A 57,671-nucleotide genomic window follows, 5' to 3' on the forward strand; every position below is an offset into this window, starting at 1 on the left:
TCCGGGTGCGCGGCGACACCATCGAGATCTTCCCGGTCTACGAGGAACTGGCCGTCCGCATCGAGATGTTCGGCGACGAGATCGAGGCCCTGTCCACCCTGCACCCGCTGACCGGCGAGGTGATCAGCGAGGACCGCGAGCTCTACGTCTTCCCCGCCAGCCACTACGTCGCCGGCCCCGAGCGCATGGAGAAGGCGGTCCGCGGCATCGAGGCCGAGCTCGCCGAGCGCCTCGCCGAGCTGGAGAAGCAGGGCAAGATGCTGGAGGCGCAGCGCCTGCGCATGCGCACCACCTACGACCTGGAGATGATGCGCCAGATCGGCTCCTGCTCCGGCATCGAGAACTACTCGCTGCACATGGACGACCGGGAGCGCGGCTCCGCCCCGAACACCCTCATCGACTACTTCCCCGAGGACTTCCTCCTCGTCATCGACGAATCGCACGTCACCGTGCCCCAGATCGGCGCGATGTACGAGGGCGACGCCTCCCGCAAGCGGACCCTCGTCGACCACGGCTTCCGGCTCCCGTCGGCCCTCGACAACCGGCCGCTGAAGTGGGAGGAGTTCCAGGAGCGGATCGGCCAGACCGTCTACCTGTCGGCCACCCCGGGCAAGTACGAGCTCTCGCGCGGCGACGGCTTCGTCGAGCAGATCATCCGCCCGACCGGGCTCATCGACCCGGAGGTCGTGGTCAAGCCCACCGAGGGCCAGATCGACGACCTGGTCCACGAGATCCGCCAGCGGGTGGAGAAGGACGAGCGGGTCCTGGTCACCACCCTCACCAAGAAGATGGCCGAGGACCTCACCGACTACTTCCTGGAGCTCGGCATCCAGGTCCGCTACCTGCACAGCGACGTGGACACCCTGCGCCGCATCGAGCTGCTGCGCGAGCTGCGGGCCGGCGAGTACGACGTCCTGGTCGGCATCAACCTGCTGCGCGAGGGCCTGGACCTGCCGGAGGTGTCGCTCGTGGCGATCCTCGACGCCGACAAGCAGGGCTTCCTGCGGTCGGGGACCTCGCTGATCCAGACCATCGGCCGCGCGGCGCGCAACGTCTCCGGCCAGGTCCACATGTACGCGGACAGCATCACCCCGGCGATGGCCCAGGCGATCGACGAGACGAACCGGCGCCGCGAGAAGCAGGTCGCCTACAACACGGCCCACGGGATCGACCCGCAGCCGCTGCGCAAGAAGATCAACGACATCGTGGCCACGATCGCCCGCGAGGAGCTCGACACCGAGGAGCTCCTCGGCACCGGCTACCGGCAGACGAAGGACGGCAAGGCCCTCAAGGCGCCCGTCCCGGCGCTGGGCGGCAAGGCGGCGCAGGCCGCGTCGGGCGGCAAGGCCGGGGCCAAGGGCGCCAAGGGAGCGAAGGGTCCCGTGGTCGCGACCGACCGTCCCGCCGCCGAACTGGCCTCACTCATCGAGCAGATGACCGAACGGATGCGGGGCGCGGCCGCGGAGCTGCAGTTCGAGGTCGCGGCCCGGATCCGGGACGAGGTCGGCGAGCTGAAGAAGGAGCTGCGACAGATGAAGGAAGCGGGCCTCGCCTGACCCGGAGGCGGTCAGTAGGGTTGGCACCAGCCGCAGGTACACGCTGCGCACCCCCATCGGGGGAGGGCTATGGAGAGGGGACAGCGCGTGACGGTCAACATGACCAAGGGTCAGGCCATCAGTCTGCAGAAGGCGGACGGAGGCACGCTGACCGCGGTCCGCATGGGCCTCGGCTGGCAGGCGGCCAAGCGCCGGGGGCTGTTCGGCTCGCGGACCCGGGAGATCGACCTCGACGCCTCGGCGGTGCTCTTCGCCGACAAGCAGCCCGTGGACGTCGTCTTCTTCCGGCACCTGCAGAGCGACGACGGCTCGGTCAAGCACACCGGTGACAACCTCGTCGGCGGCGTCGGCCAGGGCGGGGACGACGAGTCGATCCTCGTCGACCTGCAGCGCGTGCCGGTGCACATCGACCAGATCGTCTTCACGGTGAACTCCTTCACCGGCCAGACGTTCCAGGAGGTGGAGAACGCCTTCTGCCGCATCGTCGACGAGACCAACGGCCAGGAGCTGGCCCGCTACACGCTGGACGGTGGCGGCCAGTACACCGCTCAGATCATGGCGAAGGTGTCGCGCGTCGGCGCCGGCTGGCAGATGACGGCCCTCGGCAACCCGGCCAACGGCCGTACCTTCCAGGACCTGATGCCGGCGATCCTGCCGCACCTGTAAGCAGGACCGGCAGCACGGCAGCACGGCAGTACGGCAGCACAGCGCAACAGCACAACAGCACGGCACAGCAGGACCGGGCACGATCGAGGGCCCGGCGGAAGAACGGGTACGGGGGAGGGGCTGCACGATGACGGCCGAACTGGTCCGGGGACAGAACCACCCCCTGTCCCGGAGCCGGGTGGAGGTCAGGGTCTCGGCGGGCACACCCGTGCTCGCCCTGGCCCAGCTCGGCGACGACACGGGCCGGCTCGCCGGCCCCGGTGCGGTCGCCCACCCGGGCGCCCGCACCCTCCCCGGGCTCGAAGTGCCCGGGGAGGCCTCCGGGCAGCACCGCATAGCGGTCGACCTCGACGCGGTCGCACCGGCCGTCCACCGGGTCGGCTTCGTGCTGGTCCTGCCGCCCGGCGGCCCGCCGCGGTTCGGCGCGGTCCCCGCCTCCTACGTGTCCGTGGCCGACCCGGAGGGCGCCGAGCTCGCCGGGTACACGCTGACCGGACTGGAGTCGGAGACCGCCGTCGTGGCCCTGGAGCTGTACCGGCGCCAGGGCGCCTGGAAGGTGCGCGCCGTCGGCCAGGGGTACGCCGCCGGCCTCGGTGCGCTCCTGACCGACGCCGGGCTGCCCGCCCCGGCCGCGGTCGAACTGGCCGCCGCCGCCCTGGGCACGGCGCCTGCCGGGGACATCACCCTGGCCGTCATGCCCGGCGGCCCGGCCCCGACCGTTCCGCGCGGGCTCCGGGCCCCGGCCGCGGCCCAGACGCCGGCCCCGGCACCGCAGGACGTGCCGGCCGCCCCCACGCCCCCGCCGATGCCCCCGGAGCCGGGCACGGACACCGCGGGCGGTCCGCCCACCATCAGCTACGCCCACCCGCGCCGCCGCACCAGCACCGAGTCGCCCGAGCCAGGGCCGCGCCCCGCCGCACCGCCGCGGCCGGGCGAGGCGCCCCGCCCCGTCGCCGGGGACGCGAGTGGCTGGTCCATGGAGGAGCGGCTCTACAACCAGGTCTGGGGCATGTTCGAGGACCTGGCCCGCGCCGTCGCCGCCTACCGCGGCGCCGTCGAGTTCGCCGACTCCCGGATGGACCGCGAGCTCGACGAGGCGCTGTCAGACCCCCGCCACCGGCTCGGCGGCTCCGGAAACGCCGCCCGGGACACCGCCCGGGCCCGCCGCGAGGAACTGGTCGCGCGGGCGCAGGAAGTCCTCGACCGGGACCTGGTCCAGCTCACCGCCGAGTCCGAGGTGGTCGAGCCCGCGCTGCCCGCCGCGTACGCGCGCTGGGACAACCCGGTCTGGCAGGCGCACTCCGTGCCCGCCGAGGCGCCCCTCGCCCTGCGCCTGGGCGACCTCCACCTGCCCGAGCGGCCCGACCTGCGCATCCCCATGCTGGTGCGGGTCCCGCTGGAGCGCGGCCTGTGGATCGACAACGGCCGCACCGGCTCCGAGGCGGCCATGGCGATGGACACCGACCGGCTGCGCCGGGCCGCCATGGACATGGCCGTCGCGCACGCGGCGCGGATGCTGGCCGCCCACCCCGCCGACCGGTTCGCCGTCCACGTCATCGACGCGGCCGGTGCCGGAGCCGCCTCGCTGGCCCCGCTGGTGCGCGCCGGAGTGCTGGCCGGGGCGCCCGCCGCCGGGGCCGCGGGGGTCACCGAGACCCTGGAGCGGCTGACCCGCCGGGTGGACCTCGTACAGATGGCGGTGCGGGCCGGGGCTCCCGAGGATCTGCCGGCCGATGTGGACACCTCCGACCAGCTGCTGATCGTGCACGACTTCCCGCACGGGTTCGACGACCGTGCCGTCACCCGTTTGCGCTACCTCGCCGACGAGGGGCCGGCGGTCGGCGTGCACCTGCTGATGGTTGCTGACCGTGACGAGGCCTCGGCCTACGGGCCGCTGCTGGATCCGCTGTGGCGCTCGCTGATGCGGCTGTCGCCCGTACCGGACAACCACCTCGCCGACCCCTGGGTCCACCACGCCTGGATCTTCGAGCCGGATCTGCCCCCGCAGGGCAGCAGGGTCCTTGACCAGGCGCTGGAGCGGGTTGCGGCGGCCCGGGGCGGCGCGCGGTAGCGCCTGCCGGGCGGTCCGCCGCCCGGCCTCGATGACCGGCCGCTGACCAGTTCTTGGGTTCCCCTTTACCTAATGTGCCCACGGCGGGTACCCTGGTGAACGCGGAGGGGAGTATTCCTGCTTTCCTGCTACGGCGTGCCCGTCAATACGGACTGCAATCGGTCCCGGGGCGCCGGCCCGTGGCCTCCTGGCCGTCCGGGTGGAAGAGACCTCCGGCAGCGATGACGCTGACCAAGTGCTGAGCCATCTGCCGGAGGCGTGTTTATAGTGGATGTTTCGTTGACCCTCTGGGTGCTGACCATTCTCGGTCTGGGCATCCTCATCGGCGCCGATTTCTTCATCGGCCGCAAGCCGCACGACGTCTCCATGAAGGAGGCGGGCATCTGGACGGTCGTCTGGATCGTCCTCGCGGTGCTCTTCGGACTCGGCCTGCTGGTGTTCGGCCACGGCCAGGCCTCGCAGGAGTTCTTCGCCGGTTTCATCACCGAGAAGTCCCTGAGCGTGGACAACCTCTTCGTCTTCGTCCTGATCATGGCGAAGTTCGCGGTCCCCTCACAGCTCCAGCAGCGCGTGCTGCTGATCGGCGTGCTGATCGCCCTGGTGCTGCGCGCCATCTTCATCGCCGCCGGCGCCGCGATCATCACCAACTTCTCGTGGGTCTTCTACATCTTCGGCGCGTTCCTCATCTACACCGCGTGGAAGCTGATCCAGGAAGCCCGCAAGGACGAGGAGGAAGAGGAGTTCGAGGAGAACCGCCTCCTGAAGTCCATCGAGAAGAAGTTCGGCGTCGCCGACCGCTACCACGGCACCAAGCTCTTCATCCAGAGCAACGGCAAGCGCGTCCTGACCCCGCTGATGGTCGTCATGCTCGCCATCGGCACCACCGACGTGCTGTTCGCCCTGGACTCGATCCCCGCGATCTTCGGCCTCACCCAGGACCCGTACATCGTCTTCACCGCCAACGCCTTCGCGCTGATGGGTCTGCGCCAGCTGTACTTCCTCATCGGCGGCCTGCTCAAGAAGCTGGTCCACCTCAGCTACGGCCTCTCCGTCATCCTCGGCTTCATCGGCATCAAGCTCGTGCTGCACGCCCTGCACGAGTCGGGCCTGCACGTCCCGCAGATCTCCATCCCGGTCTCCCTGGGCGTCATCTGCGGTGTCCTGGTGATCACCACGATCACCAGCCTGATCGCCTCGAAGAAGCAGGCCGAGGCCGAGGCCGCCGAGGCCGCCGGGGCCGGCCCGGAGCGCATCGACGCCTGATCCGGTGCCACCCCGGTCGCCGCGCGACCGGGGTGGCACGGGCCTAGGCTGGTGGGACGTTGCCCTCGTCGTCGTACGACAGGAGGCCGACCCATGAGGCCGACCCGCATCAGGATGCGCAGGGCCTGTGTGGCGGTTGCCGCCGCCGGCATGCTCATCAGCCCGGCCGTCGCGGGCTCCGCGTACGGGGCGACCGCCCCGGCTCCGTCCGCGTCCGCCGCCCCGTCCCCGGACGGCGATACGGAGTTCCCGCAGCTCACGCCGGCCGTCGCCGCCCGACTGGACGCGGCCGTGCGCGAGGTGATGGACCTGGCGAAGGTGCCCGGCGTGACCGTAGGCCTGTGGTCTCCGGGCAAGGGCAGCTACGTGAAGTCCTTCGGCGTGGCAGACAAGGCGACCGGCGCGCCCATGAAGCCCGATCTCGGGGTCCGGATCGGCAGCGAGACCAAGACGTTCACGGTCACCGCCCTCCTCCAACTCGTGGACCAGGGCAAGCTCTCCCTGGACGACCCGATCGGCAAGTACATCAGCGGCGTCCCGAACGGGGACCGCATCACCCTGCGCGAACTGGCGGGCATGCGCAGCGGGCTCTTCAACTACAGCGAGGACCCGGGCTTCGACAAGGAGCTCAACGGCACCTCCACCTTCACGCCGCAGCAGCTGCTCGACATCTCCTTCAAGCACCCGGTGAACTTCGAGCCGGGCGCGAAGTTCGAGTACTCCAACACCAACCTGATCCTGCTCGGCCTGCTGGTGGAGAAGATCACCGGCCGGCCGATCCATGAGGTCATCGATCAGGACGTGGTGAAGCCCGCCGGGCTGAGCGGCCGCACGCTCTTCCCCGTCGGCACGGAGTTCCCCGAGCCGCACGCGCACGGCTACACCAACGACCTGCCCAGCGGGAAGATCGTGGACGCGACCGACTGGGACCCGTCCTGGGCCTGGTCCGCCGGAGCGATGGTCTCCGACCTGGAGGACCTGCGCAGCTGGGCGAAGACCCTCGCCACCGGCACCCTGCTGACCCCCGCGACCCAGGCCGAGCGGCTGAAGACCCAGCCGATCGGCATCATTCCCGGCGCGGGCTACGGGCTCGGCATCTTCAACGTCCAGGGCTGGATCGGCCACAACGGCTCGCTGCCCGGGTACGAGACGCTGACCGTCTACCTGCCGGAGGAGCAGGCCACCATGGTCATCGTGCTGAACACCGACGACCTGTACAAGGGCCAGGAGCCCAGCACCCTCTTCGGAGAGGCCGTCACCGGCATCGTGACCCCCGGCCACCTGTACCCGGGACACAAGCCGACGACCGAGGACAAGAGCGGCTGAGCGACCGGGTGGCTACACGGGGGCGGCCGCTTCGGCCGCCCCCTTCTCCGCGTCCGAGCCCGTCCGCTGCCGGACGAGCACCGGGTTGGTCTCCGGCAGCAGCGAGAAGCAGGCCAGCGAGACCAGGGCGATCGCCGTCAGGTACACGGCGACGGCCCACGGCGGCCCGGAGCCGTCCGCCAGCGCCGTCGCAACGATCGGGGTCAGCGCGCCGCCCAGCACCCCGCCGAGGTTGTAGCCGACGGCCGCGCCGGTGCAGCGGATGCGCGGGGCGTACAGCTCGGGCAGGTACGCGCCCACCACCGCGAACATCGTCACCATGCCGAGCAGGGCGCCGAACAGGCCCACCGTCATCAGCAGCGGGTCCGCGGTGCGCAGCAGCGCCACGAAGGGGAACATCCACAGGGCCGAGGCCGTGCAGCCCGCCAGGCACAGCGGGCGCCGGCCGTAGCGGTCGCCGAGCACCGCGATCACCGGGGTGGCCGCCCCCTTGAGGGCGACGGCCACCATGATGCAGGCCAGCATCACGGAGCGGTGCACGCCGAGGTGCTCGGTGGCGTACGCGAGGGACCAGGTGGTGACCGCGTAGAAGACGGCGTAGCCCACGGCCAGGGCCCCGCCGGTCAGCAGGAGCAGGCGCCAGTGGCCCCGTAGGACCTCGGCCAGCGGGGCTTCGGCCCGGTGGCCGGTCTCGGCCAGGGCGCGGAACTGCGGGGTCTCCTCCACCGAGCGGCGCAGCCACAGTCCGCTCAGGGCCAGCAGCCCCGCCACCCAGAACGGCACCCGCCAGCCCCAGGCGGCGAACTGCCCGTCGGACAGCGTGCTCGACAGGGTCAGCATCAGGCCGTTGGCCAGCAGGAACCCCACCGCCGGACCCATCTGCGGGAAGCTCGACCACAGCCCGCGCCGCCCCTCGGGGGCGTGCTCCGAGGTCAGCAGCACCGCGCCGCCCCACTCCCCGCCGAGGCCGAGGCCCTGGAGGAAGCGCAGCAGGACCAGTAGGACCGGCGCGGCCATCCCGATGGAGGCGTACGAGGGCACGCAGCCCACCGCCACCGTGGCCAGGCCGGTGAGCAGCAGGGAGGCGAGGAGCACCGGGCGCCGGCCGTACCGGTCGCCGACGTGGCCGAAGACGGCGGAGCCGAGGGGCCGGGCGAGGAAGCCGACGCCGAAGGTGCCGAAGGCGGCGAGGGTCCCGGCGAGCGGCGAGAAGGAAGGGAAGAAGAGCGGGCCGAGCACCAGGGCGGCGGCGGTGCCGTAGACGAAGAAGTCGTAGAACTCGATGGCGGTGCCGACGAGGGAGGCCGCGGCGAGCCGGAGCATCGAGGGGGGTGGGGAGGAGGGTGCGGCGGACGGCGCGGTGGGGGCCGCGGGGGAGGGTTCGTGTTGCATGGTGCAGCAATTACCCCGCCCCGCCCCCTCAGGACGTGCGTTCGGCCGTCAATGACCGGAAGGGGGTGCGGCCCGGCGTGAGGTTGACGGGCCGGCGCCCCCTTCGGTGCCCGCTACCAGCCGCGCTCGCGCCATTCGGCCAGGTGGGGGCGCTCGGCGCCGAGCGTGGTGTCGTTGCCGTGGCCGGGGTAGACCCAGGTCTCGTCCGACAGCTCGCCGAACAGCTTGTTCTCCACGTCGTCGAGCAGGCTGGTGAAGGCCTTCTGGTCGCCCGAGGTGTTGCCGACGCCGCCCGGGAAGAGGCAGTCGCCGGTGAACACGTGCGCGTGGCCGTGCGGGTCGTCGTAGACCAGCGCGATCGAGCCGGGGGTGTGTCCGACCAGGTGGCGGGCGGTCAGCGTGACCCGTCCGACCGTGATCGTGTCCCCGTCCGCGACGAGCACGTCGGTGGTGACCGGGATGCCCTCCGCGTCGTGGGCGCCCGCGTACGTCCGCGCGCCGGTCGCCGCGACCACGTCCGCCAGCGCGCCCCAGTGGTCGCCGTGCCGGTGGGTGGTGACCACGGAGGCGATGCCGCCGTCGCCGATCAGGCTCAGCAGGGTCTCCGGCTCCGCGGCCGCGTCGATCAGCAGCTGCGCGTCGGTGGCCCGGCAGCGCAGCAGGTAGGCGTTGTTGTTCATCGGGCCCACCGCGACCTTGGAAATCATCAGGTCCGAGAGTTCGTGCACGTCGGCCGGACCGCCGACCTTGACTGCTCCGCTGTACGTCATGTTCTCGATCCTAAGGGTGTCGTCCGGGCTAGAGCGGGGGCAGCTCGGGGAGGTGGCCGCCTTCGATGAGGGTGAGGTGCGCGCCGCGGTCCCCGCGGCCCGCGAGCCAGCCGAGCAGCTCGTCGCGGGTGCCGGCCAGGGTGATGGGCGCACCCTCCGTGCCGCCGGTGTGCCAGAGGGGTCCGGTGCCGTCGTACCCGAGCCACAGGGTGACCGGCGGGACCTCCGGGCGGCCCGACCAGCGGTCGGCGAGGAAGGCGATCTCGCGCTCGGCGAACTCGTCCGGGAGGTCGGACAGCTCGTAGCCGATGTTCAGGTCGACGTGGTGCAGCTCGACCTCGATCAGGCGCCGGAAGGGCACCCGGGCCGCCGTGTCCGTGACCCCGTTGCGCAGTTCCACGGTGCGGGTCCAGTCCTGCGGGCGCTCGGCGACGGCCTGCCAGCGGTCCGCGGAATTCCGGACGTCCTCGAGCTGTTCCAGCAGGGGACGCACCGCGTCGCGCTCGATGTCGGATTCCCGGGAGGTGGCGCTCTCGTACATCGGGCGGCCTTCGAAGACCTCGACCAGGGCGTCCGCGTTCCGGGCGAGGTGCGCCAGGACGTGGCCGCGGGTCCAGCCGGGGAGAAGTGACTCTTCGGCCAGCTTCGCGTTGTCCAGCTTCGCGACCGCGGTCAGCAGTCGATCGGTGGCCTCGTGAACGGATCGCAGGTCGTGCGCATGATCAGTCATGCGGCCGAGCCTAGTGGCCGTGGGGCCCTCGCCACACGATCGGGTGAAGAGGGCTGCGGAGTGCCGAAAATCGAATGCACGTGCTATACGCTCGGAGTCCAGTCTCCCACTCCACCGCAGAGGCGCCCCCCAATACCCTTGGGACGGGGGCCCGTGCCCCCGCTCTCTCAAGAAAGGTGCGGACCGGCGTGACCGACCGTCTCATCGTTCGTGGCGCTCGCGAGCACAACCTCAAGAACGTCTCTCTTGACCTGCCGCGCGACTCGCTCATCGTCTTCACCGGACTCTCGGGGTCGGGCAAGTCCTCCCTGGCCTTCGACACGATCTTCGCCGAGGGTCAGCGCCGCTACGTCGAGTCGCTGTCCTCCTACGCCCGCCAGTTCCTCGGGCAGATGGACAAGCCCGACGTCGACTTCATCGAGGGCCTCTCCCCGGCCGTCTCCATCGACCAGAAGTCCACCTCGCGCAACCCCCGCTCCACCGTCGGCACCATCACCGAGGTCTACGACTACCTCCGCCTGCTCTTCGCGCGCATCGGCAAGCCCCACTGCCCCGAGTGCAGCCGGCCGATCTCGCGGCAGTCGCCGCAGGCGATCGTCGACAAGGTGCTCGCCCTGCCCGAGGGCAGTCGCTTCCAGGTGCTCTCGCCGCTGGTGCGCGAGCGCAAGGGCGAGTTCGTCGACCTCTTCGCCGACCTCCAGACCAAGGGCTACAGCCGGGCCCGGGTGGACGGGGAGACGATCCAGCTCTCCGAGCCGCCCTCGCTGAAGAAGCAGGAGAAGCACACCATCGAGGTGGTCATCGACCGCCTCACCGTCAAGGACAGCGCCAAGCGCCGGCTGACGGACTCCGTGGAGACCGCCCTCGGGCTGTCCGGCGGCATGGTGATCCTGGACTTCGTCGACCTCGCGGAGGACGACCCCGAGCGTGAGCGGATGTACTCCGAGCACCTCTACTGCCCGTACGACGACCTCTCCTTCGAGGAGCTGGAGCCGCGCTCCTTCTCCTTCAACTCGCCCTTCGGCGCCTGCCCCGAGTGCACCGGCATCGGTACGCGCATGGAGGTGGACCCGGAGCTGATCGTCCCGGACGAGGACAAGTCCCTCGACGAGGGCGCGGTCTCGCCGTGGTCGCTCGGCCACACCAAGGACTACTTCCAGCGGCTGGTCGGCGCGCTCGCCACGGAGCTCGGCTTCCGCACCGACATCGCCTGGGCGGGGCTGCCGCTGCGGGCGAAGAAGGCCCTGCTGTACGGCCACAAGACGCAGATCGAGGTCCGCTACCGCAACCGGTACGGGCGCGAGCGGGCCTACACCACGGCCTTCGAGGGCGCGGTGCCGTTCGTGAAGCGCCGTCACTCGGAGTCCGAGAGCGACGCCAGCCGCGAGCGCTTCGAGGGCTACATGCGCGAGGTGCCGTGTCCCACCTGCCAGGGCACCCGGCTCAAGCCGATCGTGCTCGCGGTGACGGTGATGGACCGCTCGATCGCCGATGTCGCCGCGATGTCGATCAGCGAGTGCGCGGACTTCCTCGGGCGCCTCAAGCTCGACGCCCGCGACAAGAAGATCGCCGAGCGGGTCCTCAAGGAGGTCAACGAGCGGCTCCGCTTCCTCGTCGACGTCGGCCTGGACTACCTCTCGCTCAACCGCGCCGCCGGCACCCTCTCGGGCGGCGAGGCCCAGCGCATCCGCCTCGCCACGCAGATCGGCTCCGGCCTGGTGGGCGTGCTGTACGTGCTGGACGAGCCTTCGATCGGCCTGCACCAGCGGGACAACCACCGGCTGATCGAAACCCTCGTCCGGCTGCGCGACATGGGCAACACCCTCATCGTCGTCGAGCACGACGAGGACACCATCAAGGTGGCCGACTGGGTCGTCGACATCGGCCCGGGCGCCGGTGAGCACGGCGGCAAGGTCGTGCACAGCGGCTCGTTGAAGGAGCTGCTGAAGAACCCCGAGTCGATCACCGGCCAGTACCTCTCCGGCAAGCGGTCCATCCCGCTCCCGGACGTGCGCCGCCCCGTGGACCCCTCGCGCAAGCTCACGGTCCACGGCGCCAAGGAGAACAACCTGCGGGACATCGACGTGTCCTTCCCGCTGGGCGTGCTCACGGCGGTGACGGGGGTATCGGGCTCCGGCAAGTCCACGCTGGTCAACGACATCCTCTACACGCACCTGGCCCGCGAGCTCAACGGCGCGCGGTCGGTGCCGGGGCGGCACACGCGGGTGGACGGCGACGACCTCGTCGACAAGGTCGTGCACGTGGACCAGTCGCCGATCGGCCGGACCCCCCGGTCCAACCCGGCCACGTACACCGGTGTCTTCGACCACGTCCGCAAGCTCTTCGCGGAGACGATGGAGGCGAAGGTGCGCGGCTATCTGCCGGGCCGCTTCTCCTTCAACGTGAAGGGCGGCCGCTGCGAGAACTGCTCCGGCGACGGCACGATCAAGATCGAGATGAACTTCCTGCCGGACGTGTACGTCCCGTGCGAGGTCTGCCACGGCGACCGGTACAACCGGGAGACGCTGGAGGTCCACTACAAGGGCAAGTCCATCGCCGAGGTCCTGAACATGCCGATCGAGGAGGCCGCGGGCTTCTTCGAGGCGGTCCCGACGATCTCGCGGCACCTGAAGACGCTGAACGAGGTGGGGCTCGGGTACGTCCGCCTCGGCCAGTCGGCGCCGACGCTCTCGGGTGGTGAGGCGCAGCGCGTGAAGCTGGCCTCTGAGCTCCAGAAGCGCTCGACGGGGCGGACGGTGTACGTCCTGGACGAGCCGACGACGGGTCTGCACTTCGAGGACATCTCGAAGCTGATCAAGGTGCTGTCGGGGCTGGTCGACAAGGGCAACACGGTGATCGTCATCGAGCACAACCTCGATGTCGTCAAGACCGCCGACTGGGTCGTGGACATGGGTCCCGAGGGCGGGTATGGAGGCGGCCTCGTCGTCGCCGAGGGCACGCCGGAGCAGGTCGCCTCGGTGGGCGCGAGCCACACGGGCAAGTTCCTGCGGGACATCCTGGGCGCGGACCGCATCTCCGACGCCGCGGCCTCGGAGCCGGCCCGGCCGGTGAAGAAGGCGGCCGCGCGGAAGAAGGCGGCGGCTCCCGCCAAGAAGGCGGCGGCCCCGGCCGCCGCGAAGAAGGCGACGCGGGCCCGCAAGGCGTAGCCCCCGGGCGGGGCTGGATCGTGCGCCGATGCCGGCCGAGATCCAGCCCCGCGCAGCGGTACGCCCGCCGGGCCCGCGCAGTGGTACGCCCCTAGCCCCGCGCAGCGGCACGCCCCCCCCCCGGCCTGCGGCTACGCGGCGACGCCGATGGTGTGGCCCGACGTCGAGGGGTCGGACAGGGTGGTCAGGAGGGCGTCGGCGACGTCCGCCCGGGCGATCACCTTGCCGCCCGGAACGTTGGCGTCGACCGCTCGCCGGTACGTCCCCGTGTGCGGCCGGTCCAGCAGCCGCGGCGGCCGGATCACCGTCCACTGCGTACGGCTCGCGGCGATCGCCGCCTCCATGACCGTGAGGTCCGCGTACACGTCCCGCAGCGCCCTGCGCAGCAGCGGGTACACCACGACCCGGGTGAGAGCCCCGTCCTGCGGCGTGAGCGGACCCAGCGGCGCCGCGCTGACCGCCGACAGGCGGCTCACCCCGGCCCGGTCCATCGCGGAGACGATCGACCGCAGGGCCGGTCCCGCGATCGGGGTGAGCCTGGCCTGCTTGTTGCTCGTCGGGCCGAGCGCGGAGACCACCGCCTCCTGACCCTCCAGCACCGGAACGAGCGCGTCCTCGTCGGAGAGGTCCCGCACCACCGCCACCCGCAGCCGTTCGTGCGCCGGTACGTCCAGCCGCGCCGGGTCGCGGACGACAGCCGTCACCTCGTGACCCGCTTCGAGCGCCTGCCGCACCACCTCGTGGCCGACCCCGCCCGTGGCTCCGAACACCGTGAGTTTCATCTTGACTCCCACATTCATGTGACGCATGACGTGTGACGCATGGCGTATGTGGGGGTGGGTGAGTACTCACTCACCCCCACTTCCGTTATGGTGAGTGAATGCTCACCCCAAAGTCAAGCCGGTCCACCCCGGAGCGCCTGCTCGATGCCGCCGAGACCCTGATGCGCACCGCCGGTCTGGCCAACGCCACCACGAAGGCCATCGCCCGTGAGGCGGGCTGCTCGGAGGCCGCGCTCTACAAGTACTTCGCGAACAAGGAGGAGCTGTTCGTCCGCGTGCTGATGGAACGCCGCCCCAACGCCGGGGCGATGATGGCGGCGCTGACCGGCGACCCGGGGGAGCAGCCGGTCGAGGAGCGGCTGACCGAGATCGCCCGGTACGCCTCGCTCTTCTACGCCGAAGCCATGCCCATGTTCGGCTCGCTCTTCGCCGATCCCGTCCTGCTCACCCGCCACCGCGAGGGCGTACGGAGCATCGGCGCGGGTCCCCACGTGGTGCTGGAGGCCCTCACCGGCCACCTGTTCCGCGAGCTCGAACGCGGCCGGCTGCGCCCCGACGCCGACCCGGCCGCCGCCGCCGCGCTGCTGCTCGGCGCCTGCTTCCAGCGGGCCTTCTTCCTGCACTTCTCCGGGCCCGACACGGTCGGGCCGGTCGAGGAGTTCGCCCCCGCGGTGGCCGCTACGGTGTGGGCCGCGCTGCGCTGAGCTCGCGGGCGTACGGAGGCTCCGCGCCGGCCCGGGTGCAGGTCAGCGCGGCCGCCGCGGCGGCATAGGACAGCACCTCGGGCCAGTCCACCGGGCCCGGGCCGCCCGCGCCGGCCGCCAGCCGGTGCAGCAGGGCCGCGTTCACGGTGTCGCCCGCGCCGATGGTGTCCACCACCGCGACCCGGCGTGCGGGCACCGAGTGCTCCGCGCCCTCCCGCGTCCACACCGTCAGGCCGCCGGCGCCCCGGGTGAGCACCACCGCCGAGGGCCCGGCCGCCAGCCAGTCGCCGGGGCGGCCGCCCAGCCACGCCGCGTCCTCCTCCGACAGCTTCAGCACGCCGACGTGCGGCAGCCAGGACAGGAAGCGGGCCCGGTAGGCGGCCGGGTCGGCGATCAGCGCCGGGCGGATGTTGGGGTCGAGCAGGGTCGCCAGCCCGCGCCCGGCTTCCCGGCGCAGCAGGGACTCGTAGGCGCTGGCCCCCGGCTCCAGCACCAGCGAGCAGGTGCCGAGCGCGAGGGCCCGTACCCCCTCGGGGAGCGCGGGCGGCAGCCGGAACAGCCGGTCGGCCGTGCCCTCGACGTAGAACCCGTAGGCCGCCGAGCCGTCCGGGGCCAGCGAGGGCACCGCCAGCGTGGTCGGCTCCGGTCCGCGCTGGACCAGGGAGAGGTCCACCCCGGCCGTGCGCAGCCCGTCGAGCAGCGAGGCGCCGAAGCCGTCCGTCGAGATCCGGGAGCAGAAGGCGGTCCGCACGCCGAGCCGGCCCAGCGCGATGGCGGTGTTGTACGGTCCGCCGCCCGGCCGCGGCAGCAGGGCGCCCGGCGGCCCTTCGACGGGCACCAGGTCGATCAGGGCTTCTCCACCGACGACGATCACGCGGGGGAAGGTATCCCATCGGGCGCGGGTATCGTCGGGTGGGCCCGCCGGGCCCGGCCGTGCCGATCCCGGCCCTGCCGCATCCGCACCCCGCCCTCATTCCAGGAGTACCGCATGTCCGCCTCGCAGTCCGCCGCCCGCCGTACCGTCCTCAAGGGCGCCGCCGCGATCGTCGGAGCCGTCGGCGGCGGCGCTGCGCTCACGGCCTGCTCCACCGAGACCAACAGCGGCTCCGGCTCCCCGGCGGTCCCCGCCGAGCTCGGAGCGGCGACCGAGGTGCCGGTCGGCGGCGCGAAGCTGTTCCGGGAGAAGAAGCTCGTGGTCAGCTGCGCGGAGGCGGGCCAGTACAAGGCCTTCAGCGCCCAGTGCACCCACTCCGGCTGCGTACTGGACAAGATCGTCGAGGGCGAGGGCAACTGCCCCTGCCACGGCAGCCGCTTCGACGTGACCACGGGCAAGGTGCTGCGCGGCCCGGCCACCGACCCGCTGCCCGAGGTCCCGGTGAAGGTCGAGGCCGGCAAACTCGTCGCCGGCTGACGGGGCGGGCCGCGTCGCACCGGCGCTCACTCCCAGTCCCAGCCGATCCCCAGGATCCCGCGCCGCACCCCCTGCTCCACCAGGTGCACGGCCCGGTGCGGTCCGCTCGGGTTCAGGTCCGCGAGCCGCCCGCGCGGCGCGTCCGGCCCGCTGCGCGTGAAGCGGCGGCAGCGCACCGGCAGCGCCGCCTCGTCGAAGCGGACCTGGAGCACGTACTGCCCGCCGGTGTAGCTGAAGCCGCGCACGTACTCGGTGCTGCGGCCGGCCGTGCCGTCCTCGAAGCCGTAGCCGAAGACGTACGTGTCCCCGGCCCGCAGCCGGGCGTCGAAGAGCAGCTCGGCGACGACCAGCTCCGCCTCGGGGTGGCGGCGGATCCGCCCGGTCCGGCAGTTCTCGTCGGCCCGGACCCGGATCCGCTCCGGATCGCAGCCCGGGTCGCCGTGGTGGACCGCGATGTAGCGGTCGACCCCGTCGCGGTGGGCCCGTACGACGTGCTGCGATTCACGGCCCAGCAGCTCCCCGGCGGGCCCGATCCGCACCCGCTCGTGGTGCCCGACGGTGTGCAGGCCGCCGTCGGCGGGCAGTTCCATGCCGGCCAGCAGCTCCTCCACGGCCGCGCCCACGCTGAACAGCGCCCGGTACGAGCGCGCGGGCGGCCGGGCCGTCCCCGGAGCGGCGGGATCCGGCGCGGCCAGCAGCCGCAGCAGGGCGCCCTCGGGCAGTTCCAGGATCTGCTCCAGGGCCCGTACGGCCTTCAGGGACTCGGGGCGGCCCGGCCGCCGGGCGCCCTGCTGCCAGTAACTGAGGCTGGTCACCCCGAGCTTGATGCCGCGGGCGGCGAGCCGGTGCTGCACCCGGTGCAGGGGCAGGCCGCGTGCGGTGAGGGCGGCGCGCAGCGCGAGGTGGAAGGGGCCCTCGCGCAGCAGGTGCGGCAGGTCCCGGGCGGCCTGCGCGCGGGCGTTGTCCGAAGGGGGGCCGGCCGGAGGGGAGCCGTCCGACGGGGGGCCGGCGCGATGGGAGCCGTCCGGAGGGGGGCCGGCCGAGAAGGTGCCGTTCGCGCTCGACCGCATGGCGGTTCCTCCTGTGAACGTTCACGCGACGGGGTGCGGGCGGTCCGGCGGGTGACGCCCGTGGTCCCGGTGGGTCCAGGTGGGGTGACGGCGGACGTTCACACTCTGGCCCCACCGTTCACACCTCGATGTCACGCCGTATTGAAGCGTGTTGACCTGTTCCCGACAACACCCTGATGCTCCTCCACAGCGTCCGGACGCGCTCCTCCACCCCCACTCCCCACATCGGGAGGAACGCGATGCGCCACACGACCCGGCGGCTCACCCTGGCCGCCTTCATCACCGCCCTGCTCAGCGCCCTGCTCGCCTTGCCCACCGCTGCCGCCACCGCCGCCGATGCCGCCGCCGGTACGGGCACCACGACCGCCATCTCCTCCGCAGCAGCCGCACCCGCCGAGGCCACGGCCCTGGCCTCCAAGCGGCTGAACATCACCATGCAGGCCCAGCAGAAGACCAACTGGTGCTGGGCCGCCGGAGGCAACACCATCGCCACCTGGTTCGGCCGCACCTACAGCCAGAACCAGTTCTGCAACGCCGCCTTCAACCGCCAGCAGGGCTACGACTGCCCCAACAACCAGGCCACCCTCGGCAACGTGCAGACAGGCCTGCGCTGGGCCGGCATCAACTCCGGCTCCTACGTGAACGGCTGGCTCCAGTACTCCACCGTCCAGACCGAGATCAACGCCAACCGCCCGATCGAGACCCGCATCCAGTGGTCCAACGGCGGTGGCCACATGCACGTGATCTACGGCTACGACACGGCGAACAGCTGGGTGTACTGGGGAGACCCGTGGCCCTCCAGCGACCGCTACAACTGGGCCTCCCACGCCTGGTACGTGGACAACAGCACCTTCTCCTGGACCCACTCGCTCTACCGGATCGGGGCGTGACCCCATGGCTTCCCGCCTCATGAACGGCCGCCTCGCCGCCGCGGCCGTCGCCGCGACCGCCGCACTGGCCCTGGCCCCCACCCAGGCGTCCGCGGCGCCCGTACCGCAGCCCCAGAACGTGACCGCCGAGAACCTGGCCGCCGCGGGGCGGACGGCGGCGGCCCCCGACACCCTCGCCACCCTGTCCCGCTTCTTCGCCCGCGAGGGCAAGGTCTCGCTCGCCGCCGCGCAGCCCCGCATCGAGGGCGAGACGGTGCCCGTGCACTACCTCTCGCCCGAGTTCGTCGCGGGGAAGGCCGGCGCGAGCGTGGCCCGGCTGGAGTTCCTCGCCAGCAAGGCCGTCTCCTCCGACGGACAGCAGGCCGCCCTGTGGACCGCGCGGACCGCGGCGGGCTGGCAGGTGGTGAACATCGCCACCGGCGACGACGAGTTCCGCTACGCACAGCTCGGCGCGGCGAAACTCCCCGGCGGGACCGTGTTCCGCGAACCGCAGATCGACGCCTGGTACGTGGCCGGCGGCGAGCGGGTGCTGCCCCTGGACGAGGACGCGGCCACGGCCGTGGGCGCGCGGGGCACGAGCCTGGCCGCCTACCGCACACGGGTCGTGAAGGCCTACGGGGACAAGCTGCCGGGATCGGCCTACGGCAAGTCCGGGAAGGCCGGTGGCTTCGCCCCCACGGAAGCCACGGCCACGACAACCACCGCATCGCCGACGTCCGCCCTCGCCGGACTCCCGATGGCCGCCGGAGCCGTGGCTCTGGCGCTGGGCGCGGCCGGCGCGGTGGCCGCCCGGCGTGCCCGGCGGCAGCGGGTGGTGCGGGCGTAACCACCCGAGGGGCCCGGCCGCCCGGCCGCCTGCCGGGCGGCCGGGCCCTGCGGGGCCGGGCCCCGCTTGTCGGCGGGCGACAGTAGGGTGGCTGGCATGGCCGACCCTTCCAGCTACCGCCCCAAGCCGGGACAGGTTCCCGACTCCCCGGGGGTCTACAAGTTCCGCGACGAGCACCGCCGGGTGATCTACGTCGGGAAGGCCAAGAGCCTGCGCCAACGGCTGGCCAGCTACTTCCAGGACCTCTCCGGGCTGCACCCGCGCACCGCCACCATGGTGACCACGGCCGCCTCCGTCGAGTGGACCGTGGTCTCCACCGAGGTGGAGGCGCTCCAGCTCGAATACTCCTGGATCAAGGAGTTCGACCCGCGGTTCAACGTCAAGTACCGGGACGACAAGAGCTACCCCTCCCTCGCCGTCACCATGAACGAGGACTACCCGCGGGTCCAGGTCATGCGCGGGCCCAAGAAGAAGGGCGTGCGCTACTTCGGCCCGTACGGGCACGCCTGGGCCATCCGCGAGACCGTCGACCTGATGCTCCGGGTCTTCCCCGTCCGCACCTGCTCCGCCGGGGTGTTCAAGCGGTCCGCCCAGATCGGCCGCCCCTGCCTGCTCGGCTACATCGGCAAGTGCTCCGCGCCCTGCGTCGGCCGGGTCACCCCCGAGGAGCACCGCGAACTCGCGGAGGACTTCTGCGACTTCATGGCCGGCCGCACCGGCACCTACCTCACCCGCCTCGAACAGCAGATGCACGAGGCCGCGGAGGAGATGGAGTACGAGAAGGCCGCCCGGCTGCGCGACGACATAGGGGCCCTGCGGCGGGCCATGGAGAAGAACGCGGTCGTGCTCGCCGACGCCACCGACGCCGACCTGTTCGCCGTCGCCGAGGACGAGCTCGAAGCGGCCGTGCAGATCTTCCACGTCCGCGGCGGCCGGGTCCGCGGCCAGCGCGGCTGGGTCACCGACAAGGTCGAGGCCGTCGACACCGCCGGGCTCGTCGAGCACGCCCTCCAGCAGCTGTACGGGGAGGAGAAGGGCGAGGCCGTCCCCAAGGAGGTGCTGGTCCCGGCCCTCCCCGAGGACACCCCGGCCCTGAGCGAGTGGCTCGCCGAGCGGCGCGGCTCTCAGGTGAGCCTGCGCATCCCGCAGCGCGGGGACAAGAAGGCGCTGATGGAGACCGTCCACCGCAACGCCCAGCAGTCCCTCGCCCTGCACAAGACCAAGCGCGCCGCCGACCTCACCACCCGCTCGCGGGCCCTGGAGGAGATCGCCGAGGCGCTGGAGCTGGACGGCGCGCCGCTGCGCATCGAGTGCTTCGACATCTCCCACCTGCAGGGCGACGACGTCGTGGCCTCCATGGTCGTCTTCGAGGACGGGCTGGCGCGCAAGGGCGAGTACCGGCGCTTCCAGATCAAGTCCTTCGAGGGGCAGGACGACGTCCGCTCCATGCACGAGGTGGTCTCCCGCCGCTTCCGCCGCTACCTCCAGGAGAAGCTGAAGACGGGGGAGTGGTCCCCCGAGTCCCCCGGGGCCGCCGCGGGCGGGGAAGTCGAACAGGACACGCCCGAGGACGACGGGCGCCCCAGGCGCTTCGCCTACCCGCCGCAGCTCGTCGTGGTCGACGGCGGGCAGCCCCAGGTGGCCGCCGCCAAGCGGGCCCTGGAGGAGCTGGGGATCGACGACGTCGCCGTGTGCGGCCTCGCCAAGCGCCTGGAGGAGGTCTGGCTGCCCGGGGAGGACGACCCGGTGGTGCTGCCCCGCAGCAGCGAGGGCCTGTACCTGCTCCAGCGGGTCCGTGACGAAGCCCACCGGTTCGCCATCCAGTACCAGCGCAACAAGCGGGGCAAGCGTCTGAAGGCCGGCCCCCTCGACGAGGTCCCCGGGCTCGGCGAGAGCCGCAGGCTGGCCCTGATCAAGCACTTCGGTTCGGTGAAAAAGCTGAGACAGGCGACAATCGATCAGATCTGCGAGGTCCCGGGCATAGGCCGCAAGACGGCCGAGACCGTGGCCGTGGCCCTCGCCCAGGCGGTTCCCGCCGGCCCCGCCGTCAATACGGCGACCGGCGAGATCATTGAGGATGAGACCCCCGCGTCCGCGGGAGCAGCATCCGATCGGGGGACCGAGCAATGACCGAGCGCGAAACCCGCCGCGACCGAGGATCCGAGCAGGATTCCGGAAGTGACATCGCATCCGAGTACGACCGAGACGGAGCACAGGTGAGTACGGGCACGACAGTGGAGCCCGGAGATACCGCCGAGGCGGCCATCCCCGAGCTGGTGATCATCTCCGGTATGTCCGGCGCCGGCCGCAGTACGGCGGCCAAGTGTCTGGAAGACCTCGGCTGGTTCGTCGTCGACAACCTCCCGCCCGCGCTGATCACCACCATGGTGGAACTCGGCGCCCGCTCGCAGGGCAACGTGGCGCGCATCGCCGTCGTCGTCGACGTCCGAGGCCGCCAGTTCTTCGACGCACTGCGCGAATCCCTCGCCGACCTGGAGACCCGCGGGGTCACCCGGCGGATCGTCTTCCTGGAATCCTCGGACGACGCCCTCGTCCGCCGCTTCGAGTCGGTCCGCCGCCCGCACCCGCTCCAGGGCGACGGACGCATCGTCGACGGCATCGCCGCCGAGCGCGACCTGCTGCGCGAGCTGCGCGGCGACGCCGACCTGGTCATCGACACCTCCAGCCTCAACGTGCACGAGCTGCGCGCCAAGATGGACGCCCAGTTCGCCGGCGACGAGGAGCCCGAGCTGCGGGCCACCGTCATGTCCTTCGGCTACAAGTACGGACTCCCCGTCGACGCCGACCTCGTCGTCGACTGCCGCTTCATCCCCAACCCGCACTGGGTCCCGGAGCTGCGCCCCTTCACCGGCCTGAACGAGGAGGTGTCGGGCTACGTCTTCAGCCAGCCCGGCGCCAAGGAGTTCCTCGACCGCTACACCGAGCTGCTCCAGCTCATCGCCACCGGCTACCGCCGCGAGGGCAAGCGGTACGTGACCATCGCGGTCGGCTGTACCGGCGGCAAGCACCGCAGTGTCGCCATGTCGGAGAAGCTCGCCGCCCGCCTCGCCTCCGAAGGAGTCGAGACCGTCGTCGTCCACAGGGACATGGGGCGCGAGTGACCGGACGTACCATGCGGCTCCGCCGCCTGCGCCGGCTCACCACCGGCAAGGGCGAGGACGGCGCGGTCCGCACCGGCCTGCGCCGGGGGGAGGTCCCCGAGGTGGCCGCGCCCAAGGTCGTGGCGCTCGGCGGCGGCATGGGCCTCTCGGCCTCGCTGACCGCCCTGCGCCGGATCACGGGCGAGCTGACCGCCGTCGTCACGGTCGCCGACGACGGCGGCTCCAGCGGCAGGCTGCGCGAGGAGCTCGGCGTCCTGCCGCCCGGGGACCTGCGCAAGGCGCTGGCCGCGCTGTGCGGTGACGACGACTGGGGCCAGACCTGGGCGCGGGTCATCCAGCACCGCTTCCAGTCCCAGGGCGACCTGCACGAGCACGCCGTGGGCAACCTGCTGATCGTCGCGCTGTGGGAACAGCTCGGCGACCCCGTCCAGGCCCTGGACCTCGTCGGCAAGCTGCTCGGCGCCCAGGGCCGGGTGCTGCCGATGTCGGCGGTCCCGCTGGAGCTCCAGGCCCTGGTCAAGGGCCACGATCCGGCCCGTCCCGAGGACGTGGACACCGTACGGGGGCAGGCCACCGTGGCACTGACCCCCGGCGAGGTGCTCTCCGTACAGGTGGTGCCGAGCGACCCGCCGGCGGTGCCGGAAGCGGTCGCGGCGGTGCTCGACGCGGACTGGGTCGTGCTCGGTCCGGGGTCCTGGTTCTCGTCGGTGATTCCGCACCTGCTGGTGCCCGAATTGCTCGACGCGCTGGTCGAGACCAAGGCGAGAAGGGTGCTTTCGCTGAACCTCGCACCACAACCCGGAGAAACAGAGGGCTTCTCTCCGCAGCGTCATTTGGAGGTTTTGGCCCGACACGCCCCTAAACTCGCCCTGGACGTGGTGCTTGCCGATCAGGCTGCCGTGCCCGATCGCGAGTCCCTCGCCGATGCCGCAAAACGGTTCGGTGCCGCGGTCGAGCTGGCGCCGGTCGCCAGGCTGGACGGCTCTCCGAAGCACGATCCGGAGCTGCTGGCCGCCGCGTACGACCGTATTTTTCGGATGCATGGAAGGATCGGCCCATGGCGATGACGCCCGCGGTGAAGGATGAGATCGCCCGCCTGCCTGTCACCCGCACCTGCTGCAGGAAGGCGGAGGTCTCGGCGATCCTTCGGTTCGCGGGCGGGTTGCACCTGGTGAGCGGCCGGATCGTCATCGAGGCGGAACTGGACGCGGGGATCGCGGCCCGCCGCCTGCGCAAGGACATTCTGGAGATCTTCGGACACTCCTCGGATCTGGTGATCATGGCTCCGGGCGGTCTGCGCCGGGGCAACCGGTACGTGGTCCGCGTGGTCGCCGGCGGCGACCAGCTCGCCCGCCAGACCGGCCTCGTGGACGGCCGCGGCCGTCCGATCCGGGGTCTGCCCCCCCAGGTGGTCTCCGGGGCCACCTGTGACGCCGAGGCGGCCTGGCGCGGGGCCTTCCTGGCCCACGGCTCGCTGACCGAGCCGGGGCGCTCCTCCTCCCTGGAGGTCACCTGCCCCGGCCCGGAGGCCGCCCTGGCCCTGGTCGGAGCCGCCCGCCGGCTCTCCATCGCCGCGAAGGCCCGTGAGGTCCGCGGCGTGGACCGGGTCGTCGTACGGGACGGGGACGCCATCGGCGCCCTGCTGACCCGGCTCGGCGCCCACGACTCGGTGCTGGCCTGGGAGGAGCGGCGGATGCGGCGCGAGGTGCGCGCCACCGCGAACCGCCTCGCCAACTTCGACGACGCCAACCTGCGCCGCTCGGCGCGGGCCGCGGTGGCCGCCGGAGCCCGGGTCCAGCGTGCGCTGGAGATCCTGGCCGAGGAGGTCCCGGAGCACCTCGCCGCGGCCGGCCGGCTGCGCATGGAGCACAAGCAGGCCTCCCTGGAGGAGCTGGGCGCGCTCGCCGACCCGCCGCTGACCAAGGACGCGGTCGCGGGCCGGATCCGCCGCCTGCTGGCGATGGCCGACAAGCGGGCCCAGGACCTCGGCATCCCGGGCACCGAGTCGAACCTCGACCTCAGCGACAGCGAGGAGCTGGCCGACAACATGGCCGGCTGAGGCCGCGCGGACCGGACGCAGGTCCGGTCGGCGCAAAGCGTGCTACCGAAAGGGGCCCGCACGATCACTCGTGCGGGCCCCTTTTCGGTATGCCCCATTGACATGAGCATGGGCTGATCGTGAGCCTGTCGTCCGAAGCTTTCGTGGCAGACGGGAGCTTTCGTGGCAGACGACGCCCAGGGGGGCACATGAGGCACCGCGCGAGATCGATCCTCGCCGCAAGCGCATTCGTCTTCGGCACCACACTCGCCGCACTACCCGCAGCGGCCCAGGCCCAGCCCGGTCCGGCGGACAAGTCCGCCGCCGACGAGGTACGGGTCTACGACGCTGACATCACCAAGGAGCAGGTCCCGCTGGTCCTGGCGGCCGGCCAGGACGCGCACGAGCTCACCGAACGCGCCCCGGAGACCGGGACCGCCAAGGTCGAGCTCTTCCTCACCGGCGGACAGGCCGAGGACCTGACGGCTCAGGGGATCAAGCTCGCCGAACGCAAGATCGGGGCCAAGGCCGCCGCCCGCTCGCTGGCGGCCGGCGACGGGGTCTTCCGCCCGTACAGCGGCAAGGGCGGGCTCCAGGAGGAGATCCTGCGCACCGCCCAGGAGAACCCGGGCCTCACCAAGGTCGTCTCCATCGGCAAGACCGTCCAGGGCAAGGACATCCTCGCCCTGAAGGTCACGAAGAACGCCAAGAAGTCCAGGGACGGCGGCAAGCCCTCGACGCTGTTCATGTCCAACCAGCACGCCCGCGAGTGGATCACCCCGGAGATGACCCGGCGGCTGATGCACCACACCCTGGACAACTACGGCAAGGACCCGCGGATCACCAAGCTGGTGGACTCCACCGAGCTGTGGTTCCTGCTCTCCGCCAACCCGGACGGCTACGACTACACCTTCGCCCCCGACGGCCAGCGGCTGTGGCGCAAGAACCTGCGCGACAACAACGCCGACGGCAAGATCACCGCGGGCGACGGCGTCGACCTCAACCGCAACTTCGCCTACAAGTGGGGCTACGACAACGAGGGCTCCTCGCCCAACGAGTCGAGCGAGACCTACCGCGGCGCCAAGGCCGCGTCCGAGCCCGAGACCGTCGCCCTCGACAGGTTCGAGAAGCGCATCGGCTTCGACTACGGCATCAACTACCACTCCGCGGCCGAACTGATCCTGTACGGCGTGGGCTGGCAGGTGGCCACCCCCACCCCCGACGACGTCGCCTACAAGGCGCTCGCCGGCACCCCGGAGAACCCGGCGGTCCCCGGCTACTACCCGCAGGTCTCCTCCGAGCTCTACACCACCAACGGCGAGGCCGACGGTCATGCCGCCAACGCCAACGGCATGATGATGTTCACGCCGGAGATGACCACCTGCCAGACGGCCTCCGGGATCGACCCCGACGACCAGTGGAAGCCCGAGGACTGCGCCTCCGGCTTCAACTTCCCGGACGACGAGAAGCTCATCCAGGCCGAGTTCGCCAAGAACATCGCCTTCGCGCTCTCCGTGGCCGAGAGCGCCGAGCGGCCGGACCAGCCGAAGTCCTCCCTCGGCCTGACCGCCGCGGACTTCACCCTCGACCCCTTCACCACCTCCTACGCGGCCCGCGGCGAGGACCAGGAGGTCGCCGTCACGGCCCGCAAGGCGCTGAAGGACAAGGAGCTCAACTACCGGATCAACGGCGGCCGCACCCACGACGAGGACCTCGAAGCCTGGAAGGGCGGCGAGGTCTACGGCGGCGACGACAACAACTGGTTCGACGAGTACCGCGCCGAGGTCGAGGGCGCCAGGCCCGGCGACAAGGTCGAGGTCTGGTTCACCGGCCGCGACCGCGGCAAGCAGGTCTCCAGCGAGCACTTCACGTACACGGTGGCCACGCGGCCCCGCGCCGACGTGCTGGTGATCGCCGAGGAGGGCGCACCGGCGCAGCACGCGCAGTCCTACGTCGACGCCCTGCGCGCCAACGGCAAGAGCGCGGCGGTCTGGGACGTGGCCGTCCAGGGCGCCCCGCACCACCTCGGAGCCCTCTCCCACTTCCGTACGGCCGTCCACTACACCGGGGCCAAGTCCCCGGGCGGCGACACGCAGCTGGCGGTGCGCGACTTCCTCAACGAGGGCGGCAAGCTGATCGAGGCCGGTGAGCTGGCGGGCGGCAACGCCCAGGTCGGCCGCGCCGTGACCAACGACTTCAGCCAGTACTTCCTCGGTGCCTACGGCCGCGCCGGGGTCACCGGCCCCACCGGCTTCACCGGCGCGGGCACCCTGACCGGGGCCAACGGCGCCCTCGGCAACGCCACGGGCAACCCGCTCGACCGCCCGGGCTCCTACACGGTCACCTCCGACACCCTGCCCGCGGCGCAGTTCCCGCAGTTCAAGAGCGCGCAGTCGGGCCAGTACGCCGGAGTCGTGAACCCGTACGCCCCGTACGCCGGCGCCTCGATGGCCTCGGCCACGCACGCGGACGACGACTGGAAGCGCCTCACCCGCACCATCGACCTCACCGGGGTCACCGCGGCCGACCAGCCGAAGCTCAAGATGGCGCTGAACTGGAACACCGAGGAGGGCTACGACCACGCGGTCCTGGAGTCGCGTACCGCGGGCGGCGACGACTGGACCACGCTGCCCGAGGCGAGCGGCCTGACCACCACCACCGTTCCGGAGGAGTGCGGGGCCGGGTTCTTCATCAACGGCCACCCGTTCCTGCGCCGCTACCTCACCCTGGACGCCGGCGGCTGCACCCCGCAGGGCACCAGCGGCACCTGGAACTCCTTCACCGCCTCCTCGGGCGGCTGGAAGCAGGTCTCCTTCGACCTCAGCGCGTACGCGGGCAAGACCGTCGAGGTCTCCCTCGCCTACATCACCGACCCGGGCTCGGGCGGCCGCGGGGTCTTCGCGGACGAGGCCCGCGTCTCGATCGGCGGCGCCGACCAGGCGACCGAGGGCTTCGAGTCCTCGTTCGGCGTCTGGACCGCCCAGGGCGCACCTGCCGGAAGCCCCGATGTTCCGGGCGATTGGTCCCGGTCGGGCGAGCTGTTCAAGTCCTACGCCTCCGTCACTACGCGTGACACCGTGCTCCTGGGCTTCGGCCTGGAACACGTGCCGGCGGCGGCCGACCGCGCCGTACTCGTCGGTAAGGTGCTCCGCTCGCTGAACCACTGATCAGAGCCCCCGACCGGGCTCACCGTGAGTGACCGGGCACAAAGTCCCCGAGGTCCCGTACTCGTCTTGGAGTGCGGGCCTTCGGGGCGTGTCACACGATGGTCGATGTCACTCCGAAGCTCACGGAGAGGTAGTGTCGTAAGCGGTCGGGGACATCCCATACAGCTCGCTGGCGGACAGGCCGGCGCACCAACGAGGAGATCGGTTCGTGACGATCCGCGTAGGCATCAATGGTTTTGGCCGAATTGGCCGCAACTACTTCCGGGCGCTCCTGGAGCAGGGAGCGGACATCGAGATCGTCGGTGTCAACGACCTGACTGACAACGCAACCCTGGTTCACCTCCTCAAGTACGACACGATCCTGGGCCGTCTCAAGGCCGAGGTCAGCCACACCGACGACACCATCACCGTCGGTGGCAACACCTTCAAGACCTTTGCCGAGCGCGACCCCGCGAACCTCCCTTGGGGCGAGCTGGGCGCCGACATCGTCATCGAGTCGACCGGCATCTTCACGAAGAAGGCCGACGCCGCCAAGCACATCGCGGCCGGCGCGAAGAAGGTCCTCATCTCGGCTCCGGCCAAGGACGAGGACATCACGATCGTGATGGGCGTCAACCAGGAGAAGTACGACGCGGCCAACCACCACGTCATCTCCAACGCCTCCTGCACCACCAACTGCGTGGCGCCGATGGCCAAGGTCCTCCTGGAGAACTTCGGCATCGTCAAGGGCATGATGACGACGGTCCACGCGTACACGAACGACCAGCGCATCCTGGACTTCCCGCACTCGGACCTGCGCCGGGCGCGCGCGGCCGCCGAGAACATCATCCCGACCACCACGGGTGCCGCCAAGGCCACCGCGCTGGTCATCCCGGAGCTGGCGGGCAAGCTCGACGGCATCGCGATGCGCGTCCCGGTCCCCACGGGTTCCGTGACCGACCTGGTCATCGAGCTGGAGCGCGAAGTCACCAAGGACGAGGTCAACTCGGCCTTCCAGAAGGCCTCTCAGGGCCAGCTCAAGGGCATCCTGGACTACACCGAGGACGCGATCGTCTCTTCCGACATCGTGAACTGGCCGTACTCCTGCACCTTCGACTCCTCCCTGACGATGGTCCAGGGCAAGAGCGTCAAGGTCATCGGCTGGTACGACAACGAGTGGGGCTACTCCAACCGCCTCGTCGACCTGACCGTGTTCGTCGGCGGTCAGCTCTAAGCACCAAGACAGGCACCACGAAGTGAGCACCGGGGCTCGGGCAGCGCGATGAAGCGCTGTACGGGCCCTGTTGCTTGCCTCGTACCCCTCTCGCCCCGCACGGGTAAAGTCCTGGGCTGGGAAAAGGAGTAGAAAACAGCATGAAGACGATCGACGAACTTCTCGCCGAGGGCGTGTCCGGCAAGCGTGTCTTCGTACGCGCGGACCTGAACGTGCCGCTCTCGAACGGTGAGATCACCGATGACGGCCGCATCCGCGCCGTGCAGCCCACCATCGCGAAGCTCGCCGAGGCCGGCGCCCGCGTGGTCGTGGCCTCGCACCTGGGCCGCCCCAAGGGCGCCCCGGACCCGGCCTTCTCGCTGGCGCCCGCCGCCGCCCGCCTCGGCGAGCTGCTCGGCACGGACGTCGCGTTCGCCACCGACACCGTGGGCGCCTCCGCCAAGGAGACCGTCGCGGCCCTCGCCGACGGCCAGGTCGCCGTCATCGAGAACCTGCGCTTCAACGCGGGTGAGACCGCGAAGGACGACGCCGAGCGCGGCGCCTTCGCGGACCAGCTCGCCGAGCTGGCCGACATCTACGTCGGCGACGGCTTCGGCGCTGTCCACCGCAAGCACGCCTCGGTCTTCGACCTCCCCGCGCGCCTCCCGCACGCGGCCGGCTACCTCATCGCCACCGAGGTCGGCGTCCTGAAGAAGCTGACCGCCGAGGTCAAGCGCCCGTACGTGGTCATCCTCGGCGGCGCCAAGGTCTCCGACAAGCTCGCCGTCATCGACGAGCTGCTCGGCAAGGCCGACCGCCTCCTCATCGGCGGCGGCATGGCGTACACCTTCCTCTACGCCAAGGGCTACGAGGTCGGCATCTCCCTGCTCCAGAAGGACCAGGTGGACGTCGTCAAGGAGTACATGGAGCGCGCCGAGAAGAACGGTGTCGAGCTGGTCCTCCCGGTCGACATCCTCGCCTCCAAGGACTTCCCGGACCTGAAGACCAAGGCCCCGGCGGACTTCATCACCGTCGACGCGGACAAGATCCCCGCCGACCAGGAGGGTCTGGACATCGGTCCCAAGACCCGTGAGCTGTACGCCTCGAAGATCGCCGACGCCGAGACCGTCTTCTGGAACGGCCCCGTGGGCGTCTTCGAGCACCCCGACTACGCCGGCGGCACCCGCGCCATCGCGCAGGCCCTCGTCGACAGCAACGCCTTCACGGTCGTCGGCGGTGGCGACTCGGCCGCCGCCGTGCGCACGCTGGGCTTCGACGAGAACGCTTTCGGCCACATTTCGACCGGTGGCGGCGCCTCCCTCGAGTACCTCGAGGGCAAGACGCTCCCCGGCCTCGCCGCACTGGAGGTCTGAACCCTGATGACTGAGAACACCGCCGGCCGTACCCCGCTGATGGCGGGCAACTGGAAGATGAACCTCAACCACCTCGAGGCCATCGCCCACGTCCAGAAGCTCGCCTTCGCCCTGGCCGACAAGGACTACGACTTCGTCGAGGTCGCGGTCCTGCCGCCCTTCGTCGACCTGCGCTCGGTCCAGACCCTGGTCGACGGCGACAAGCTGAAGATCAAGTACGGCGCCCAGGACATCTCGGCCCACGACTCCGGTGCCTACACCGGCGAGATCTCCGGCCCGATGCTCTCGAAGCTGAAGTGCACGTTCGTGGCCGTCGGCCACAGCGAGCGCCGCCAGTACCACGGCGAGAACGACGAGATCTGCAACGCCAAGGTCAAGGCCGCCTACAAGCACGGGATCACCCCGATCCTGTGCGTCGGCGAGGGCCTGGACATCCGCAAGGCCGGCCAGCAGGTCGAGTACACGCTGAAGCAGCTCGACGGCGGACTCAAGGACGTCCCGGCCGAGCAGGTCGAGTCCATCGTGATCGCGTACGAGCCCGTCTGGGCGATCGGGACCGGCGAGGTCGCCACCCCCGATGACGCGCAGGAGGTCTGCGGTGCCATCCGCGTCCGCCTCGCGGAGCTGTACTCGCAGGAGCTGGCCGACAAGGTCCGCATCCAGTACGGCGGCTCGGTCAAGTCCGGCAACATCGCCGCGATCATGGCCCAGCCCGACGTCGACGGCGCCCTGATCGGCGGCGCGGCGCTGGACGCGGACGAGTTCGTGAAGATCGTCCGGTTCCGCGACCAGTGACGTTCATCGTGAGTATGCGGTAGGACGGATCCGTCGTACCCTTGCGGGGGCCAGCAGGCTGAACCAGCCGCTGGCCCCCGTGCTCGTAATCGGCAATGCGGGAAAGCCGGAAAGCCAGTAAGCCCAGAAAGTAGGAATCAGCCGTGATTTTGGGGTTCGAGATCGCCTTGGTCGTCTTCAGCGCCCTGCTGATGCTGCTCGTGCTGATGCACAAGGGCAAGGGCGGCGGTCTTTCCGACATGTTCGGCGGCGGTATGCAGTCGTCGGTCGGCGGCTCCTCGGTCGCGGAGCGCAACCTCGACCGCATCACCGTGGTGATCGGTCTGCTCTGGTTCGCGTGCATCGTCGCGCTCGGTCTGCTCATGAAGACCGGCAGCTGAACCGTTCTGGCCATTCCGGCCGTCCGGTCGGCTCTCCCCGGCCTATCATGAGGTCCGGCGTTCTTGTCTGGAATGGGTAACTCCACTCCTGGACTTGCGCCCGCCTTACGTAGACTTGGGCGCCCGCGACGGAATCCACTCACGTTTCGCGGCACCATCACGCAGGGAGTTACGACCGTGGCAAGTGGCAACGCGATCCGTGGTAGTCGGGTCGGAGCGGGGCCGATGGGTGAGGCCGAGCGCGGCGAGTCCGCGCCCCGCCTGCGCATCTCCTTCTGGTGCTCGAACGGGCACGAGACGCAGCCGAGCTTCGCCAGCGACGCGCAGGTGCCGGACACCTGGGACTGCCCGCGCTGCGGGTTCCCGGCCGGCCAGGACCGGGACAACCCGCCCGCACCCCCGCGCACCGAGCCGTACAAGACGCACCTGGCCTACGTACGCGAGCGGCGCACGGACGCCGACGGCGAGGCGATCCTCGCCGAGGCGCTCGCCAAACTGCGCGGCGAGATCTGACGCGTCCCCACCGAACAACCGAAGTGGCATCCGGCCCGGCCCGCAGGAGTCTTCCCTCCTGCGGGCCGGGCCGCTTTGTGTCGGTTGTGCCGCTTCCCATCCCTTAGGTTGGAACCGGCGGGGCACGACAGGACAGGAAGTGGGTTTGATGTCCGAGATGAACGCAGACAGCCGTACGAGGCTCAACCGGACGCCCGAGTGGGCCGCACTCGGCAAGCACCGGGACGAGCTGGGGCAGACGCATCTGCGGGAGCTGTTCGCGACGGATCCGGGCCGGGGCACCGGCTACACCCTGCGGGTCGCAGACCTGCACATCGACTACTCGAAGCACCTCGTGACCGACGAGACGCTGACTCTGCTGCGCCAACTGGCCGCGGCGACCGGCGTGGCCGAGCTGCGCGAGGCCATGTTCCGCGGCGAGAAGATCAACACGACCGAGGACCGGGCGGTCCTGCACACCGCGCTGCGCGCCCCGGCCGACGCGGTCGTCGAGGTGGACGGGGAGAACGTCGTGCCCGGCGTCCACGCGGTCCTCGACAAGATGGCGGCCTTCGCCGGCCGCGTCCGGTCGGGGGAGTGGACCGGCTCCACCGGCAAGCGCATCAAGAACGTCGTCAACATCGGCATCGGCGGCTCCGACTTGGGGCCGGCGATGGCGTACGAGGCGCTGCGCGCCTTCTCCGACCGGGGCCTGAACCTGCGCTTCGTGTCGAACGTGGACGGCGCCGACCTGCACGAGGCCGTACGGGACCTGGACCCGCACGAGACGCTCTTCATCATCGCGTCGAAGACCTTCACGACGATCGAGACCATCACCAACGCCACTTCGGCGCGGGAATGGCTGCTCGCGGGCGTCGGCGGCGACGAGGCGGCCGTGGCACGGCACTTCGTGGCGCTGTCCACCAACGAGGAGAAGGTCTCCGCGTTCGGCATCGACACGGCCAACATGTTCGAGTTCTGGGACTGGGTCGGCGGGCGCTACTCCTTCGACTCCGCGATCGGGCTGTCCCTGATGATCGCGATCGGCCCGGAGGCGTTCCGGGAACTGCTCGGCGGATTCCACACCATGGACGAGCACTTCCGCACGGCGCCGGCCGAGGAGAACGCCCCGCTGCTGCTGGGCCTGCTGGGGATCTGGTACGGGGCGTTCTTCGACGCGCAGTCGCACGCCGTGCTCCCGTACAGCCACTACCTCTCCCGGTTCACCGCGTACTTGCAGCAGCTGGACATGGAGTCCAACGGCAAGTCGGTGGACCGCGAGGGCAACCCGGTGGACTGGCAGACCGGGCCGGTGGTGTGGGGCACGCCCGGCACCAACGGCCAGCACGCCTACTACCAGTTGATCCACCAGGGCACCCGGGTGATCCCGGCGGACTTCATCGGCTTCGCGCGGCCGGTGGGCGAACTGCTCCCGGCGCTGGCGGCCCAGCACGACCTGCTGATGGCGAACTTCTTCGCGCAGACGCAGGCGCTGGCCTTCGGCAAGACGGCGGACGAGGTCCGGGCGGAGGGCGTCGCCGAACCGCTGGTCCCGCACAAGACCTTCGCGGGCAACCACCCGACGACCACGATCCTGGCGACCGAGCTGACCCCGGCCGTACTGGGCCAGTTGATCGCGCTCTACGAGCACAAGGTGTTCGTCCAGGGCGCGGTGTGGAACATCGACTCCTTCGACCAGTGGGGCGTGGAGCTCGGGAAGGTACTGGCCAAGCGGATCGAGCCGGCGCTCACCGAAGGCACGGAGGTGCCGGGCCTGGACGCGTCCACGCGCGCGCTGGTGGCCGCGTACCGCTCGCTGCGGGGCCGCTGACGGTAGACGGAACGCAGACAGGGCCCGCTCTCCTCGCGGAGGGCGGGCCCTGTCGGGTTGTACGGGGTCTGCGGGTTCCGCAGGTTCTACGGGGTCAGGCCGAGGCCGGGGGGTACATGGCCGGCGGGAGCTTCGCCGCCGCCGCGCGGTCGAGGAGCCACAGGGTGCGGGAGCGGCCGTACGCGGCGGCCGCCGGGGCCTGGACCTCGCCCGCCCCGCCCAGCGCGATCGCCACCGCTCCGGCCTTGTCCTCGCCGGCCGCCAGCAGCCAGACCTCGCGGGCCGCCCGGATCGCCGGGAGGGTGAGCGAGATCCGGGTCGGCGGGGGCTTGGGCGCGCCGTGGACGCCGACCACCGTGCGCTCGCTCTCGCGGGACGCGGGGTGTTCGGGGAAGAGGGAGGCCACGTGGGTGTCCGGGCCCACGCCCAGCATCAGGACGTCGAAGCGGGGGACCGGACCATGGTCCTCGGGGCCGGAGGCCTTGAGGAGCTCCGCCGCGTAGGAGGCGGCCGCCGCGTCCACGTCGACCCCGTACGGGCCGTCGGAGGCGGGCATGGCGTGAACCCGCGCGGGGTCCACCGGGACGGCGTCCAGCAGGGCCTCACGGGCCTGGACGTGGTTGCGCTCGGGGTCGGCGGCCGGCACGTAGCGCTCGTCGCCCCACCACAGGTCGATCCGGGACCAGTCGATGGCGTCCCGGGCCGGGGCCGCGGCCAGCGCGGCGAGCAGGCCGTTGCCGTTGCGGCCACCGGTGAGGACCACGGACGCGGTGCCGCGGGCCGCCTGTGCGTCCACGATCTTCGTGATCAGCCGGGCGGCCGCGGCCTGGGCCATCAGCTCCTTGTCCCGGTGGACGACGACCTGGGGAGTCGTCATACCCATGTGCTGCCGCCTTGTCGGTAGTTCTGCGTTCGGGTGCGGGTCCGGATGCCGCTGCGCGGAGCCTTCCCCCCACCCCGCCCCTTCCCGAAACCGGGGGCTCCGCCCCCGGACCCCCGCGCCTCAAACGCCGGCGAGGCTGGGTTCATTCAGCCCGTCCGGCGTTTGAGGACCGGGGTCCGGGGCGGAGCCCCGGGGAACGGTGGAAGGGCGGGTAGGGGACGGCCCCGCGCAGCGGCCCGTGCCTACTGCTTGGCCGCGGCCTTCTTGGCCGGCTTCGCCGGAGCGGGCTTCGCCGCCGGAGCATCCGCCTTGGCCGGGGCCGCCTTGGCCGGAGCCTCCGCCTTCGCGGGAGCCGGCTTCGCGGGCGCCGGTTCGGCCGTGGGGGCCAGGCGGGCCACGCCGAACTTCAGCGAGGCCTCGTAGGTGTTGTCCGGGTCCAGGCGGCGGAGTTCCTCCGCCAGGAGCTCGGCCGTGTCGCGGCGCTTCAGCGCCACCGCGCGGTCGGGCTGCCCCGGCATGCACAGCGTGGCCAGCGCCCCGTCCGCCCGGTCCAGGACGATCTCGCCGTCCTTGGTCTCCAGACGCACCGCGGTGAGCCCGGGGCCCGCCGAGGAGGTGCGCTTGACGGGGACCCCCAGCCGGTCCGCGAGCCACATCGCCAGCAGCTCGCAGCTCGGGTTGTCGTCCTCGCCCTCGACCGTGGCCGAGGACACCGAGTGGGTCTGCTGGTCGAGCGCCGCCGCCAGCATGGAGCGCCACGGGGTGATCCGGGTCCAGGACAGGTCCGTGTCCCCGGGCGCGTACGCCCCGGCCCGGCTGCCGAGCGCCTCGATCGGATCCTCGGTGGAGTACGTGTCCGTGATCCGGCGCTGGCCGAGTGCCCCCAGGGGGTCGCCCGCCAGGTCCTGCGGAGCGCCCTCCGGCCACCAGACGACGACGGGCGCGTCCGGGAGGAGCAGCGGGAGAACCACCGACTGGGCGTGGTCGACCAGTTCGCCGTGCAGGCGGAGCACGACCGTCTCGCCGGTGCCGGAGTCCGTCCCCACGCGGACTTCCGCGTCGAGACGGGCATCGCGGCGGCTGCGCGGCGAGCGGCTGACCCGCTTGATGACGACGACGATCCGCGAGGGGTGTTCGCGGGACGCGTCGTTCGCCGACTTGAGCGCGTCGTACGCGTTCTCCTCGTCGGTCACGATCACCAGCGTGAGCACCATCCCGATGGCAGGCGTGCCGATGTCCCGGCGCGCCTGCACCAACGAGGCGTTGATCTTGCTGGAGTTGGTCTCCGTGAGATCGATCTTCATGGCCGGCGCCAGCTCCGTCCGTCTCGTGCGAGCATCTCGTCCGCCTCGACCGGTCCCCAGGTGCCCGACGGGTACTGCGCGGGCTTGCCGTGCGTGTCCCAGTACTGCTCGATCGGGTCGAGGATGTTCCAGGACAGCTCGACCTCCTGGTGGCGCGGGAACAGGTTCGCGTCACCCAGCAGCACGTCGAGGATCAGCCGCTCGTAGGCCTCGGGACTCGACTCCGTGAAGGACTCGCCGTAGGCGAAGTCCATCGTCACGTCCCGGACCTCCATGGAGGTGCCCGGAACCTTGGAACCGAAGCGCACCGTCACGCCCTCGTCCGGCTGGACCCGGATGACCAGGGCGTTCTGCCCCAGCTCCTCGGTCGCGCCCGATTCGAACGGCAGGTACGGGGCCCGCTTGAAGACGACCGCGATCTCGGTCACCCGGCGGCCCAGGCGCTTGCCCGTCCGCAGGTAGAACGGGACGCCCGCCCAGCGGCGGTTGTTGATCTCCAGGCGGATGGCCGCGTAGGTGTCGGTCTTCGACTTGGGGTCGATGCCGTCCTCTTCGAGGTACCCGACGACCTTCTCGCCGCCCTGCCACGCAGCCGAGTACTGGCCGCGCACGGTGTGCTTGCCCAGGTCCTCGGGCAGCTCCACGGCGGTCAGCACCTTGAGCTTCTCGGCCACCAGCGCCTTGGGGTGGAAGGAGCCGGGCTCCTCCATCGCGGTGAGCGCCAGCAGCTGGAGCAGGTGGTTCTGGATGACGTCGCGGGCCGCGCCGATGCCGTCGTAGTAGCCGGCCCGGCCGCCGATGCCGATGTCCTCGGCCATGGTGATCTGCACGTGGTCCACGTACGACCGGTTCCAGATCGGCTCGAACATCGTGTTGGCGAAGCGGAGCGCCAGGATGTTCTGGACGGTCTCCTTGCCCAGGTAGTGGTCGATCCGGAAGACCTCGTTGGGCGGGAAGACGTCGTGCACGAGCTGGTTGAGCTCCTGTGCACTGGTCAGGTCGTGCCCGAACGGCTTCTCGATGACCGCGCGCCGCCAGGAGCCTTCCTTCTGCGCCAGCCCGTGCTTCTTGAGCTGGGCGACGACCTTGGGGAAGAACTTCGGCGGGACGGACAGGTAGAAGGCGAAGTTGCCGCCGGTGCCCTGCGCCTTGTCCAGCTCCTCGATCGTCGACTTCAGCGTCTCGAACGCCTGGTCGTCGTCGAAGTCGCCCTGGACGAAACGGCAGCCCTGGACGAGCTGCTGCCAGACCTCTTCACGGAAGGGGGTGCGCGCGTGCTGCTTGACCGCGTCGTGAACCTCCTGCGCGAAGTCCTCGTCCTGCCACTCACGTCGGGCGAAGCCGATCAGTGAGAAGCCCGGCGGGAGCAGGCCGCGGTTGGCGAGGTCGTAGACGGCAGGCATCAGCTTCTTGCGCGACAGGTCACCCGTAACGCCGAAAATGACCAGGCCGGACGGCCCCGCGATGCGCGGGAGCCGCCGGTCCTGTGCGTCACGAAGCGGGTTCGCTCCGTTTACAGACAAAGTGTTCAGGCCTCCGTGGGGGCGAGGCGCTCAAGCTCCGCCTCGGTCGACTTCAGCAGGTCGTTCCAGGACACCGCGAACTTCTCGACGCCCTCTTCTTCGAGCAGCTGCACCACATCGTCGTACGAAATGCCCAGCTTCGCGACCGCTGCGAGCTCGGCGCGGGACTGCTCGTACGTGCCGCTGATGGTGTCGCCCTCGACCACGCCGTGGTCGGCGGTGGCCTCGAGGGTGCCCTCGGGCATGGTGTTCACGGTGCCGGGGGCGACCAGGTCCACCACGTACAGGGTGTCCTTGTACGCCGGGTCCTTGACGCCGGTCGAGGCCCAGAGCGGACGCTGCTTGTTGGCGTGCGCCTTGTCCAGGGCGGCCCAGCGCTCGGAGGAGAACACCTCTTCGTAGGCCTCGTAGGCCAGACGGGCGTTCGCGAGCGCCGCCTTGCCCTTGAGGGCCTTGGCCTCGTCGGTGCCCAGCGCGTCCAGGCGCTTGTCGATCTCGGAGTCCACGCGGGACACGAAGAACGAGGCGACCGAGTGGATCTTGGAGAGGTCCAGGCCCGCGGCCTTCGCCTTCTCCAGGCCCGCCAGGTAGGCGTCCATGACCTCGCGGTAGCGCTCCAGCGAGAAGATCAGCGTGACGTTGACGCTGATGCCCTTGCCGATGACCTCGGTGATCGCCGGCAGGCCGGCCTTGGTCGCCGGGATCTTGATGAGCGTGTTCGGACGGTCCACCAGCCACGCGAGCTGCTTGGCCTCGGCGATGGTCGCCGTGGTGTTGTGGGCCAGGCGCGGGTCGACCTCGATCGACACGCGGCCGTCCTGGCCCTCGGTCGAGTCGTAGACCGGGCGCAGGATGTCGGCGGCGTCGCGGACGTCCGCCGTGGTGATCATGCGGATCGCCTCTTCGACGGTGACCTTGCGGGCGGCCAGGTCGGCGAGCTGCTGCCCGTACCCCTCGCCGCCGCTGATCGCCTTCTGGAAGATCGCCGGGTTGGTGGTGACACCGACCACGTGCTGCTGGTCGATGAGCTCGGCCAGGTTGCCGGACGTGATGCGCTTGCGGGACAGGTCGTCCAGCCAGATCGCCACGCCCTCGTCGGAAAGGCGCTTCAGTGCGTCTGTCATGGGAATTGCATCTCCTACTGGTCTGGGTACGGGAGTCAGCGCGCGGCGGCGGCGAGCGACTCGCGTGCGGCGGCGGTCACGGCTTCGGCGGTCAGGCCGAACTCGCGGTACAGCACGGCGCCGTCGGCCGAGGCACCGAAGTGCTCCAGCGAGACGATCCGGCCGGCGTCGCCGACGTAGCGGTGCCAGGTCAGGCCGATGCCGGCCTCGACCGCGACACGCGCCTTGACCGAAGGCGGCAGGACGCTGTCCTTGTACTCCTGGGACTGCTCCTCGAACCACTCGACGGACGGCATCGAGACGACCCGGGCCGGGACGCCCTCCGCCTGCAGCGCCTCGCGGGCGGCGACGGCGAGCTGGACCTCGGAGCCGGTGCCGATGAGCACGACCTGCGCGGGGCCGCCCTCAGCCTCGAAGAGCACGTACCCGCCCTTGGCGGCGTCCTCGTTGCGCTCGTAGGTCGGCACGCCCTGGCGGGTCAGCGCCAGACCGTGCGGGGCGCCCTTGCCGAAGACCTTGGTGTGGCGCTTGAGGATCTCGCGCCAGGCGACGGCGGTCTCGTTCGCGTCGGCCGGGCGGACCACGTTCAGGCCCGGGATGGCGCGCAGCGCGGCGACGTGCTCGACCGGCTGGTGGGTCGGGCCGTCCTCGCCGAGGCCGATGGAGTCGTGCGTCCACACGTAGGTGACCGGCACATGCATCAGGGCGGAGAGGCGCACGGCGTTGCGCATGTAGTCGGAGAACACCAGGAAGGTGCCGCCGTAGATGCGGGTGTGGCCGTGCAGGGCGATGCCGTTCATGGCCGCGGCCATGGCGTGCTCGCGGATGCCGAAGTGGATGGTGCGGCCGTACGGGTCGGCCTCCGGCAGCGGGTTGCCCACCGGCAGGAACGAGGAGTTCTTGTCGATGGTGGTGTTGTTGGAGCCGGCGAGGTCGGCCGAGCCGCCCCACAGCTCCGGGATGACCGCGCCGAGCGCTTCGAGGACCTTGCCCGAGGCGGCGCGGGTGGCGACGCCCTTGCCGGCCTCGAAGACGGGGAGCTTGTCCTCCCAGCCCGCGGGCAGCTCGTTCGCGTTGATGCGGTCGAACTCGGCCGCGCGCTCGGTGTTGGCGGTGCGCCAGGCGGAGAACTCCTTCTCCCAGGCGGCGCGGGCCTCGCGGCCCCGGTCGCCGAGGGAGCGGGTGTGCGCGATGACTTCGTCGGAGACCTCGAAGGTCTGCTCCGGGTCGAAGCCGAGCACGCGCTTGGTGGCGGCGACCTCGTCGTTGCCGAGGGCCGAGCCGTGCGAGGCCTCGGTGCCCTGGGCGTGCGGGGCCGGCCAGGCGATGATCGAGCGGGCCGCGATGAAGGAGGGGCGCTCCGTCTCGGCCTTGGCGGCCTGCAGCGCGGTGAACAGCGCCTTCGGGTCGAGGTCGCCGTTCTCCTGCTGCGCGACGCGCTGGACGTGCCAGCCGTACGCCTCGTAACGCTTCAGGGTGTCCTCGGAGACGGCCGTCTCCGTGTCGCCCTCGATGGAGATGTGGTTGTCGTCCCACAGCAGCACCAGGTTGCCGAGCTTCTGGTGGCCGGCCAGCGCGGACGCCTCGTGGGAGATGCCCTCCTGGAGGCAGCCGTCGCCCGCGATCGCGTAGATCATGTGGTCGAACGGGGAGGTGCCCGTGGGAGCCTCGGGGTCGAACAGGCCGCGCTCGTAGCGGGCGGCCATGGCCATGCCCACCGCGTTGGCGATGCCCTGGCCCAGCGGGCCGGTGGTGGTCTCGACGCCCGCGGTGTGGCCGTACTCCGGGTGGCCCGGGGTCTTCGAACCCCAGGTGCGGAAGGCCTTCAGGTCGTCCAGCTCGAGCCCGAACCCACCCAGGTACAGCTGGGTGTAGAGGGTCAGCGAGGAATGACCGGCGGAGAGCACGAAACGGTCGCGGCCGACCCACTCCGGGTCCGCCGGGTCGTGCCGCATCACCTTCTGGAAGAGGGTGTACGCGGCGGGGGCCAGGCTCATCGCCGTGCCGGGGTGGCCGTTACCGACCTTCTGGACCGCATCGGCGGCCAGGATCCGGGCGGTGTCGACAGCACGCTGGTCCAGTTCGGTCCAGTCGAGCTCTGTGGTCGTCGGCTTGGTGCTCACCGTGGGTCAGGGCTCCTCTCCACATGTCTGGTTCCCGGTGACGAACGGTGCACCGGCGCGATTCCGAGCCTACCCCCGCCACAGCGTGCAGCTATTCGAGTACCCGCGGTCCGCACGTGACGTCGCAGCGCCGATCGGACCAACACGGGGCGACCCCCGCGCGGGACGAGCCAATGGCTACGTCTAGAGTGGCGTGGTACGCGCAAGCCTTTACGGGACCTACATGTTTAAAAGGGTTCACGTCGGAGCTTGCTGGATTCTCTGTCAGGGGTGTGCGTGACGGCCGTCGAATCCCGTCCAGCGGGGGTGCTCGGGACGAGCCCCAACCACCGGCCGTTCGGGGCCCGGGCCATGGCTTTCGTGGCGCTGACCAAGCCGCGGATCATCGAGCTTCTGCTCATCACGACCGTGCCGGTGATGTTCCTCGCCGAGCAGGGCGTGCCCTCGCTGTGGCTGGTCCTCGCCACCTGCTTCGGTGGTTATCTGTCCGCGGGCGGCGCCAACGCGCTGAACATGTACATCGACCGCGACATCGACGCGCTGATGGACCGGACCTCGGGACGCCCGTTGGTGACCGGCATGGTCAGCCCGCGCGAGTGCCTGGTCTTCGGCATCACCCTCGGGATCGCGTCCACCCTGTTCTTCGGGCTGCTGATCAACTGGCTCTCGGCCGCGCTCGCGCTCGGCGCGCTCCTCTTCTATGTCGTCGTCTACACGATGCTGTTGAAGCGGCGCACCTCGCAGAACATCGTCTGGGGCGGCATCGCGGGCTGCATGCCGGTGCTCATCGGCTGGTCGGCCGTGAAGAACGAGGTCTCCTGGGCCGCGGTCATCCTCTTCCTCGTCATCTTCTTCTGGACGCCGCCGCACTACTGGCCGCTGTCGATGAAGGTGAAGGACGACTACGCGCGGGTCGGCGTGCCGATGCTGCCGGTCGTGGCGGGCAACAAGGCCGTGGCCAAGCAGATCGTCCTCTACAGCTGGGTGATGGTGGCGGTCTCGCTGCTGCTGACCCCGCTGGGGTACACCGGCTGGTTCTACACCTCGGTCGCCCTGGTGGCCGGCGGCTGGTGGCTGTGGGAGGCGCACGGGCTGAACGCGCGCGCCAAGTCGGGCGTGACGGGCGCGAAGCTCAAGGAGATGCGGCTGTTCCACTGGTCGATCACCTACGTGTCGCTGCTCTTCGTCGCCGTCGCCGTGGATCCCTTCCTCCGCTGATCCTTCGCCGATGAACCTTCCTCCGTTCATTACCGGCCGGTAGCATGCCTTTCATGGCAGACACCGAGGAGACCGCCGCCACGGCGGACAAGAAGCAGGACCGTAAGGCCGCGAAGCTGGCCAAGCAGATCGGCGCGTTCGCCAAGCAGCACGGCGGCGCCGAGGGCCACCTCGCGCACATCGGCCAGGCGGGCACCCGGATCGTCCTCGTCGGCACCGACGGCGGCTGGGGCGACCTGGTGGCCCCTGCGTACGACACCGCGCGGCTCGCGGCAGAGAAGGCCGGGCTGACCCTCCACGAGGAGTTCGACGGCGAGTTCGCCGCGCGGGTGCGGACGGGACCGTACGAGTGGTCGCGGATGGCCGGAATGCAGCTCGGCGGAACCGCGAATCCGGCGGCCTGACCCGGTCGATCTTGGCTTGATCATTGGCCCGATCGTTTCGGGTCACCCGCTCGGTCAACAGCGCGAGCAACACCTCACACCCCGCTCACCCGTTAGGACGTGTGGAAGCCCCTTCCTCACGTCCGCAACGGGATGCCCGGATGATCGAAACGCCGCCCCTGGTGGACCAGTACTGCCAGGGAGTGCTCCGCACGGAGCTCGGCCTCGCCACCTTCGAGGCCCAGCTCCTCCCCTCGGCCGGCCCGCCCGCCGCCGGCACCACCTTCTTCGACACCCAGACCGGCTTCGCGGTGCGCCGCTGGTGCCCGCCGCTGCTCGGGCTCGAACCGCACTGCGCCCCCGCCCGCTACCTCGCCCGGCGGCGCGAGCTGGGCGCCGCCGAGTCCGCCCGCCGGCTGCTGCGCGGCTGTGGGGTCGGAGCCCGGCTCGTCGACACCGGGGTGCCCGGGGACCTCACCGGGTCCAAGGAACTGGCCCTGGCCGGCGAGGCCGAGGCCTTCGAGCTGGTGCGGCCGGAGCTGCTGGCAGAGCAGGCGGCGGACACCTCGGGGACCGTGGCCGCCTTCCTGGCCGACCTTGCGGGGGCGGTCCACCACGCCGCCGCCGGGGCCGTGGCCTTCACCTGCGGGGCGGACGCGGGGAGCGTCGCCGACCGGTCCTGGGTGGCGGCCCTCGAAGCCGCGCCCGAGCCGCCAGGTCCGGGCGAGGTGCGGGGCGCGGCCGGGCGCTGGCTGGCCGCGCGGGCCGGGGGAGGGGCCGTACGGGATCCCGTACTCCTGCGGCACCTGGCGTGGAGCGCGGTGTCCGCCGGCCTCCCGATCCAGCTGCACACGGGCGGGGAGCAGGGGGAGCCGGAGCGGCTGACCGGGTTCCTGCGGGCCACCGAGGGACTCGGGGCGCGGCTGGTGCTCCTCGGTGGGTACCCCCACCACCGGCAGACCGCGCGGCTGGCCGCGGCCTTCCCGCACGTCCACGCCGACCTCGGCGCGGCGCTGGGGTCCACGGGGGCGCGGGCGGCCGCCGTACTGGCGGAGTGCCTGGAGACCGCGCCGTTCGGGAAGCTGATGTTCTCCGGCGGCGGACGCCAACTGCCCGAACTGCATGCGGTGGGCGCGCTGGTCTTCCGGGAGGCGCTCGGCCGGGTGCTCGGCGGCTGGGTCGCAGACGGCTCCTGGTCCTGGCGGGACGCGGAGCGGGTGGCGGCGATGGTCGCGGCGGGCAATGCCCGCCGCGTCTACCGGCTGGACGAACGGGGCTGACGAACGGGGCTGACGAACGGGCTGACGAGCGGTCGGCCCCCGGTGGGCCAGTGGGTCAGACCGCGGTGGGTCGGCGGATCAGACCGCTGCGAGCCGGGCGTCGTCCCGGTCCGGGGTCCCGGTCTGCTCGGACGGGCGCTCGCGCAGGCTCAGCGCCACCCGGAGCACCGAGATCCACACCAGGCAGGAGCCGAGCATGTGGGCCGCCACGAGGGCCTCGGGCACCTCGGTGAAGTACTGGACGTAACCGATGGCGCCCTGGGAGAGCAGCACGATCAGCAGGTCGCGGGCGCGCGCCCGGGTGTCCACGGGGGCGTCGACCACGCGCAGCACCAGCCACATCGCGACGGCGAGCGCGCACACCACCCAGGCGGAGACCGCGTGGACGTGGGCGGTGGCCGACCAGTCGAAGGGCATCCGCTTGATCTCGCTGCTGTCCCCGGCGTGCGGGCCGGAACCGGTGACCACCGTGCCCGCCGCGATCAGCACGACGGTGGCCGCGAGCAGCGCCCACGAGAGCTTGCGGACCGGAGCGGGCACGCGCGGCCGGGCCGGGCCGTCACCCTCGCGGGTGCGCTGCCAGGTGATCGTCGTCACGGTGATCAGCGAGGTGGCGAGCATGAAGTGCCCGGCCACGCTGTAGGGGTTGAGGCCCGTCAGGACGGTGATGCCGCCGAGGACCGCGTTGCCCATCACGATGGCGAACTGGAGCCAGCCGAGCCGGGTCAGCGAGCGGCGCCACGGCTTGGCGCAGCGGGCGGCGGTGATCGCCCAGCCAACGGCCGCGCAGAGCACGTACGTCAGCATGCGGTTGCCGAACTCGATGGCGCCGTGGAAGCCCTGCTCCTGGGTCACGATCAGGCTGTCGCCGGTGCACTTGGGCCACGTGTCGCAGCCGAGACCGGATCCGGTCAGCCGTACCGCGCCGCCGGTGACGACGATGACGACGCTCATGAGCACCGCTGCGAACGCGGCCCGCTGGACGGTCCGGGGTGACGGCGTCCAACGGCGGGCGAGATATGAGAGGGGGGTCAACACGGCGCTTATCGTACGCGGACACTTGTGCAAAGTTTCACGAGGGGGTGGCGGTCGCCCCGTCAGGGCCGATGGCCAGCCGGAACCGGGCCCCGGCGGGATCGCCTTCCGCATGCCACCACACGCGGATCCGCCAATGCGCGCCCTCGCCCGGGTAGTCGGCCGAGGCCGCGAAGCCCCGTACCAATTCGACACCTACATCCTCGGCCGTCCTATTTCTCACTTCCGCCCCGCTGCGCCAGGGATGTGGCTGTACGTTCCACAGTCCGTCGGATCCGCGGACCTCGATGCGCCACACCGCGACCCAGGGGGTCACCTCCAGCATCGTGTGGACCTGGTCGGCCTCCAGGCCCAGCCGGACGGCGATCTCCGCCTCGGGGACTCCCTGGACGCGGGCGGCGACCACGGCCTGGGGCAGCAGCCGTTCGGGCAGCAGCCCGCGCGTGCGCAGGCCGGCCAGGGAGGCGAAGGACAGGAAGCGCAGCCGCAGTTCGAGCTGGCGGCCGATGTGGTCCAGGGCCTCCTCCGCCTCCTGCGACTCCTCGGAGCCGGGATCGGAGAGCAGCAGCCGCCGGAAGGAGGCCTCCGCGTCGACCGCCCAGGCCACGGACTCCTCGGCCAGGCCCAGCTCCGCGAGCCGGTCGCCGAGGAACACCTTCGCCTGCGCGAGGCCCCGCTGATTGACCGGATCCTCCTGGTCCAGGGCCGCCCAGACCTCCACCGCGCCGCGCGTCAGGTCCCGGGCCCGCTCGCCGGCGGCCCGTTCCATGGCGCTCGGGCCGTTCTCGGAGCCGGGGCCCAGCGGATGCTTCGGCAGCCGCTCCCCGTCACTGAGGGGCCAGGACAGCCAGACCCCCTGGTTGATCAGGCCCCGGGCGTACCAGCGGGCGTACTCGGCCGCGTGGCCGGCCGCCTGCTGCGAGAACCGCAGCCCCTCCTCGATGGCGGCCAGGGCGCCGCCCCGGTCCCCGCCGGCGAAGCGGCGGGCCGCCAGGTCGCCCAGGCGCAGACCCAGCCGGGCCGCGCACTCGGCGTCGGCGCGGGCCGGCTCGCGCAGGGCTGCGATCAGCTCGGCCAGCAGGGCGTCGGCCTCAGCGGCTCCGGCGTGCGCCGCGCCCGAACGGATCCGCGCCCACTGTTCGTCCAGCCGCAGAACGGCCTCTCGCTGCGCCATGCCGCCCCCCGGCTCCATGCGTGAAGGTGCTCATCCTCCCAGGGAACGCCCCGCCGGGTGGGAGTGTTCCGATCAATCCCCGCCGCCGTTCGAGTGATGGTGCGGTGGCACTGCGTAACCGGGCGGGTCTCAACCCGGGTGGCGTTGATCGCGGAAGACTTACCCGTCCGCTGGACGGGCGAGCAGCGTGAGCCAGGAAGTTCCCTCGCCTGCGGGGGAGCGGGGTCAATCCCAGCGGAACCAGCGCGCAGCAGCGCCAAGTCCGAGTACGGCCCAGCAGGTAAGCACGGCCGCGTCGCCCCAGGGCAGCGCGGCCCCGTGCTGGAGCACCTCGCGCAGCCCGTCGGAGAGCGCGGAGATCGGGAGCAGGCCGAGGACGGACTGCACCGCTCCGGGGAACTTGTCCATCGGCACGATCACCCCGCCGCCGACCAGCAGCAGCAGGAAGACCAGGTTGGCGGCGGCCAGCGTGGCCTCCGCCCTGAGGGTGCCGGCCATCAGAAGGCCGAGCCCGGAGAAGGCGGCCGTGCCGAGCAGGATCAGCAGGGCGACGGACAGCGGGTTCCCGTGCGGGGACCAGCCCAGGGCGAAGGCGATCACCGTCAGCAGCGCGATCTGCAGCACCTCGGTGACCAGCACGGACAGCGTCTTGGCGGCCATCAGGGCCCAGCGCGGCAGCGGGGAGGCCCCGAGCCGCTTGAGGACCCCGTAGCGCCGGTCGAAGCCGGTGGCGATGGCCTGGCCGGTGAAGGCGGTGGACATCACGGCCAGCGCCAGGATGCCGGGGGCGAGGAAGTCCACGGACTTTCCCTCGCCGGTGTCGACGATGTCCACGGCTGAGAAGAGGGTCAGCAGCAGCGCCGGGATGATCACGGTCAGCAGCAGCTGCTCCCCGTTGCGCAGCAGCATCCGGGTCTCCAGCGCGGTCTGCGCCAGGATCATGCGGGACACGGGCGCGGCCCCCGGGCGGGGGGTGAACTTACCGGCGCTCATGCGCGCAGCTCCTTACCGGTCAGTTCCAGGAAGACGTCTTCGAGGGTGTGCCGCTCCACCGAGAGGCTGTCGGGCATCACCCCGTGCTGCGCGCACCAGGAGGCGACGGTGGCCAGCAGCTGGGGGTCGACGTCGCCGGTGACCCGGTAGACGCCGGGGAGGAGCTCGGCGGCCTGGGTGCCGTCGGGCAGGGCCTTGAGCAGGGAGCCGACGTCGAGCGCGGGGCGGCCGGTGAAGCGCAGGGTGTTCTCGGCGCCGCCGCGGCACAGCGCGTCGGGGGTGCCGTGGGCGATGACCTTGCCGGCGTCGACGATGGCGACCTCGTCCGCGAGCTGCTCGGCCTCGTCCATGTGGTGCGTGGTGAGGACGACCGAGACCCCGTCGGCGCGCAGTTCCCGTACGAGGTCCCAGGTCGCGCGGCGGGCCTGCGGGTCGAGGCCGGCGGTCGGCTCGTCCAGGAAGACCAGCTCGGGGCGGCCGACGACGGCCATGGCGAGGGCCAGGCGCTGCTGCTGGCCGCCGGAGAGGCGGCGGTAGGGGGTGCGGCCGCAGCCGCCGAGGCCGAGACGGTCCACCAGGGTGGGGACGTCCAGGGGGGCGGCGTAGAGCTTGGCCATGTGGCGCAGCATCTCGACGGCCCGGGCGCCGGAGTAGACGCCGCCGGACTGGAGCATCACGCCGATGCGCGGGCGCAGGGACTCGGCCTGCGCCACGGGGTCGAGGCCGAGGACGCGGACGGATCCGGCGTCGGGGCGGCGGTAGCCCTCGCAGGTTTCCACAGTGGTCGTTTTGCCCGCGCCGTTGGGACCAAGGACTGCGGTGACCGAGGCCCTCCGGACGGTGAGGTCCAGGCCGTCCACCGCGGTTTTGGGGCCGTACCGCTTCACCAGTCCGCGGATTTCCACGGCGGGGTCGTTGCTCATGGGGAGTGAGTCTACGGAGCCCCGGGAGGTGACCGGGGTGGGGCCGTAGGTCCCGCCCCCGAAGGGTCACGGACCTGCGCATTCGTGACTTTATCGTCCGTCCGGGGATGCGTCCGGACCCTAACGTCGAATGGTGAACAGCATCGCTCAGAACGTCGAAGCCACCTCGGGGCAGGCCGAGCGCAAGGCCCATGACCTCGGGCATCCGCCGCGCTACTTCGTGTCGGCCATGCTCGCGGGCGCCTACATCGCCATCGGCGAGGTGCTGCTCCTGGTCGCGATCTCGCCGTTCGTGGCCAAGGGCTCGCCGGCCGTGAAGCTGCTGGAGGGTGCGGTCTTCCCGATCGCCCTGACCATCGTGATGTTCGCCGGCGCCCAGCTCTTCACCAGCAATGTGATGGTCATGCTGGTCGGCGCCCTGTCCGGGCGGACCGGCCCGAGGGACCTGTTCCTGTCCTGGACGCTCTCCCTGGCGGGGAACCTGGCCGGAGCCTTCGCCTTCGGCGCCATGGTGCACGCCTCGGGCGTGGTCTCCTCGCCCTCGGCGCGGTCCATGCTCACCGAGATGGTGCACGGGAAGATGGCGCTGAGCGGCGGGCAGCTGTTCTGGCGCGCGGTGCTCTGCAACATGCTGGTCTGTCTGGCCATCTGGATGTTCACCCGGGCGCGCGGCGATGCCGCCAAGATTTTCGTCCTGTGGCTGCCGGTGGCTGTTTTTGTCGCCGTCGGATTCGAACACTGTGTAGCGAACATGGCTGTTTTCAGCCTCGCGATCCTGGATGGCTCAGCCGGCTTCGGTGATCTTTTCCGGAATCTGATGTTCACCGTGCCGGGGAACATCGTGGGCGGGGGATTGCTGGTGGGAGCCGTCTACTGGTTCACCGGCGGGGCCCTGCGCGAGGGCGGAGCGTCGACGTCCATATAACGCTCCGTGGATAAATAAGGTAACCCTTAGTGATGGAGGCCACCAGAGGTGGCCTCCATCACGGCTTGTCGGGGCGCGACTAATTACGCAACAATGGCGTTGTGAAATACGGCGAACGGATGAGCGAGGCCCCCCAGGGCGAACTCGCGACCGGGGAGCGGTCAACCCGCAACCGGGTCGCGCGGTCGATCCTGGACCACGGTCCTTCCACCGTCGCCGACCTCGCCCAGCGTCTCGGCCTCACCCAGGCCGCCGTTCGCCGCCACCTCGACACGCTCGTCGCCGACGACGTCGTCGAACCCCGTGAGCAGCGTGTGTACGGTGCGCGGACCCGAGGTCGGCCCGCCAAGGTCTTCGCGCTGACCGACTGCGGCCGGGACGCCTTCGACCAGTCCTACGACTCGCTCGCCGCCGACGCCATGCGCTGGATCGCGCAGGCCGCCGGTGGCGGGGAGCAGGGCGAGGCGGCCGTGGCCGCCTTCGCGAAGGCCAGGCTGACGGCGCAGGCCGAGACCTACCGCGAGGCCGTGGAAGCGGCCGACCCGGCGCAGCGCACCGAGGCCCTTGCCAAGGCGTTGACCGGAGACGGGTACGCTGCTACGGCGAAGAGCGCTCCCGGTCCGCACAGCGGTGAACAGCTCTGCCAGCACCACTGCCCGGTCGCACACGTCGCCGAGCAGTTCCCGCAGCTCTGCGAGGCGGAGACCGAGGTCTTCTCCCGCCTGCTCGGGACGCACGTGCAGCGTCTCGCCACGATCGCCCACGGCGACGGGGTGTGCACGACGTTCATTCCACGCAGTGGGAACGGCGTCGTCGCCACAGGCGCCACACAGACCGACACATCAGTATCTGCAAGTACGGCCGGGAGGAACCCCGCATGACCACGGAGACTGCTCACCCTGAGCTCGATGGCCTGGGCACCTACGAATACGGATGGGTCGACTCCGACGCGGCCGGTGCGGTCGCCAAGCGAGGCCTGTCCGAGGAGGTCGTCCGCGACATCTCGGCGAAGAAGTCCGAGCCGGAGTGGATGCTGAACCTCCGTCTCAAGGGCCTCAAGCTGTTCGGCAAGAAGCCCATGCCCAACTGGGGTTCCGACCTCTCGGGCATCGACTTCGACAACATCAAGTACTTCGTGCGTTCCACCGAGAAGCAGGCCGCTTCGTGGGAGGACCTGCCGGAGGACATCAAGAACACGTACGACAGGCTCGGCATCCCGGAGGCGGAGAAGCAGCGCCTCGTCGCCGGTGTCGCCGCCCAGTACGAGTCAGAGGTCGTCTACCACCAGATCCGTGAGGACCTGGAGGAGCAGGGCGTCATCTTCCTCGACACGGACACCGCGCTCAAGCAGTACCCGGAGCTCTTCCAGGAGTACTTCGGCACGGTCATCCCGGTCGGCGACAACAAGTTCGCCTCGCTGAACACCGCCGTGTGGTCGGGCGGCTCGTTCATCTACGTCCCCAAGGGCGTCAAGGTCGACATCCCGCTCCAGGCCTACTTCCGTATCAACACGGAGAACATGGGCCAGTTCGAGCGGACGCTGATCATCGTCGACGAGGACGCCTACGTCCACTACGTCGAGGGCTGCACCGCCCCGATCTACTCCTCGGACTCGCTGCACAGCGCCGTGGTCGAGATCATCGTGAAGAAGGGCGGCCGCTGCCGCTACACGACGATCCAGAACTGGTCGAACAACGTCTACAACCTGGTCACCAAGCGCGCCGTGGCGTACGAGGGCGCGACCATGGAGTGGATCGACGGCAACATCGGTTCCAAGGTCACCATGAAGTACCCGGCCGTCTACCTGATGGGCGAGCACGCCAAGGGCGAGACCCTCTCCATCGCCTTCGCGGGCGAGGGCCAGCACCAGGACGCCGGCTCCAAGATGGTCCACATGGCGCCGAACACCTCCTCCAACATCGTCTCGAAGTCGGTGGCCCGAGGCGGCGGCCGCACCTCGTACCGCGGTCTGGTCGAGATCGGCGAAGGGGCCCACGGCTCCAAGTCCAACGTGCTGTGCGACGCGCTCCTGGTCGACACCATCTCCCGCTCGGACACCTACCCCTACGTGGACGTCCGCGAGGACGACGTGTCCATGGGCCACGAGGCGACCGTCTCCAAGGTCTCCGACGACCAGCTCTTCTACCTGATGAGCCGCGGTCTGACGGAGTTCGAGGCCATGGCGATGATCGTGCGCGGCTTCGTCGAGCCGATCGCCCGTGAGCTGCCGATGGAGTACGCGCTGGAGCTGAACCGGCTGATCGAGCTGCAGATGGAAGGCTCGGTCGGTTAGTCCCGGCCCGCCCGACGTCCCGCAGCAGATTCTTTAAGGAAGAGAGCAACACGACAGCCATGGCTGAGGCTCAGAACATTCCGGCGGGTTCCACCACCGCCGGCGCGATCGCGGTGGCCGCCGAGTCCACCGTCGCCACCCGGATGAGTGCCCCCCCGTCCTTCGACGTGGCGGACTTCCCCGTGCCCACCGGGCGCGAGGAGGAGTGGCGCTTCACGCCGCTCGCCCGCCTCAAGGGCCTGCACGACGGCACCGCGGTCGCCAACGGCACCATGAAGGCCCAGATCGACGCGCCCGACGTGGTCACGATCGAGTCCGTGGAGCGCGGCGACGCGCGCATCGGCAAGGCAGGCACCCCGGTGGACCGGATCGCCGCCCAGGCGTTCTCGTCCTTCGCCAAGGCCACGGTCGTGACCGTGCCCAAGGAAGCGGTGCTCACCGAGCCCGTGCGCGTCACGCTGCACGGCGAGGGCGGCACCACCTTCGGCCACACCGTCTTCGACGTGAAGGCCTTCGCCGAGGCCGTCGTCGTCATCGACCACACCGGTGACGGCGTGCGCGCCGCCAACGTGGACTTCCTCGTCGGCGACGGCGCCAAGCTCACCGTGGTCTCCGTGCAGGACTGGGACGACACCGCCGTCCACGTGTCCCAGCACAACGCGCTGATCGGCCGCGACGCGACCTTCAAGTCGATCGTGGTCACCTTCGGCGGCGACCTCGTCCGCCTCCACCCGCGCGTGAACTACGCGGGCCCCGGCGGCGAGGCCGAGCTCTTCGGCCTGTACTTCACGGACGCCGGTCAGCACCAGGAGCACCGCCTCCTGGTCGACCACAAGGCCCCGCACTGCAAGTCGAACGTGGTCTACAAGGGCGCGCTCCAGGGCCAGGACGCCCACGCCGTCTGGATCGGTGACGTGCTCATCGAGAAGACCGCCGAGGGCACCGACACCTACGAGATGAACCGCAACCTCGTCCTCACGGACGGCGCCCGGGTCGACTCGGTGCCGAACCTGGAGATCGAGACCGGCGAGATCGTCGGCGCCGGCCACGCCTCCGCGACCGGCCGCTTCGACGACGAGCAGCTCTTCTACCTGCAGTCGCGCGGCATCCCGGCCGACGAGGCCCGCCGCCTGGTCGTGCGCGGCTTCTTCGCCGAGCTCGTCCAGCAGATCGGTGTCGACGACATCGAGGAGCGCCTGCTCGCCAAGATCGAGACCGAGCTCCAGGGTTCCGTCTGATGACTTACGTCAAGGCCTGTGCGCTGAGCGAGCTGGAGGAGAACGCCCCCAAGAGGGTCGAGCTCGACGGCACGCCGGTGTCCATCGTCCGCGCCGAGGGCGAGGTGTTCGCGATCAACGACATCTGCTCGCACGCGAACGTCTCGCTCTCGGAGGGCGAGGTCGAAGACTGCATGATCGAGTGCTGGCTGCACGGCTCGGCCTTCGACCTGCGCACCGGCAAGCCGTCCGGCCTGCCCGCGACGCGCCCCGTCCCCGTATACCCCGTAAAGATCGAAGGGGACGACGTGCTCGTCTCCCTCACCCAGGAGTCCTGAGGTATCCATGGCAACGCTTGAAATCCACGACCTGCACGTCTCCGTCGAGGCCGAGAACGGCGCCCGCGAGATCCTCAAGGGCGTCGAGCTCACCATCAAGCAGGGTGAGACGCACGCCATCATGGGTCCGAACGGCTCCGGCAAGTCCACCCTCGCGTACGCGCTGGCCGGTCACCCGAAGTACACCATCACCAAGGGCACCGTGACCCTGGACGGCGAAGACGTCCTGGAGATGTCCGTCGACGAGCGTGCCCGCGCCGGCATGTTCCTCGCGATGCAGTACCCGGTCGAGATCCCCGGCGTCTCGGTCTCCAACTTCCTGCGCACCTCGGCCACCGCCATCCGCGGCGAGGCGCCGAAGCTGCGTACCTGGGTGAAGGAGGTCAAGTCCGCGATGGAGCAGCTCCAGATGGACACGGCCTTCGCCGAGCGCAACGTCAACGAGGGCTTCTCCGGCGGTGAGAAGAAGCGCCACGAGATCCTGCAGCTGGAGCTCCTGAAGCCGAAGATCGCGATCCTCGACGAGACCGACTCCGGCCTCGACGTCGACGCCCTGCGCCAGGTCTCCGAGGGCGTCAACCGCGTCCACGCGACCGGCGACACCGGCACCCTGCTGATCACGCACTACACGCGGATCCTCCGGTACATCAAGCCCGACTTCGTCCACGTCTTCTCCGAGGGCCGCATCGTCGAGTCCGGCGGCGCCGAGCTCGCCGACAAGCTGGAGGCCGAAGGCTACGAGTCCTACAGCACGAAGGGTGGCGCGACCGCGTGACACAGCTGCCTGGCCTCCTCGACATCGAGGCGATCCGCAAGGACTTCCCCCTTCTGGATCGTGTGGTCCACGACGGGAAGAAGATCGTTTACCTGGACAACGCTGCGACCTCGCAGAAGCCGCGCCAGGTGCTCGACGCGCTGAACGAGTACTACGAGCAGCACAACGCCAACGTCCACCGCGGCGTGCACGTGCTCGCCGAGGAGGCCACGGCGCTGTACGAGGGCGCTCGCGACAAGGTCGCCGCCTTCATCAACGCGCCGAGCCGCAACGAGGTGATCTTCACCAAGAACGCCTCGGAGTCGCTCAACCTGGTCGCGAACATGCTCGGCTGGGCGGACGAGCCCTACCGGGTCGACCGCGAGACCGAGATCGCCATCACGGAGATGGAGCACCACTCCAACATCGTCCCGTGGCAGCTGCTCTCGCAGCGCACCGGCGCGAAGCTGAAGTGGTTCGGCCTCACCGACGACGGCCGGCTCGATCTGTCCAACATCGAAGAGGTCATCACGGAGAAGACGAAGATCGTCTCCTTCACGCTGGTCTCCAACATCATGGGCACGGTCAACCCGACCGAGGCGATCGTCCGGCGCGCGCAGGAGGTCGGCGCGCTGGTGCTGATCGACGCCTCGCAGGCCGCTCCGCACATGCCGCTCGACGTGCAGGCGCTCGGCGCCGACTTCGTGGCCTTCACCGGTCACAAGATGTGCGGCCCGACCGGCATCGGCGTCCTCTGGGGCCGCCAGGAGCTGCTCGAGGACCTGCCGCCCTTCCTGGGCGGCGGCGAGATGATCGAAACCGTCTCGATGCACTCCTCGACGTACGCCCCGGCGCCCCACAAGTTCGAGGCCGGTACGCCCCCGATCGCCCAGGCCGTCGGCCTCGGCGCGGCCGTGGACTACCTGACCGCGATCGGCATGGACAAGATCGCCGCGCACGAGCACGCGATCACCGAGTACGCGATCAAGCGCCTCGCGGAGGTCCCCGACCTGCGCATCATCGGCCCCACCACGGCCGAGGACCGCGGCGCCGCGATCTCCTTCGTGCTGGGTGACATCCACCCGCACGACGTCGGCCAGGTACTGGACGAGCAGGGCATCGCGGTCCGCGTGGGACACCACTGCGCCCGCCCGGTCTGCCTCCGGTACGGAATTCCGGCGACGACGCGAGCGTCTTTCTATCTGTACTCCTCTCCGGCCGAGGTCGACGCACTGGTCGCCGGGCTGGAGCACGTACGGAACTTCTTCGGATAAGACGAAGCGACGAAGGCGACGAGGGCGCAGTGAAGCTGGAATCCCTGTACCAGGAACTGATCCTGGACCACTACAAGCACCCGCGCGGGCGAGGCCTGCGCGACGGCGACGCCGAGGTGCACCACGTCAATCCGACGTGCGGTGACGAGATCACCCTGCGCGTGAAGTACGACGGCGAGACCCTTACGGACATCTCGTACGAGGGCCAGGGCTGCTCCATCAGCCAGGCCGGCGCGTCGATACTGAACGAGCTGCTCGTCGGCAAGGAGCTGGGCGAGGCGCGGAAGATCCAGGAAGTTTTCCTGGAGCTGATGCAGTCCAAGGGCAAGATCGAGCCCGACGAGGCCATGGAGGAGGTGCTGGAGGACGCGGTCGCGTTCGCCGGCGTCTCCAAGTACCCGGCCCGGGTGAAGTGTGCTCTGCTGAGCTGGATGGCGTGGAAGGACGCGACCGCCCAGGCACTGGGCGACGCCGAGAGGAAGACGGCATGACCGAGAACGCGACGCCCGAGGCGTCCATCAAGCCGGCCACCGAGGAAGAGGTCCGCGAGGCCCTCTACGACGTGGTCGACCCCGAGCTGGGCATCGACGTCGTCAACCTGGGCCTGATCTACGGCATCCACGTCGACGACGCGAACATCGCGACCCTCGACATGACCCTCACCTCGGCGGCCTGTCCGCTGACGGATGTCATCGAGGACCAGGCGAAGTCGGCTACGGACGGCATCGTCAGCGAACTGCGCATCAACTGGGTGTGGATGCCGCCGTGGGGCCCGGACAAGATCACGGACGACGGCCGCGAGCAGCTGCGCGCGCTCGGCTTCAACGTCTGATCGACGCCTGGCCCGAGCAAGACCAGCACGACGGCCGTCCGACGGCCTAGTGAACGAACGACCCCCGGCACGGGTGTGCCGGGGGTCGTCTGTTTTCCCCGAGGACGGGCCGCGTGCACCTGGAGTTGGCCACGGTGGCCGAATCTTCTCGACGGCCGTCACAACGTGACGGCGCAGACGAGAGGACCTCCGTTGACCGTTCGCCCTTCACCGGCACGCCGCCTCGGTGCCGTGGGAGCCGCCGGGGCCGCCGCCCTGCTCGCCGCCGGACTGACCGCGCCCGCGCACGCCGCCCAGGACACCGCCGCCGAACCGACCATCGCGCTCTCCGCCGGATACCTGTCCGGGGCCGTCGGTGCGATCGGCGACCCGGGCGTCACCGTGGACATCGCGCAGGAGGGGATACCCGCCGCCTTCCTCAGGGTCGAGGTCCTCTCCTCCAGCAACCCGGCGGTCGCCGGGCCCGGGGACGTGCGCATCGGCCGGACCGGCCACGGCGACCGTGAGCTGACCGTCAGCCCGCGGGCCAGGGGCTACACCGACCTGACGCTCCGGGTGACGGGCCGCGGCGGCAAGACGGCCACGGCCACCCTCTCGTACGTCGCTTCGGCGCGGGTGGGCACCGGCGCCTTCTCCACCCGCTACCTCACGGGCTCCGCCGACTCCTCGGCCGCCGTGGACGTCGGCGGCGGCCACGCGCTGGTGGCCGACGACGAGACCAACGTGCTGCGCCTGTACGACCGCTCCCGCTCCGGCGCTCCCGTGAAGACCTGGGACCTCGGCCCCGCGCTCGGCATCAAGAAGGAAGCCGACATCGAGGCGGCCGCCCGGGTCGGCGACACCGTCTACTGGACGGGCTCGCTCGGCAACAACAAGGACGGCAAGTACAAGGCCGAGCGCAACACCGTCTTCACCACCCGGCTCACCGGGACGGGCGCCGACACCCAGATCGTCTTCGGTTCCGCGTACAAGGGCCTGCGCGAGGACCTGGTCGCCTGGGACACGGCGAACGGGAACCGCTACGGCTTCGCGGCCGGTACGGCGGCCGGCCGGATCCCGAAGAGCATCGACGGGTTCAACGTGGAGGGCCTGGAGTTCGCTCCGGGCTCCACCACCACCGCCTACCTGGGCTTCCGGGCCCCGCTGGCGCCCGCCGTGCCCGGGGGCAGGGCACTGGTCGTGCCCGTCACCAACATCGACCAGGTCGTGGCCGGCGCGGCCAAGCCGGTCTTCGGCGAGCCGATCGAGATGGACCTCGGCGGCCTCGCGATCCGTGACATCCGCAAGAACGCCGCGGGCCAGTACCTGGTCCTGGCCGGCTCCTGGGCGGCGGACGACAACTCCGACCCGTACGCCCTCTACCAGTGGGACGGCGTCGCGGCGCACGCCCCGGTCAAGCGGGCCGACCTGCCGACCACCGACCCCGGCGGCTGGGAAGCCGTGGTCTCCGTGCCCGACCTGCGGGTGCCCGGCGCCCGCGTCCAGCTGATCACCGACAGCGGCTCCGCCGACCTGTACGGGGACGGCACCGAAGCCAAGGACCTCGACCACCCGGAGTGGAAGAAGTCCCGGTCCGGATGGTTCACGCTCAGCCCGATTCGCGGAGGTCACCGATGAACGCGCAGCATGGGAAGACGATGAAGACGACGTACCTCGCAGCCGCCGGCATCGCCGCGCTGCTGATCGCCGCCACGACGATGCCCGCGCAGGCGGTGACGTACGGCACGCCCACCATCTCGCTGTCCGCCGCCTACCTGTCCGGAGCCGTCGGCGGGAGCGGTGACCCGACGGTGGACGTGACCGTGGCGCAGAGCGGCGCGAACGTCTCCGCGCTCACCGTCAGCGCCTCGGCCTCCAGCAAGGCCACGGTCGCCGGGACCGGCGACGTGAGCGTCACGGGGGCGGGCGCCGTCCGCAAGCTCGCGGTCACCGCACGCGGCCGCGGCTACACCAACCTCACCGTCAAGGTGACCGGTCTGGGCGGCAAGACCGCCACCAAGACCCTCTACTTCGCCGCTTCCGCCGCCGTGCAGAACCCGGCCGACGCGCGCTACTTCACCGGCGCCTCGGACTCCTCGGCCGCCGTGGACGTCGGCGGCGGCTACACGGTGGTCGCCGACGACGAGAGCAACGTGCTGCGCCTGTACGACCGCGCGAACTCGGCGGCCCCGGTCAGGACCTGGGACTTCAGCTCGCAGCTCGGTGTCACCAAGGAGGTGGACATCGAGGGCGCGACCCTGATCGGCAGCACCATCTACTGGACGGGCTCGCTCGGCAACAACAAGGACGGCGAGTACAAGGCGCCCCGCAACACGGTGTTCACCACCACGCTGAGCGGCTCCGGATCCACCGCGCAGCTCGCGTACGGGCGCTCGTACAAGAAGCTCCGCGAGGATCTGGTCGCCTGGGACACGGCGAACGGGAACCGCTACGGCTTCGCGGCCGGTACGGCCGCCGGTGAGGCGCCGAAGCAGATCGACGGGTTCAACGTGGAGGGCCTGGAGTTCGCCCCGGGCTCCACCACCACCGCCTACCTGGGCTTCCGGGCCCCGCTGGCGCCCGCGGTGATCGGCGGCAAGGCGCTGGTCGTGCCGGTGACCAACTTCGACAAGGTGATCTCCAGCGGGACCAAGGCCACCTTCGGCGCGGGCATCGAGCTCGACCTCGGCGGGCTCGCGATCCGCGACATCCGCAAGAACGCGGCCGACCAGTACCTGATCCTGGCCGGCTCCTGGGCGGCGGACGACAACTCCGACCCCTACGCCCTCTACCAGTGGGACGGGATCGCCGGCCACGCCCCGGTCAAGCGGGCCGACCTGCCGACCACCGACCCGGGCGGCTGGGAGGCCATCGTGGCGGTTCCCGACCTGTCGGTCGCGGGCGCGCGCGTGCAGCTGGTCACCGACAGCGGCTCCGCCGACCTGTACGGGGACGGCACCGAGGCCAAGGACCTCACCCACCCGGAGTGGAAGAAGTCCCGCGCGGCCTGGTTCACGCTGAGCTGAGCTCCCGGGACTGCCGGTCGAGCTCCGCCGCCAGGTCCTCGCGGCGGAGCCGCCGG

General features: G+C 70.8%; 51 protein-coding genes (2 of these 51 cut by a window edge). 35 read left to right on the forward strand and 16 right to left on the reverse strand.

Annotation, left to right across the window (positions count from 1 at the left end; translation table 11 throughout):
- The 5 genes from uvrB to OG276_RS28945 all read left to right on the forward strand — a co-directional run.
- Window positions 1-1,556, forward strand: partial view of an excinuclease ABC subunit UvrB gene (uvrB, locus tag OG276_RS28925; RefSeq protein ID WP_266909618.1) — the 3' portion only. The gene continues 604 nt to the left of window position 1, outside the view; only the last 1,556 of its 2,160 coding nucleotides appear in the window; its start codon lies off the left edge, out of view; it ends in the stop codon at window positions 1,554-1,556.
- Between the two features lie 87 nt (window positions 1,557-1,643).
- Entirely contained in the window at window positions 1,644-2,222 is a 579-nt protein-coding gene (locus tag OG276_RS28930) for a TerD family protein (protein ID WP_254383773.1), read from the forward strand.
- 127 nt (window positions 2,223-2,349) lie between these two features.
- The gene (locus tag OG276_RS28935) at window positions 2,350-4,293 is read left to right on the forward strand and encodes a TerD family protein (RefSeq protein WP_266909620.1); all 1,944 of its coding nucleotides are present in this window, start codon (window positions 2,350-2,352) and stop codon (window positions 4,291-4,293) included.
- A gap of 267 nt (window positions 4,294-4,560) precedes the next feature.
- Complete coding sequence (locus OG276_RS28940; protein ID WP_266909622.1) at window positions 4,561-5,556, forward strand: TerC family protein; 996 nt, start codon at window positions 4,561-4,563, stop codon at window positions 5,554-5,556.
- Window positions 5,557-5,649: 93 nt separating this feature from the next.
- Window positions 5,650-6,882: a serine hydrolase gene (locus OG276_RS28945; protein ID WP_266909624.1), complete on the forward strand. Its 1,233-nt coding sequence runs from the start codon at window positions 5,650-5,652 to the stop codon at window positions 6,880-6,882.
- Window positions 6,883-6,894: 12 nt separating this feature from the next.
- Here the strand turns inward: OG276_RS28945 and OG276_RS28950 are convergent, their stop codons facing one another.
- The 3 genes from OG276_RS28950 to OG276_RS28960 form a co-directional block, all read right to left on the reverse strand.
- Entirely contained in the window at window positions 6,895-8,205 is a 1,311-nt protein-coding gene (locus OG276_RS28950) for an MFS transporter (RefSeq protein ID WP_266913198.1), read from the reverse strand.
- Between the two features lie 182 nt (window positions 8,206-8,387).
- Entirely contained in the window at window positions 8,388-9,044 is a 657-nt protein-coding gene (locus tag OG276_RS28955; protein WP_266909626.1) for an MBL fold metallo-hydrolase, read from the reverse strand.
- A 28-nt stretch (window positions 9,045-9,072) separates the two neighbouring features.
- A complete protein-coding gene (locus tag OG276_RS28960; protein ID WP_266909628.1) occupies window positions 9,073-9,774 on the reverse strand; it encodes a maleylpyruvate isomerase family mycothiol-dependent enzyme in 702 nt (233 codons plus the stop codon).
- A gap of 188 nt (window positions 9,775-9,962) precedes the next feature.
- Between OG276_RS28960 and uvrA the strand changes: the two genes are divergently transcribed.
- On the forward strand, window positions 9,963-12,941 hold the full coding sequence (gene uvrA, locus OG276_RS28965; RefSeq protein WP_266909630.1) for an excinuclease ABC subunit UvrA: 2,979 nt from the start codon (window positions 9,963-9,965) through the stop codon (window positions 12,939-12,941).
- 131 nt (window positions 12,942-13,072) lie between these two features.
- On the opposite strand, the gene OG276_RS28970 is transcribed toward uvrA, so the two are convergent.
- A complete protein-coding gene (locus OG276_RS28970; protein WP_266909632.1) occupies window positions 13,073-13,723 on the reverse strand; it encodes an NAD(P)-dependent oxidoreductase in 651 nt (216 codons plus the stop codon).
- Window positions 13,724-13,821: 98 nt separating this feature from the next.
- On the opposite strand from OG276_RS28970, the gene OG276_RS28975 reads away from it, so the two are divergent.
- Window positions 13,822-14,427 (forward strand): TetR/AcrR family transcriptional regulator, encoded by a 606-nt coding sequence (locus tag OG276_RS28975; RefSeq protein ID WP_266909634.1) that lies wholly within the window; start codon window positions 13,822-13,824, stop codon window positions 14,425-14,427.
- On the opposite strand, the gene OG276_RS28980 is transcribed toward OG276_RS28975, so the two are convergent.
- A complete protein-coding gene (locus tag OG276_RS28980) occupies window positions 14,402-15,301 on the reverse strand; it encodes a carbohydrate kinase (RefSeq protein ID WP_266909636.1) in 900 nt (299 codons plus the stop codon). The two genes, OG276_RS28975 and OG276_RS28980, sit on opposite strands and share 26 nt — an antisense overlap.
- A gap of 114 nt (window positions 15,302-15,415) precedes the next feature.
- On the opposite strand from OG276_RS28980, the gene OG276_RS28985 reads away from it, so the two are divergent.
- Window positions 15,416-15,838, forward strand: a complete 423-nt coding sequence (locus OG276_RS28985) for a Rieske (2Fe-2S) protein (RefSeq protein WP_266909638.1) — start codon at window positions 15,416-15,418, stop codon at window positions 15,836-15,838.
- A gap of 26 nt (window positions 15,839-15,864) precedes the next feature.
- Here the strand turns inward: OG276_RS28985 and OG276_RS28990 are convergent, their stop codons facing one another.
- Complete coding sequence (locus OG276_RS28990) at window positions 15,865-16,908, reverse strand: hypothetical protein (protein ID WP_266909640.1); 1,044 nt, start codon at window positions 16,906-16,908, stop codon at window positions 15,865-15,867.
- A gap of 239 nt (window positions 16,909-17,147) precedes the next feature.
- On the opposite strand from OG276_RS28990, the gene OG276_RS28995 reads away from it, so the two are divergent.
- From OG276_RS28995 to pgi, 13 genes are all read left to right on the forward strand, one after another.
- On the forward strand, window positions 17,148-17,798 hold the full coding sequence (locus OG276_RS28995; RefSeq protein ID WP_266909642.1) for a papain-like cysteine protease family protein: 651 nt from the start codon (window positions 17,148-17,150) through the stop codon (window positions 17,796-17,798).
- Between the two features lie 4 nt (window positions 17,799-17,802).
- Window positions 17,803-18,624, forward strand: a complete 822-nt coding sequence (locus OG276_RS29000) for a hypothetical protein (RefSeq protein ID WP_266909644.1) — start codon at window positions 17,803-17,805, stop codon at window positions 18,622-18,624.
- 96 nt (window positions 18,625-18,720) lie between these two features.
- Window positions 18,721-20,754, forward strand: coding sequence for an excinuclease ABC subunit UvrC (uvrC, locus tag OG276_RS29005; RefSeq protein ID WP_266909646.1), 2,034 nt, complete (start codon window positions 18,721-18,723; stop codon window positions 20,752-20,754).
- Window positions 20,751-21,746, forward strand: coding sequence for an RNase adapter RapZ (gene rapZ / locus OG276_RS29010; RefSeq protein WP_266909648.1), 996 nt, complete (start codon window positions 20,751-20,753; stop codon window positions 21,744-21,746). Before uvrC ends, rapZ begins: the two co-directional genes overlap by 4 nt.
- Window positions 21,743-22,813 (forward strand): uridine diphosphate-N-acetylglucosamine-binding protein YvcK, encoded by a 1,071-nt coding sequence (gene yvcK, locus OG276_RS29015; RefSeq protein ID WP_266909650.1) that lies wholly within the window; start codon window positions 21,743-21,745, stop codon window positions 22,811-22,813. Before rapZ ends, yvcK begins: the two co-directional genes overlap by 4 nt.
- Window positions 22,804-23,805 (forward strand): DNA-binding protein WhiA, encoded by a 1,002-nt coding sequence (whiA, locus tag OG276_RS29020; RefSeq protein ID WP_112449750.1) that lies wholly within the window; start codon window positions 22,804-22,806, stop codon window positions 23,803-23,805. The genes yvcK and whiA overlap by 10 nt, the downstream gene beginning before the upstream one ends.
- Window positions 23,806-23,993: 188 nt before the next feature.
- Window positions 23,994-26,951: a M14 family metallopeptidase gene (locus OG276_RS29025; RefSeq protein WP_266909652.1), complete on the forward strand. Its 2,958-nt coding sequence runs from the start codon at window positions 23,994-23,996 to the stop codon at window positions 26,949-26,951.
- A 208-nt stretch (window positions 26,952-27,159) separates the two neighbouring features.
- On the forward strand, window positions 27,160-28,164 hold the full coding sequence (gene gap, locus OG276_RS29030; protein WP_243338363.1) for a type I glyceraldehyde-3-phosphate dehydrogenase: 1,005 nt from the start codon (window positions 27,160-27,162) through the stop codon (window positions 28,162-28,164).
- Window positions 28,165-28,304: 140 nt separating this feature from the next.
- Window positions 28,305-29,516 carry a phosphoglycerate kinase gene (gene pgk / locus OG276_RS29035; protein ID WP_266909655.1) on the forward strand — a complete coding sequence of 404 codons (1,212 nt, stop codon included), beginning with the start codon at window positions 28,305-28,307 and terminating at the stop codon, window positions 29,514-29,516.
- Between the two features lie 6 nt (window positions 29,517-29,522).
- On the forward strand, window positions 29,523-30,311 hold the full coding sequence (gene tpiA, locus OG276_RS29040; protein ID WP_266909657.1) for a triose-phosphate isomerase: 789 nt from the start codon (window positions 29,523-29,525) through the stop codon (window positions 30,309-30,311).
- 143 nt (window positions 30,312-30,454) lie between these two features.
- Entirely contained in the window at window positions 30,455-30,691 is a 237-nt protein-coding gene (secG, locus tag OG276_RS29045) for a preprotein translocase subunit SecG (protein WP_266909659.1), read from the forward strand.
- Window positions 30,692-30,868: 177 nt separating this feature from the next.
- Window positions 30,869-31,204: an RNA polymerase-binding protein RbpA gene (locus OG276_RS29050; RefSeq protein WP_007263454.1), complete on the forward strand. Its 336-nt coding sequence runs from the start codon at window positions 30,869-30,871 to the stop codon at window positions 31,202-31,204.
- A 157-nt stretch (window positions 31,205-31,361) separates the two neighbouring features.
- Window positions 31,362-33,014, forward strand: a complete 1,653-nt coding sequence (pgi, locus tag OG276_RS29055; RefSeq protein ID WP_266909662.1) for a glucose-6-phosphate isomerase — start codon at window positions 31,362-31,364, stop codon at window positions 33,012-33,014.
- 94 nt (window positions 33,015-33,108) lie between these two features.
- On the opposite strand, the gene pgl is transcribed toward pgi, so the two are convergent.
- The 5 genes from pgl to tkt form a co-directional block, all read right to left on the reverse strand.
- Window positions 33,109-33,891, reverse strand: a complete 783-nt coding sequence (gene pgl / locus OG276_RS29060) for a 6-phosphogluconolactonase (RefSeq protein WP_266909664.1) — start codon at window positions 33,889-33,891, stop codon at window positions 33,109-33,111.
- A gap of 248 nt (window positions 33,892-34,139) precedes the next feature.
- Window positions 34,140-35,201: a glucose-6-phosphate dehydrogenase assembly protein OpcA gene (opcA, locus tag OG276_RS29065; RefSeq protein ID WP_266909666.1), complete on the reverse strand. Its 1,062-nt coding sequence runs from the start codon at window positions 35,199-35,201 to the stop codon at window positions 34,140-34,142.
- Window positions 35,198-36,724 (reverse strand): glucose-6-phosphate dehydrogenase, encoded by a 1,527-nt coding sequence (gene zwf, locus OG276_RS29070; protein ID WP_266909668.1) that lies wholly within the window; start codon window positions 36,722-36,724, stop codon window positions 35,198-35,200. The genes opcA and zwf overlap by 4 nt, the downstream gene beginning before the upstream one ends.
- Window positions 36,725-36,729: 5 nt before the next feature.
- Window positions 36,730-37,848 carry a transaldolase gene (tal, locus tag OG276_RS29075; RefSeq protein ID WP_266909670.1) on the reverse strand — a complete coding sequence of 373 codons (1,119 nt, stop codon included), beginning with the start codon at window positions 37,846-37,848 and terminating at the stop codon, window positions 36,730-36,732.
- A gap of 35 nt (window positions 37,849-37,883) precedes the next feature.
- Window positions 37,884-39,971: a transketolase gene (gene tkt, locus OG276_RS29080; protein WP_266909672.1), complete on the reverse strand. Its 2,088-nt coding sequence runs from the start codon at window positions 39,969-39,971 to the stop codon at window positions 37,884-37,886.
- Between the two features lie 270 nt (window positions 39,972-40,241).
- Here tkt and OG276_RS29085 point away from each other — a divergent pair, with 270 nt between their 5' ends.
- The 3 genes from OG276_RS29085 to OG276_RS29095 all read left to right on the forward strand — a co-directional run bounded on the left by OG276_RS29085 (window position 40,242) and on the right by OG276_RS29095 (window position 42,852).
- On the forward strand, window positions 40,242-41,189 hold the full coding sequence (locus tag OG276_RS29085) for a heme o synthase (protein WP_250742345.1): 948 nt from the start codon (window positions 40,242-40,244) through the stop codon (window positions 41,187-41,189).
- Between the two features lie 53 nt (window positions 41,190-41,242).
- Window positions 41,243-41,593 carry a hypothetical protein gene (locus OG276_RS29090; protein WP_266909674.1) on the forward strand — a complete coding sequence of 117 codons (351 nt, stop codon included), beginning with the start codon at window positions 41,243-41,245 and terminating at the stop codon, window positions 41,591-41,593.
- A 140-nt stretch (window positions 41,594-41,733) separates the two neighbouring features.
- Window positions 41,734-42,852 (forward strand): amidohydrolase family protein, encoded by a 1,119-nt coding sequence (locus OG276_RS29095; protein WP_266909676.1) that lies wholly within the window; start codon window positions 41,734-41,736, stop codon window positions 42,850-42,852.
- Between the two features lie 78 nt (window positions 42,853-42,930).
- On the opposite strand, the gene OG276_RS29100 is transcribed toward OG276_RS29095, so the two are convergent.
- The 4 genes from OG276_RS29100 to OG276_RS29115 all read right to left on the reverse strand — a co-directional run bounded on the left by OG276_RS29100 (window position 42,931) and on the right by OG276_RS29115 (window position 46,977).
- Window positions 42,931-43,920 carry a heme A synthase gene (locus OG276_RS29100; protein WP_266909678.1) on the reverse strand — a complete coding sequence of 330 codons (990 nt, stop codon included), beginning with the start codon at window positions 43,918-43,920 and terminating at the stop codon, window positions 42,931-42,933.
- Between the two features lie 4 nt (window positions 43,921-43,924).
- Window positions 43,925-45,061 carry a hypothetical protein gene (locus OG276_RS29105; protein WP_266909680.1) on the reverse strand — a complete coding sequence of 379 codons (1,137 nt, stop codon included), beginning with the start codon at window positions 45,059-45,061 and terminating at the stop codon, window positions 43,925-43,927.
- A 225-nt stretch (window positions 45,062-45,286) separates the two neighbouring features.
- Complete coding sequence (locus OG276_RS29110) at window positions 45,287-46,054, reverse strand: ABC transporter permease (protein ID WP_266909682.1); 768 nt, start codon at window positions 46,052-46,054, stop codon at window positions 45,287-45,289.
- Entirely contained in the window at window positions 46,051-46,977 is a 927-nt protein-coding gene (locus OG276_RS29115; protein WP_266909684.1) for an ABC transporter ATP-binding protein, read from the reverse strand. Before OG276_RS29115 ends, OG276_RS29110 begins: the two co-directional genes overlap by 4 nt.
- Before the next feature lie 133 nt (window positions 46,978-47,110).
- Here OG276_RS29115 and OG276_RS29120 point away from each other — a divergent pair, with 133 nt between their 5' ends.
- From OG276_RS29120 to OG276_RS29170, 11 genes are all read left to right on the forward strand, one after another.
- Window positions 47,111-47,902 (forward strand): formate/nitrite transporter family protein, encoded by a 792-nt coding sequence (locus tag OG276_RS29120; protein ID WP_266909686.1) that lies wholly within the window; start codon window positions 47,111-47,113, stop codon window positions 47,900-47,902.
- A 119-nt stretch (window positions 47,903-48,021) separates the two neighbouring features.
- A complete protein-coding gene (locus tag OG276_RS29125) occupies window positions 48,022-48,783 on the forward strand; it encodes a metalloregulator ArsR/SmtB family transcription factor (RefSeq protein ID WP_266909688.1) in 762 nt (253 codons plus the stop codon).
- Window positions 48,780-50,195: a Fe-S cluster assembly protein SufB gene (gene sufB, locus OG276_RS29130; protein WP_266909690.1), complete on the forward strand. Its 1,416-nt coding sequence runs from the start codon at window positions 48,780-48,782 to the stop codon at window positions 50,193-50,195. Before OG276_RS29125 ends, sufB begins: the two co-directional genes overlap by 4 nt.
- A 59-nt stretch (window positions 50,196-50,254) precedes the next feature.
- On the forward strand, window positions 50,255-51,433 hold the full coding sequence (sufD, locus tag OG276_RS29135; protein ID WP_266909692.1) for a Fe-S cluster assembly protein SufD: 1,179 nt from the start codon (window positions 50,255-50,257) through the stop codon (window positions 51,431-51,433).
- On the forward strand, window positions 51,433-51,750 hold the full coding sequence (locus tag OG276_RS29140; RefSeq protein WP_250742308.1) for a bifunctional 3-phenylpropionate/cinnamic acid dioxygenase ferredoxin subunit: 318 nt from the start codon (window positions 51,433-51,435) through the stop codon (window positions 51,748-51,750). The genes sufD and OG276_RS29140 overlap by 1 nt, the downstream gene beginning before the upstream one ends.
- Before the next feature lie 7 nt (window positions 51,751-51,757).
- Window positions 51,758-52,525 (forward strand): Fe-S cluster assembly ATPase SufC, encoded by a 768-nt coding sequence (sufC, locus tag OG276_RS29145; RefSeq protein ID WP_266876885.1) that lies wholly within the window; start codon window positions 51,758-51,760, stop codon window positions 52,523-52,525.
- Entirely contained in the window at window positions 52,522-53,778 is a 1,257-nt protein-coding gene (locus tag OG276_RS29150; RefSeq protein ID WP_266909694.1) for a cysteine desulfurase, read from the forward strand. Before sufC ends, OG276_RS29150 begins: the two co-directional genes overlap by 4 nt.
- Window positions 53,779-53,807: 29 nt before the next feature.
- Window positions 53,808-54,269, forward strand: coding sequence for a Fe-S cluster assembly sulfur transfer protein SufU (sufU, locus tag OG276_RS29155; RefSeq protein WP_266909696.1), 462 nt, complete (start codon window positions 53,808-53,810; stop codon window positions 54,267-54,269).
- Window positions 54,266-54,610 carry a metal-sulfur cluster assembly factor gene (locus OG276_RS29160; RefSeq protein ID WP_073913993.1) on the forward strand — a complete coding sequence of 115 codons (345 nt, stop codon included), beginning with the start codon at window positions 54,266-54,268 and terminating at the stop codon, window positions 54,608-54,610. Before sufU ends, OG276_RS29160 begins: the two co-directional genes overlap by 4 nt.
- A gap of 255 nt (window positions 54,611-54,865) precedes the next feature.
- On the forward strand, window positions 54,866-56,227 hold the full coding sequence (locus OG276_RS29165; RefSeq protein ID WP_266913202.1) for a hypothetical protein: 1,362 nt from the start codon (window positions 54,866-54,868) through the stop codon (window positions 56,225-56,227).
- An 80-nt stretch (window positions 56,228-56,307) separates the two neighbouring features.
- Window positions 56,308-57,615 carry a DUF3616 domain-containing protein gene (locus OG276_RS29170; RefSeq protein WP_266913204.1) on the forward strand — a complete coding sequence of 436 codons (1,308 nt, stop codon included), beginning with the start codon at window positions 56,308-56,310 and terminating at the stop codon, window positions 57,613-57,615.
- Here OG276_RS29170 and OG276_RS29175 read toward each other — a convergent pair.
- A protein-coding gene (locus tag OG276_RS29175; protein WP_266909699.1) for a hypothetical protein crosses the window boundary here: on the reverse strand, window positions 57,602-57,671 show its final stretch. It continues 851 nt past the right edge of the window; only the last 70 of its 921 coding nucleotides appear in the window; the start codon falls outside the window, past its right edge — the gene reads right to left on this strand; the stop codon is at window positions 57,602-57,604. The two genes, OG276_RS29170 and OG276_RS29175, sit on opposite strands and share 14 nt — an antisense overlap.

Source organism: Streptomyces sp. NBC_00086 (assembly GCF_026343255.1).
Taxonomy (GTDB): domain Bacteria; phylum Actinomycetota; class Actinomycetes; order Streptomycetales; family Streptomycetaceae; genus Streptomyces.

Bases quoted from the DNA above. Each gene is read 5' to 3' on its own strand.
- OG276_RS28935 (WP_266909620.1), top strand. From the start codon at position 2,350: ATGACGGCCGAACTGGTCCGGGGACAGAACCACCCCCTGTCCCGGAGC.
- OG276_RS28945 (WP_266909624.1), top strand. From the start codon at position 5,650: ATGAGGCCGACCCGCATCAGGATGCGCAGGGCCTGTGTGGCGGTTGCC.
- OG276_RS28950 (WP_266913198.1), bottom strand. From the start codon at position 8,205: ATGCTCCGGCTCGCCGCGGCCTCCCTCGTCGGCACCGCCATCGAGTTC.
- OG276_RS28955 (WP_266909626.1), bottom strand. From the start codon at position 9,044: ATGACGTACAGCGGAGCAGTCAAGGTCGGCGGTCCGGCCGACGTGCAC.
- OG276_RS28960 (WP_266909628.1), bottom strand. From the start codon at position 9,774: ATGACTGATCATGCGCACGACCTGCGATCCGTTCACGAGGCCACCGAT.
- OG276_RS28970 (WP_266909632.1), bottom strand. From the start codon at position 13,723: ATGAAACTCACGGTGTTCGGAGCCACGGGCGGGGTCGGCCACGAGGTG.
- OG276_RS28975 (WP_266909634.1), top strand. From the start codon at position 13,822: ATGCTCACCCCAAAGTCAAGCCGGTCCACCCCGGAGCGCCTGCTCGAT.
- OG276_RS28985 (WP_266909638.1), top strand. From the start codon at position 15,416: ATGTCCGCCTCGCAGTCCGCCGCCCGCCGTACCGTCCTCAAGGGCGCC.
- OG276_RS28990 (WP_266909640.1), bottom strand. From the start codon at position 16,908: ATGCGGTCGAGCGCGAACGGCACCTTCTCGGCCGGCCCCCCTCCGGAC.
- OG276_RS28995 (WP_266909642.1), top strand. From the start codon at position 17,148: ATGCGCCACACGACCCGGCGGCTCACCCTGGCCGCCTTCATCACCGCC.
- OG276_RS29000 (WP_266909644.1), top strand. From the start codon at position 17,803: ATGGCTTCCCGCCTCATGAACGGCCGCCTCGCCGCCGCGGCCGTCGCC.
- uvrC (WP_266909646.1), top strand. From the start codon at position 18,721: ATGGCCGACCCTTCCAGCTACCGCCCCAAGCCGGGACAGGTTCCCGAC.
- rapZ (WP_266909648.1), top strand. From the start codon at position 20,751: ATGACCGAGCGCGAAACCCGCCGCGACCGAGGATCCGAGCAGGATTCC.
- whiA (WP_112449750.1), top strand. From the start codon at position 22,804: ATGGCGATGACGCCCGCGGTGAAGGATGAGATCGCCCGCCTGCCTGTC.
- OG276_RS29025 (WP_266909652.1), top strand. From the start codon at position 23,994: ATGAGGCACCGCGCGAGATCGATCCTCGCCGCAAGCGCATTCGTCTTC.
- pgk (WP_266909655.1), top strand. From the start codon at position 28,305: ATGAAGACGATCGACGAACTTCTCGCCGAGGGCGTGTCCGGCAAGCGT.
- tpiA (WP_266909657.1), top strand. From the start codon at position 29,523: ATGACTGAGAACACCGCCGGCCGTACCCCGCTGATGGCGGGCAACTGG.
- pgi (WP_266909662.1), top strand. From the start codon at position 31,362: ATGAACGCAGACAGCCGTACGAGGCTCAACCGGACGCCCGAGTGGGCC.
- pgl (WP_266909664.1), bottom strand. From the start codon at position 33,891: ATGACGACTCCCCAGGTCGTCGTCCACCGGGACAAGGAGCTGATGGCC.
- opcA (WP_266909666.1), bottom strand. From the start codon at position 35,201: ATGAAGATCGATCTCACGGAGACCAACTCCAGCAAGATCAACGCCTCG.
- tal (WP_266909670.1), bottom strand. From the start codon at position 37,848: ATGACAGACGCACTGAAGCGCCTTTCCGACGAGGGCGTGGCGATCTGG.
- OG276_RS29090 (WP_266909674.1), top strand. From the start codon at position 41,243: ATGGCAGACACCGAGGAGACCGCCGCCACGGCGGACAAGAAGCAGGAC.
- OG276_RS29095 (WP_266909676.1), top strand. From the start codon at position 41,734: ATGATCGAAACGCCGCCCCTGGTGGACCAGTACTGCCAGGGAGTGCTC.
- OG276_RS29105 (WP_266909680.1), bottom strand. From the start codon at position 45,061: ATGGCGCAGCGAGAGGCCGTTCTGCGGCTGGACGAACAGTGGGCGCGG.
- OG276_RS29110 (WP_266909682.1), bottom strand. From the start codon at position 46,054: ATGAGCGCCGGTAAGTTCACCCCCCGCCCGGGGGCCGCGCCCGTGTCC.
- OG276_RS29115 (WP_266909684.1), bottom strand. From the start codon at position 46,977: ATGAGCAACGACCCCGCCGTGGAAATCCGCGGACTGGTGAAGCGGTAC.
- OG276_RS29125 (WP_266909688.1), top strand. From the start codon at position 48,022: ATGAGCGAGGCCCCCCAGGGCGAACTCGCGACCGGGGAGCGGTCAACC.
- sufB (WP_266909690.1), top strand. From the start codon at position 48,780: ATGACCACGGAGACTGCTCACCCTGAGCTCGATGGCCTGGGCACCTAC.
- sufD (WP_266909692.1), top strand. From the start codon at position 50,255: ATGGCTGAGGCTCAGAACATTCCGGCGGGTTCCACCACCGCCGGCGCG.
- OG276_RS29140 (WP_250742308.1), top strand. From the start codon at position 51,433: ATGACTTACGTCAAGGCCTGTGCGCTGAGCGAGCTGGAGGAGAACGCC.
- sufC (WP_266876885.1), top strand. From the start codon at position 51,758: ATGGCAACGCTTGAAATCCACGACCTGCACGTCTCCGTCGAGGCCGAG.
- OG276_RS29160 (WP_073913993.1), top strand. From the start codon at position 54,266: ATGACCGAGAACGCGACGCCCGAGGCGTCCATCAAGCCGGCCACCGAG.
- OG276_RS29170 (WP_266913204.1), top strand. From the start codon at position 56,308: ATGCCCGCGCAGGCGGTGACGTACGGCACGCCCACCATCTCGCTGTCC.